Source organism: Rhodoferax sp. (assembly GCF_013297935.1).
Taxonomy (GTDB): domain Bacteria; phylum Pseudomonadota; class Gammaproteobacteria; order Burkholderiales; family Burkholderiaceae_C; genus Allorhodoferax.
Window position 1 is genome coordinate 227,278 of record NZ_JAAFIX010000005.1, and the last position, 49,510, is coordinate 276,787.

General features: G+C 61.3%; 59 protein-coding genes and 1 tRNA gene (1 of these 60 cut by a window edge). 35 read left to right on the plus strand and 25 right to left on the minus strand.

Annotated elements, in window-relative coordinates:
- The 6 genes in view from QZW03_RS09660 to QZW03_RS09685 are tightly spaced (at most 25 nt apart) and all read left to right on the plus strand, a layout consistent with a single transcriptional unit that may run on beyond the window.
- Positions 1-568, plus strand: the 3' portion of a protein-coding gene (locus QZW03_RS09660) for a YqgE/AlgH family protein (protein WP_296509783.1). Its footprint begins 32 nt before the window's first position; the window shows 568 of its 600 coding nt (coding positions 33-600); its start codon lies off the left edge, out of view; it ends in the stop codon at positions 566-568.
- A complete protein-coding gene (gene ruvX / locus QZW03_RS09665; protein WP_296509784.1) occupies positions 565-978 on the plus strand; it encodes a Holliday junction resolvase RuvX in 414 nt (137 codons plus the stop codon). Before QZW03_RS09660 ends, ruvX begins: the two co-directional genes overlap by 4 nt.
- Entirely contained in the window at positions 975-1,472 is a 498-nt protein-coding gene (gene pyrR / locus QZW03_RS09670) for a bifunctional pyr operon transcriptional regulator/uracil phosphoribosyltransferase PyrR (RefSeq protein WP_296509785.1), read from the plus strand. The genes ruvX and pyrR overlap by 4 nt, the downstream gene beginning before the upstream one ends.
- A 2-nt stretch (positions 1,473-1,474) precedes the next feature.
- Complete coding sequence (locus tag QZW03_RS09675; RefSeq protein WP_296509786.1) at positions 1,475-2,437, plus strand: aspartate carbamoyltransferase catalytic subunit; 963 nt, start codon at positions 1,475-1,477, stop codon at positions 2,435-2,437.
- Between the two features lie 25 nt (positions 2,438-2,462).
- The gene (locus QZW03_RS09680; protein WP_296509787.1) at positions 2,463-3,758 is read left to right on the plus strand and encodes a dihydroorotase; all 1,296 of its coding nucleotides are present in this window, start codon (positions 2,463-2,465) and stop codon (positions 3,756-3,758) included.
- A 22-nt stretch (positions 3,759-3,780) separates the two neighbouring features.
- The gene (locus tag QZW03_RS09685; RefSeq protein ID WP_296509788.1) at positions 3,781-4,515 is read left to right on the plus strand and encodes a lysophospholipid acyltransferase family protein; all 735 of its coding nucleotides are present in this window, start codon (positions 3,781-3,783) and stop codon (positions 4,513-4,515) included.
- A gap of 80 nt (positions 4,516-4,595) precedes the next feature.
- On the opposite strand, the gene QZW03_RS09690 is transcribed toward QZW03_RS09685, so the two are convergent.
- The 6 genes from QZW03_RS09690 to QZW03_RS09715 all read right to left on the minus strand — a co-directional run bounded on the left by QZW03_RS09690 (position 4,596) and on the right by QZW03_RS09715 (position 8,747).
- A complete protein-coding gene (locus QZW03_RS09690) occupies positions 4,596-5,624 on the minus strand; it encodes an IS30 family transposase (RefSeq protein ID WP_296509789.1) in 1,029 nt (342 codons plus the stop codon).
- An 85-nt stretch (positions 5,625-5,709) separates the two neighbouring features.
- Positions 5,710-5,784, minus strand: a tRNA-Arg gene (locus tag QZW03_RS09695).
- A gap of 55 nt (positions 5,785-5,839) precedes the next feature.
- Positions 5,840-7,054 carry a VWA domain-containing protein gene (locus QZW03_RS09700; RefSeq protein ID WP_296509790.1) on the minus strand — a complete coding sequence of 405 codons (1,215 nt, stop codon included), beginning with the start codon at positions 7,052-7,054 and terminating at the stop codon, positions 5,840-5,842.
- A 12-nt stretch (positions 7,055-7,066) separates the two neighbouring features.
- Entirely contained in the window at positions 7,067-7,660 is a 594-nt protein-coding gene (locus QZW03_RS09705) for a GNAT family protein (protein ID WP_296509791.1), read from the minus strand.
- A 2-nt stretch (positions 7,661-7,662) separates the two neighbouring features.
- Entirely contained in the window at positions 7,663-7,887 is a 225-nt protein-coding gene (locus QZW03_RS09710; protein ID WP_296509792.1) for a hypothetical protein, read from the minus strand.
- 5 nt (positions 7,888-7,892) lie between these two features.
- Complete coding sequence (locus QZW03_RS09715; RefSeq protein WP_296509793.1) at positions 7,893-8,747, minus strand: MoxR family ATPase; 855 nt, start codon at positions 8,745-8,747, stop codon at positions 7,893-7,895.
- 120 nt (positions 8,748-8,867) lie between these two features.
- On the opposite strand from QZW03_RS09715, the gene QZW03_RS09720 reads away from it, so the two are divergent.
- Positions 8,868-9,533, plus strand: a complete 666-nt coding sequence (locus QZW03_RS09720; RefSeq protein WP_296509794.1) for a c-type cytochrome — start codon at positions 8,868-8,870, stop codon at positions 9,531-9,533.
- Positions 9,534-9,596: 63 nt separating this feature from the next.
- Here the strand turns inward: QZW03_RS09720 and QZW03_RS09725 are convergent, their stop codons facing one another.
- The gene (locus QZW03_RS09725) at positions 9,597-10,064 is read right to left on the minus strand and encodes a hypothetical protein (protein WP_296509795.1); all 468 of its coding nucleotides are present in this window, start codon (positions 10,062-10,064) and stop codon (positions 9,597-9,599) included.
- 156 nt (positions 10,065-10,220) lie between these two features.
- Between QZW03_RS09725 and lplT the strand changes: the two genes are divergently transcribed.
- Together lplT and QZW03_RS09735 are read left to right on the plus strand one after the other, a co-directional pair.
- Positions 10,221-11,459: a lysophospholipid transporter LplT gene (gene lplT / locus QZW03_RS09730; protein WP_296509796.1), complete on the plus strand. Its 1,239-nt coding sequence runs from the start codon at positions 10,221-10,223 to the stop codon at positions 11,457-11,459.
- Positions 11,460-11,519: 60 nt separating this feature from the next.
- Entirely contained in the window at positions 11,520-12,803 is a 1,284-nt protein-coding gene (locus QZW03_RS09735) for a glycosyltransferase family 1 protein (RefSeq protein WP_296509797.1), read from the plus strand.
- On the opposite strand, the gene asd is transcribed toward QZW03_RS09735, so the two are convergent.
- Entirely contained in the window at positions 12,747-13,628 is an 882-nt protein-coding gene (gene asd, locus QZW03_RS09740) for an archaetidylserine decarboxylase (protein WP_296509798.1), read from the minus strand. The genes QZW03_RS09735 and asd overlap by 57 nt on opposite strands.
- Positions 13,629-13,669: 41 nt before the next feature.
- Between asd and QZW03_RS09745 the strand changes: the two genes are divergently transcribed.
- Positions 13,670-15,334 carry an aminotransferase class III-fold pyridoxal phosphate-dependent enzyme gene (locus tag QZW03_RS09745; RefSeq protein WP_296509799.1) on the plus strand — a complete coding sequence of 555 codons (1,665 nt, stop codon included), beginning with the start codon at positions 13,670-13,672 and terminating at the stop codon, positions 15,332-15,334.
- Positions 15,335-15,369: 35 nt separating this feature from the next.
- Here the strand turns inward: QZW03_RS09745 and QZW03_RS09750 are convergent, their stop codons facing one another.
- From QZW03_RS09750 to QZW03_RS09765, 4 genes are all read right to left on the minus strand, one after another.
- A complete protein-coding gene (locus tag QZW03_RS09750) occupies positions 15,370-15,984 on the minus strand; it encodes a hypothetical protein (RefSeq protein ID WP_296509800.1) in 615 nt (204 codons plus the stop codon).
- A gap of 93 nt (positions 15,985-16,077) precedes the next feature.
- The gene (locus QZW03_RS09755; RefSeq protein WP_296509801.1) at positions 16,078-16,512 is read right to left on the minus strand and encodes a DUF1841 family protein; all 435 of its coding nucleotides are present in this window, start codon (positions 16,510-16,512) and stop codon (positions 16,078-16,080) included.
- 139 nt (positions 16,513-16,651) lie between these two features.
- Positions 16,652-18,478 (minus strand): glutathione-regulated potassium-efflux system protein KefC, encoded by a 1,827-nt coding sequence (gene kefC, locus QZW03_RS09760; protein WP_296509802.1) that lies wholly within the window; start codon positions 18,476-18,478, stop codon positions 16,652-16,654.
- Between the two features lies 1 nt (position 18,479).
- Positions 18,480-19,103: an NAD(P)H-dependent oxidoreductase gene (locus QZW03_RS09765; protein ID WP_296509803.1), complete on the minus strand. Its 624-nt coding sequence runs from the start codon at positions 19,101-19,103 to the stop codon at positions 18,480-18,482.
- Positions 19,104-19,144: 41 nt separating this feature from the next.
- Here QZW03_RS09765 and QZW03_RS09770 point away from each other — a divergent pair, with 41 nt between their 5' ends.
- Entirely contained in the window at positions 19,145-19,762 is a 618-nt protein-coding gene (locus QZW03_RS09770) for a ParA family protein (RefSeq protein WP_296509804.1), read from the plus strand.
- 54 nt (positions 19,763-19,816) lie between these two features.
- Positions 19,817-20,272, plus strand: coding sequence for a MaoC family dehydratase (locus QZW03_RS09775; protein ID WP_296509805.1), 456 nt, complete (start codon positions 19,817-19,819; stop codon positions 20,270-20,272).
- A gap of 24 nt (positions 20,273-20,296) precedes the next feature.
- Here QZW03_RS09775 and trmL read toward each other — a convergent pair whose 3' ends face one another.
- Entirely contained in the window at positions 20,297-20,761 is a 465-nt protein-coding gene (gene trmL, locus QZW03_RS09780) for a tRNA (uridine(34)/cytosine(34)/5-carboxymethylaminomethyluridine(34)-2'-O)-methyltransferase TrmL (RefSeq protein ID WP_296509806.1), read from the minus strand.
- A gap of 20 nt (positions 20,762-20,781) precedes the next feature.
- Complete coding sequence (locus QZW03_RS09785) at positions 20,782-21,327, minus strand: ComF family protein (protein ID WP_366481560.1); 546 nt, start codon at positions 21,325-21,327, stop codon at positions 20,782-20,784.
- Between the two features lie 197 nt (positions 21,328-21,524).
- On the opposite strand from QZW03_RS09785, the gene QZW03_RS09790 reads away from it, so the two are divergent.
- The 8 genes from QZW03_RS09790 (at position 21,525) to QZW03_RS09825 (ending at position 27,787) form a co-directional block, all read left to right on the plus strand.
- Positions 21,525-22,403 (plus strand): biotin synthase, encoded by an 879-nt coding sequence (locus tag QZW03_RS09790; RefSeq protein ID WP_296509808.1) that lies wholly within the window; start codon positions 21,525-21,527, stop codon positions 22,401-22,403.
- Positions 22,404-22,555: 152 nt separating this feature from the next.
- Complete coding sequence (locus tag QZW03_RS09795; RefSeq protein WP_296509809.1) at positions 22,556-23,032, plus strand: DUF2244 domain-containing protein; 477 nt, start codon at positions 22,556-22,558, stop codon at positions 23,030-23,032.
- Positions 23,033-23,086: 54 nt separating this feature from the next.
- The gene (gene coxB / locus QZW03_RS09800; RefSeq protein ID WP_296509810.1) at positions 23,087-24,271 is read left to right on the plus strand and encodes a cytochrome c oxidase subunit II; all 1,185 of its coding nucleotides are present in this window, start codon (positions 23,087-23,089) and stop codon (positions 24,269-24,271) included.
- A gap of 41 nt (positions 24,272-24,312) precedes the next feature.
- Positions 24,313-25,929 carry a cytochrome c oxidase subunit I gene (ctaD, locus tag QZW03_RS09805; protein WP_296509811.1) on the plus strand — a complete coding sequence of 539 codons (1,617 nt, stop codon included), beginning with the start codon at positions 24,313-24,315 and terminating at the stop codon, positions 25,927-25,929.
- Complete coding sequence (locus QZW03_RS09810; protein ID WP_296509812.1) at positions 25,929-26,045, plus strand: cytochrome oxidase small assembly protein; 117 nt, start codon at positions 25,929-25,931, stop codon at positions 26,043-26,045. Before ctaD ends, QZW03_RS09810 begins: the two co-directional genes overlap by 1 nt.
- 2 nt (positions 26,046-26,047) lie before the next feature.
- Positions 26,048-26,644, plus strand: a complete 597-nt coding sequence (locus QZW03_RS09815; RefSeq protein WP_296509813.1) for a cytochrome c oxidase assembly protein — start codon at positions 26,048-26,050, stop codon at positions 26,642-26,644.
- Positions 26,644-26,853 (plus strand): DUF2970 domain-containing protein, encoded by a 210-nt coding sequence (locus tag QZW03_RS09820; RefSeq protein ID WP_296509814.1) that lies wholly within the window; start codon positions 26,644-26,646, stop codon positions 26,851-26,853. The genes QZW03_RS09815 and QZW03_RS09820 overlap by 1 nt, the downstream gene beginning before the upstream one ends.
- Before the next feature lie 52 nt (positions 26,854-26,905).
- Complete coding sequence (locus QZW03_RS09825) at positions 26,906-27,787, plus strand: cytochrome c oxidase subunit 3 (protein WP_296509815.1); 882 nt, start codon at positions 26,906-26,908, stop codon at positions 27,785-27,787.
- A 55-nt stretch (positions 27,788-27,842) separates the two neighbouring features.
- Here the strand turns inward: QZW03_RS09825 and QZW03_RS09830 are convergent, their stop codons facing one another.
- A complete protein-coding gene (locus QZW03_RS09830) occupies positions 27,843-28,064 on the minus strand; it encodes a twin transmembrane helix small protein (protein ID WP_296509816.1) in 222 nt (73 codons plus the stop codon).
- A gap of 15 nt (positions 28,065-28,079) precedes the next feature.
- Between QZW03_RS09830 and QZW03_RS09835 the strand changes: the two genes are divergently transcribed.
- From QZW03_RS09835 to QZW03_RS09855, 5 genes are read left to right on the plus strand one after another with little or no spacing between them, the layout of a single operon-like run.
- The gene (locus QZW03_RS09835; protein WP_296509817.1) at positions 28,080-28,817 is read left to right on the plus strand and encodes an SURF1 family protein; all 738 of its coding nucleotides are present in this window, start codon (positions 28,080-28,082) and stop codon (positions 28,815-28,817) included.
- Positions 28,810-29,502, plus strand: coding sequence for a hypothetical protein (locus QZW03_RS09840; protein ID WP_296509818.1), 693 nt, complete (start codon positions 28,810-28,812; stop codon positions 29,500-29,502). The genes QZW03_RS09835 and QZW03_RS09840 overlap by 8 nt, the downstream gene beginning before the upstream one ends.
- Before the next feature lie 8 nt (positions 29,503-29,510).
- The gene (locus QZW03_RS09845) at positions 29,511-30,638 is read left to right on the plus strand and encodes a COX15/CtaA family protein (RefSeq protein WP_296509819.1); all 1,128 of its coding nucleotides are present in this window, start codon (positions 29,511-29,513) and stop codon (positions 30,636-30,638) included.
- A 21-nt stretch (positions 30,639-30,659) separates the two neighbouring features.
- Positions 30,660-31,553: a heme o synthase gene (cyoE, locus tag QZW03_RS09850; protein ID WP_296509820.1), complete on the plus strand. Its 894-nt coding sequence runs from the start codon at positions 30,660-30,662 to the stop codon at positions 31,551-31,553.
- Positions 31,550-32,158, plus strand: coding sequence for an SCO family protein (locus QZW03_RS09855; protein WP_296509821.1), 609 nt, complete (start codon positions 31,550-31,552; stop codon positions 32,156-32,158). Before cyoE ends, QZW03_RS09855 begins: the two co-directional genes overlap by 4 nt.
- A gap of 66 nt (positions 32,159-32,224) precedes the next feature.
- On the opposite strand, the gene QZW03_RS09860 is transcribed toward QZW03_RS09855, so the two are convergent.
- The 3 genes from QZW03_RS09860 to QZW03_RS09870 form a co-directional block, all read right to left on the minus strand.
- Positions 32,225-33,217, minus strand: coding sequence for a tripartite tricarboxylate transporter substrate binding protein (locus QZW03_RS09860; RefSeq protein WP_296509822.1), 993 nt, complete (start codon positions 33,215-33,217; stop codon positions 32,225-32,227).
- An 88-nt stretch (positions 33,218-33,305) separates the two neighbouring features.
- A complete protein-coding gene (rpoH, locus tag QZW03_RS09865; protein ID WP_296509823.1) occupies positions 33,306-34,247 on the minus strand; it encodes an RNA polymerase sigma factor RpoH in 942 nt (313 codons plus the stop codon).
- Positions 34,248-34,389: 142 nt separating this feature from the next.
- On the minus strand, positions 34,390-36,072 hold the full coding sequence (locus QZW03_RS09870; RefSeq protein ID WP_296509824.1) for an AMP-binding protein: 1,683 nt from the start codon (positions 36,070-36,072) through the stop codon (positions 34,390-34,392).
- Between the two features lie 310 nt (positions 36,073-36,382).
- On the opposite strand from QZW03_RS09870, the gene QZW03_RS09875 reads away from it, so the two are divergent.
- The 3 genes from QZW03_RS09875 to QZW03_RS09885 are packed head-to-tail and all read left to right on the plus strand — an operon-like array spanning position 36,383 to position 38,549.
- Positions 36,383-36,652, plus strand: a complete 270-nt coding sequence (locus QZW03_RS09875; protein ID WP_296509825.1) for a DUF1272 domain-containing protein — start codon at positions 36,383-36,385, stop codon at positions 36,650-36,652.
- Positions 36,649-37,593 (plus strand): EamA family transporter, encoded by a 945-nt coding sequence (locus QZW03_RS09880; RefSeq protein ID WP_296509826.1) that lies wholly within the window; start codon positions 36,649-36,651, stop codon positions 37,591-37,593. Before QZW03_RS09875 ends, QZW03_RS09880 begins: the two co-directional genes overlap by 4 nt.
- Positions 37,590-38,549, plus strand: coding sequence for a helix-turn-helix domain-containing protein (locus QZW03_RS09885; protein WP_296509827.1), 960 nt, complete (start codon positions 37,590-37,592; stop codon positions 38,547-38,549). Before QZW03_RS09880 ends, QZW03_RS09885 begins: the two co-directional genes overlap by 4 nt.
- A 7-nt stretch (positions 38,550-38,556) precedes the next feature.
- Here QZW03_RS09885 and QZW03_RS09890 read toward each other — a convergent pair whose 3' ends face one another.
- Both QZW03_RS09890 and QZW03_RS09895 read right to left on the minus strand, forming a co-directional pair.
- A complete protein-coding gene (locus QZW03_RS09890) occupies positions 38,557-39,102 on the minus strand; it encodes an ABC transporter substrate-binding protein (protein WP_296509828.1) in 546 nt (181 codons plus the stop codon).
- A gap of 12 nt (positions 39,103-39,114) precedes the next feature.
- Positions 39,115-39,321 carry a hypothetical protein gene (locus tag QZW03_RS09895; RefSeq protein WP_296509829.1) on the minus strand — a complete coding sequence of 69 codons (207 nt, stop codon included), beginning with the start codon at positions 39,319-39,321 and terminating at the stop codon, positions 39,115-39,117.
- 148 nt (positions 39,322-39,469) lie between these two features.
- Between QZW03_RS09895 and QZW03_RS09900 the strand changes: the two genes are divergently transcribed.
- Together QZW03_RS09900 and QZW03_RS09905 are read left to right on the plus strand one after the other, a co-directional pair.
- Positions 39,470-40,702, plus strand: coding sequence for a multidrug effflux MFS transporter (locus QZW03_RS09900; RefSeq protein WP_296509830.1), 1,233 nt, complete (start codon positions 39,470-39,472; stop codon positions 40,700-40,702).
- Positions 40,702-41,193, plus strand: coding sequence for a C40 family peptidase (locus QZW03_RS09905; protein WP_296509852.1), 492 nt, complete (start codon positions 40,702-40,704; stop codon positions 41,191-41,193). Before QZW03_RS09900 ends, QZW03_RS09905 begins: the two co-directional genes overlap by 1 nt.
- A 27-nt stretch (positions 41,194-41,220) precedes the next feature.
- Here QZW03_RS09905 and QZW03_RS09910 read toward each other — a convergent pair whose 3' ends face one another.
- A complete protein-coding gene (locus tag QZW03_RS09910; protein WP_296509831.1) occupies positions 41,221-41,850 on the minus strand; it encodes an N-methyl-D-aspartate receptor NMDAR2C subunit in 630 nt (209 codons plus the stop codon).
- A gap of 131 nt (positions 41,851-41,981) precedes the next feature.
- On the opposite strand from QZW03_RS09910, the gene imuA reads away from it, so the two are divergent.
- Positions 41,982-43,040, plus strand: coding sequence for a translesion DNA synthesis-associated protein ImuA (gene imuA, locus QZW03_RS09915; protein ID WP_296509832.1), 1,059 nt, complete (start codon positions 41,982-41,984; stop codon positions 43,038-43,040).
- Positions 43,009-44,475, plus strand: coding sequence for a DNA polymerase Y family protein (locus tag QZW03_RS09920; RefSeq protein ID WP_296509833.1), 1,467 nt, complete (start codon positions 43,009-43,011; stop codon positions 44,473-44,475). The genes imuA and QZW03_RS09920 overlap by 32 nt, the downstream gene beginning before the upstream one ends.
- 9 nt (positions 44,476-44,484) lie before the next feature.
- Here QZW03_RS09920 and QZW03_RS09925 read toward each other — a convergent pair whose 3' ends face one another.
- A complete protein-coding gene (locus QZW03_RS09925) occupies positions 44,485-45,039 on the minus strand; it encodes a DUF1993 family protein (protein WP_296509834.1) in 555 nt (184 codons plus the stop codon).
- Positions 45,040-45,092: 53 nt separating this feature from the next.
- On the opposite strand from QZW03_RS09925, the gene QZW03_RS09930 reads away from it, so the two are divergent.
- Positions 45,093-45,590, plus strand: coding sequence for an acyl-CoA thioesterase (locus tag QZW03_RS09930; protein ID WP_296509835.1), 498 nt, complete (start codon positions 45,093-45,095; stop codon positions 45,588-45,590).
- A gap of 24 nt (positions 45,591-45,614) precedes the next feature.
- On the opposite strand, the gene QZW03_RS09935 is transcribed toward QZW03_RS09930, so the two are convergent.
- Positions 45,615-46,085 carry an Lrp/AsnC family transcriptional regulator gene (locus QZW03_RS09935; RefSeq protein WP_296509836.1) on the minus strand — a complete coding sequence of 157 codons (471 nt, stop codon included), beginning with the start codon at positions 46,083-46,085 and terminating at the stop codon, positions 45,615-45,617.
- A gap of 65 nt (positions 46,086-46,150) precedes the next feature.
- Between QZW03_RS09935 and QZW03_RS09940 the strand changes: the two genes are divergently transcribed.
- Entirely contained in the window at positions 46,151-47,086 is a 936-nt protein-coding gene (locus tag QZW03_RS09940; protein WP_296509837.1) for an EamA family transporter, read from the plus strand.
- Positions 47,087-47,090: 4 nt separating this feature from the next.
- Here the strand turns inward: QZW03_RS09940 and QZW03_RS09945 are convergent, their stop codons facing one another.
- Positions 47,091-47,852 (minus strand): SDR family oxidoreductase, encoded by a 762-nt coding sequence (locus tag QZW03_RS09945; RefSeq protein WP_296509838.1) that lies wholly within the window; start codon positions 47,850-47,852, stop codon positions 47,091-47,093.
- Between the two features lie 152 nt (positions 47,853-48,004).
- Here QZW03_RS09945 and QZW03_RS09950 point away from each other — a divergent pair, with 152 nt between their 5' ends.
- On the plus strand, positions 48,005-48,757 hold the full coding sequence (locus QZW03_RS09950) for a dienelactone hydrolase family protein (protein WP_296509839.1): 753 nt from the start codon (positions 48,005-48,007) through the stop codon (positions 48,755-48,757).
- Here the strand turns inward: QZW03_RS09950 and QZW03_RS09955 are convergent.
- On the minus strand, positions 48,738-49,510 hold a 773-nt coding region (locus QZW03_RS09955; RefSeq protein WP_296509840.1), incomplete at its 5' end, for an AraC family transcriptional regulator. The genes QZW03_RS09950 and QZW03_RS09955 overlap by 20 nt on opposite strands.

Below are 49,510 nucleotides of genomic sequence, written 5' to 3' on the forward strand. Positions count from 1 at the left end.
CAACCATTTCCTGATCGCAATGCCCGGGCTGGACGATGAGATGTTCTCCAAAAGCGTGGTCTTTGTGTGCGAGCACTCCACACGCGGCGCCTTGGGCTTGGTGATCAACAAGCCCGCCGACATGCCCCTCACGGCCCTGTTTGACAAGATCGACCTGCCTTTGCAGCGCACCGACCTGCTGGCCGATACGGTGTTTCAAGGTGGCCCGGTACAAACCGAACGGGGTTTTGTCCTGCATGAGCCCGTTATTGCTGCCACGCAAGAGGGGGGTGAGTCTTTGTATGCCTCCACCATGACCATTCCCGGTGGTTTGGAGATGACGACCTCGCGCGATGTGCTCGAAGCCCTGTCCATGGGCTCCGGCCCCAAACGCGTGCTGGTAACACTGGGTTACGCCGCATGGGGCGAGGGGCAGCTTGAAACCGAGTTGGGCGAAAACAGCTGGCTCACCACGCCCGCTGACCAAACCATTATTTTTGATACGCCCGTGGAGCAACGGTACGACCGCGCCTTGGGCTTGCTGGGCCTGCAGGCCTGGATGATTTCTCCACAAGTGGGGCACGCATGAGCGAGGCCGCGATGCCCGTCCCGGCGGCATTCACGACCTTTATTGCATTCGACTTCGGCATGAAACGCACCGGGGTTGCCGTGGGCAACCGCCTGATGCGTAGCGCAACGCCACAAGGCTCCATCCATGCCGAGGGCAACGCCCGTTTTGACGGCGTGGCCGCCAAGCTCAAAGAATGGCAGCCCGACGCCATCGTGATCGGCGTGCCTTACCACCCCGATGGCGCCCCGCACGAAAACACCGCGCGCGCCAAAAAATTCGGTCGGCAGTTGCAAGGGCGTTTCGGCCTGCAAGTGTTTGAGGTGGACGAGCGCTACAGCACCACCGAAGCCATTGCCAGCGGCGCCAAAGACGCGGACGCCGCGTCGGCCTGCATTATTTTGGAACAATTTTTAAGGAACCTCCCATGACCACTTTGGCCTTGGACGCCGAGGCGCTCTACCGCGAACTGCTTCGTGGTGTGCAGCTGCTGTGCAACGCAGAAACCCGCCTGGTGGGCATCACCTCCGGCGGCGCCTGGCTGGCTGAGCGCCTTCAGGCGGACCTCCAGCTAGCAGACAAGCACGGCACCATTTCGTCGGCCATGCACCGCGACGATTTCGCCAAACGCGGCCTGTCCTCCGGTGGCCAGACGCAGCTGCCTTTTGATGTGAATGGCGCAGACATCCTGGTGCTGGACGATGTGCTCTACACCGGCCGGACCATCCGCGCGGTGATCAACGAGTTGTTTGACTATGGCCGCCCCGCCCAAGTGCGCTTGGCGGTGCTGGTAGACCGCGGCGGGCGCCAGCTGCCCATCCAGGCTGAATTTGCGGCGGCGCGGGTCAGCCTGGCGGTCAACCAGTCTTTGGCTCTGGCGCGCAGCGCCGAGGGTGTCTTTTCTTTTGATGTGCAGGAGGCCTGAGCATGTTGTACAAGCGCAATCCGCAACTCAACAAACACGGAGAGCTCATTCACCTGCTGTCCACCGAAGGGCTGCCCAAAGGCATCCTGACCCACATTCTGGACACCGCCACCAACTTCGTCTCGCTCAACGACCGCGAAGTTAAAAAGGTGCCCCTGCTGCGCGGCAAAAGCGTGTTCAACCTGTTTTTTGAAAACAGTACCCGCACCCGCACCACCTTCGAGATTGCCGCCACCCGCCTGAGTGCGGACGTTATCAATCTCGATATTGCGCGCTCCAGTGCCTCTAAAGGTGAGTCGCTGCTGGACACCATTGCCAACCTGAGCGCCATGGCCGCCGACATGTTTGTGGTGCGCCACAGCGAGTCCGGCGCGCCCTACCTGATTGCCCAACATGTGGCACCCCATGTGCATGTGATCAACGCCGGTGATGGCCGCCATGGCCACCCCACGCAGGGGCTGCTGGATATGTTCACCATCCGGCACTACAAGAAAGACTTCTCGAACCTCACGGTCGCCATCGTGGGCGACGTGTTGCACTCCCGCGTGGCCCGCTCCGACATCCATGCGCTGACTACGCTGGGCTGTGCCGAGGTTCGCGTGGTGGGCCCCAAAACACTGGTGCCGTCCGACATGGCGCAAATGGGCGTGCGCGTGTGCCACACCTTGGAAGAGGGCATTAAGGACTGCGACGTCATCATCATGCTGCGCCTGCAAAACGAGCGCATGAGTGGCGCGCTGTTGCCTTCGATGCACGAGTACTTCAAGAGCTTCGGCCTCACCCCCGAAAAGCTGCAACTCGCCAAGCCCGACGCTATCGTCATGCACCCCGGCCCCATCAACCGCGGCGTGGAGATCGACTCTGCGGTGGTGGACGGCAAGCAAGCCGTGATCCTGCCGCAGGTGACCTTCGGGATCGCCGTGCGCATGGCGGTCATGAGCATCGTCGCGGGCAACGAAGCCTGAGCCCCCGGATTCAAGGACTGAAGCTATGCAAATTCTGATTCAAGGCGGCCGCGTCATCGACCCCGCCAGCGGCACCGACACCGTGGCCGATGTGGCTATCTCCAGCGGGCGCATTCTGGGCATCGGCAACACGCCGGCCGGCTTTGCGCCGCAAACCACCATCAACGCCCAAGGCTGCATCGTCGCCCCCGGCTTGGTGGACCTGTCAGTGCGCCTGCGCGAGCCCGGCCACGAGCACGAAGGCATGTTGGCCAGCGAGATGGCGGCCGCTGTCGCTGGCGGTGTGACCAGCGTAGTGTGCCCGCCCGATACCGACCCGGTGTTGGACGAAGCCGGTCTGGTCGAAATGCTGCGCCACCGCGCCGAGCGCTTGCACCAGGCCCGCGTGTTCCCGCTGGGCGCGCTCACCCGCAACCTGCAAGGCGAGGTGCTGACCGAAATGCTGCAGCTCACCCAAGCCGGCTGCGTGGCCTTCAGCCAGGCCGAAGTGCCCCTGCTCAACACCCAGGTCACCCAGCGCGCCCTGCAATACGCCAGCACCTTTGGCTACACCGTGTGGCTGCGCCCGCAAGAGGCTTACCTCGGCAAGGGCGTAGCCGCCAGCGGCCCGCTGGCCACGCGCATGGGCCTCTCCGGCGTGCCGGTGGCGGCCGAAACCATTGCCCTGCACACCATTTTTGAGCTGGTGCGCTCCACCAAGGCGCGCGTGCACCTGTGCCGCATCAGCAGCGCCGCCGGAGTGGAACTGGTGCGCCAGGCCAAGGCCGAAGGCCTGCCGGTGACCTGTGACGTGAGCATCAACTCCCTGCACCTGACCGATGTGGACATTGGCTACTTCGACAGCCGCATGCGCCTGAACCCACCCCTGCGCCAGCAGCGCGACCGCGATGCCCTGCGCGCCGCCCTGGCCGATGGCACCATCGACGCGCTGGTCTCCGACCACAACCCGGTGAGCGCCGACGAAAAAACACTGCCTTTTGCCGAGGCCGAACCCGGAGCCACCGGCCTGGAGCTGCTGCTGAGCCTAGCCCTCAAGTGGGCGCAAGAGAGCGGCTTGGGCGTGGCCGATGCCATCGCCACCGTTACCAGTCGCTCGGCCCACGTGCTGGGCGGTGCCTTGGGCACCTTTGCCGCCAGCGCAGGCCGCCTCACAGCAGGCGGCGCGGCCGACATTTGCGTGTTTGACTCCGCTGCCCACTGGGTGGTGGAGCCTTCCGCGCTGGTGAGCCAAGGGCAGCACACACCGTTCGGCGGCTACGAGCTACCCGGCCGCGTGAAAGCTACGCTGGTCGGTGGCCGCGTGGCCTATAACGCGGCCTAAGCGGCGAGACAGGCACCAGCCCATGCGCCAACTCAAAGCCCTGTGGCGCATTGCCCGCGTTTTGTCGCACGTGCTGGCTGGGGCTTGGCGTATCCGCACCGTGTTCCCCCGGCTGACGCAACCGGAGCGTAATGCAGAAGTTCAGGCTTGGGCCTGCGCCATGCTTGCGCGGTTAGCTATCAAATTGGTAGTAAACGGCACGCCGCCGGCAGGTGGCCCGGTGCTGCTGGCCGCCAACCACATCTCCTGGCTGGACATTGTGGTTATCCACGCAGCGCGGCACTGCCGGTTTATCTCCAAGGCGGATATTCAGCATTGGCCTGTGGTGGGCACACTGGCCACCGGCGCCGGCACGCTGTACATCGAGCGCGAATCCCGCCGCGACGCCATGCGCGTGGTGCACCACATGGCCGAGCGCCTGAGCGCGGGCGAAGTGCTGGCCGTGTTCCCCGAGGGCACCACCGGTGACGGCACCCATGTGCTGCCCTTCCACGCCAACCTGTTGCAGGCCGCTATTGCAGTGAATGCGCCCATCCAACCGGTGGCTCTGCAGTTCGTGGATGGGCAAGGCCAGCAAAGCTTTGCCCCCTGCTACATCGGAGACGACACGTTGCTAGGCTCCCTGTGGCGCACGCTATGCAGCGACGGTATTCAGGCTGTGGTGACGTTTGGTGCCCCGCAAACTGCCGACGGGCGTGACCGCAGAACGTGGTCGGCCGCGGTGCGGGAAGACATCATCGCGCTGCGCCAGCGCTGATTTGCTCACTTATTGATAGCTGCTTGCGTGTTATCTACAAGGGGCGGACTCAAATCCAAGTGCAACACTTGGTTAGTTTATTAGATGGTTTGAGCGGGCTCTTCAAGTTTGTCCAGCCAGCTACTGTAGACCTCATGCGGGGAACACCAATCCAGAGTTTTCCGGGGCCTGCCATTCATCAGGTCTGCAATCCCATCGAGCTGCTCCTGGCTGTACCCGGACAGATCCGTACCCTTGGGTAAGAACTGCCGAATCAGTCCATTGGTGTTCTCATTTGTGCCGCGTTGCCAGGGACTGTGCGGGTCACAGAAATACACCGCAATCCCCGTATTGGCAGTAAGTTGCTGATGATGCGTCATCTCCTTACCTCGGTCATACGTCAAGGTCTTACGCATCGGTTTGGCTATGGAATTGAGCTTGTCAGTGAAGGCTTGCAAGACGTTCGCTGCCGTAGCGGGATTAGGGTGAGGCAGCTTCACCAGGATCAGCAAGCGGGTTGTACGCTCCACAAGCGTTCCCACTGCGCTTTGATTGAGCGTGCCTTTGATCGAATCTCCCTCCCAATGTCCCGGGAACTGGCGATCTTCAATCTCGGGCGGACGCACATGAATACTCAAGAGGTCAGCCATGTGACCACGCCGGTCCTCGCCTTTGGAGCGCGGCCAGCGCTTGGCTCGGGCCATGCGCAAGCAGGCAATGAGTTCTTTGCGAAGCTCTCCTCGGGGTTGGGCATAGATGACGTTGTAGATAGTTTCATGCGAGGTGCGTTTGGCGGACTCGCTCGAATGCAGTTTAGCCAAGTGGGCCGCTATTTGCTGGGGCGACCAGCGCTGACGGAGCAATGCAGTGATAGATTCAAAGAGGGCGTTGCCCGCCACCAGCTTGGGCGCTGGCCTGCCTTGGCGACGTCTGCGGACTTGGCGTTGCTGCGCGTAGCGGCAACTGTAGCCATTACCCCCTGCGTTGCGGGCTATCTCACGACTGATGGTCGAGGCACTTCGCCCGAGTACGCGCGCTATGGCTCGAATGCTCAGGCATTGCTCCAGACTTATGGCGATCGTCTGACGATCTTGGTAGTCCAGTTGCTTGTAGTGGGGTTCTGATTTCATGGGCACACCTTAGAGTTCAATCACAGGTGTTGCACTTCACTTTTGAGGCCGTCAGGGCTAGAGGCTGATTTGACGTAAAAATCACTGGTGTCCTCGACAGGAATCGAACCTGTATCTGTCCCTTAGGAGGGGACCGTTCTATCCATTGAACTACGAAGACCGGACGCGGGATTGTATCGGGCGGCGCGGCCCTTGCTCGGGCAGGGCGTGCCGGGTTACTTGGTCAAGTGCCGCATGGCCTCTTCGAGGCCTTTCAGGGTGAGCGGGTACATCTTGTTTTGCACGATCTGCTGGATGACGCTGATGCTCTGGCGATACTGCCACACGCCTTGGGGCTCGGGGTTGATCCAGGCGAATTTGGGGAAGGCGCTCATGAGCCGCTGCAGCCACTCGGCGCCGGGCTCCTCGTTGTTGTATTCCACGCTGCCGCCAGGCTGCAAGATCTCGTAGGGGCTCATGGTCGCGTCGCCCACGAAGATCAGCTTGTAGTCCTTGTTGTACTTGCGGATGATGTCCCAGGTATCAAACTTCTCCGCAAAGCGGCGGCGGTTGTTCTTCCACATGAAGTCATATACGCAGTTGTGGAAGTAATAGAACTCCAGGTGCTTGAACTCGGTCTTGGCCGCGCTGAACAGCTCTTCCACCCGCTGTATGTGGTCGTCCATGGTGCCGCCCACGTCCATCAGCAGCAGCACTTTGACGTTGTTGTGCCGCTCAGGGCGCATCTTGATGTCCAAGAAGCCCGCATTCGCTGCCGTCTTGCTGATGGTGGTCTCCAGGTCCAGCTCGTCCTCATGGCCTTCACGGGCAAACTTGCGCAGACGGCGCAGCGCCACCTTGATGTTGCGGGTGCCGAGTTCCTGGGTGTCGTCGTAGTCTTTGTAGGCGCGCTGGTCCCAGACCTTCACAGCGCTGCGGTTGCGGCTCTTGTCCTGCCCGATGCGGATGCCCTGCGGGTTCTGCCCGTAAGCGCCAAAAGGTGAGGTGCCGCCGGTGCCGATCCACTTGTTGCCGCCTTCGTGGCGTTCCTTTTGCTCTTCGAGGCGTTTTTTGAGCGTTTCCATCAGCTCGTTCCAGCCCATGGCTTGCAGCTTGGCTTGCTCTTCGGGCGTCAAAAACTTCACTAGGTTTTTGCGCAACCACTCGGCCGGAATGTCTTTGGTGAAATCGCTGACGTGCTCAATACCCTTGAAGTAAGCCCCGAAGGCCCGGTCGAACTTGTCGTAGTGCTTCTCGTCCTTCACCAGCGTGGTGCGGGCGAGGTAATAAAAGTCGTCAATGCTGTAGCCGTTGGCTTCTTCCGCGCCCTCCACCTGGGGTGTGTTCGGGCCCACCACGCCTTTTTGGAGCGCTTCGAGCAGGGTCAGGTATTCCTTGACCGAGACGGGGAGCTTGGCATCGCGCAGGGTGTAGAAGAAGTCGAGCAGCATGGCGGTCTCTGTTTAGCGTGGCTTGTCCAGCAGGTACAGGAGCTGGGCCTTCACCTCCGGCCATTCGCCGCTGCGCAGGCTGTACATCACGGTGTCGCGGATGGTGCCGTCGCGGCGCAGGCCGTGGCCGCGGATCACACCGTCTTTTTTGGCGCCCAGGCGCTCAATGGCGGCTTGAGACGCGAAGTTGAAATTGTCAGTGCGCCAGCCCACCACGTGGCAGCCCAGCGTCTCAAAGGCGTGGGTAAGCAGCAGCAGTTTGGCGGTGGTGTTCACATGGCTGCGCTGGCTGCTTTTGCCATACCAGGTCCACCCGATTTCAACCCGCTTGATGGCTGGCACGATGTCGTGGTAGCTGCTGCAGCCCAGCACCTTGCCGGTGGCCGTGTCCGTGACAGCGAAGGCAAAGCGGTTTCCGGCTTCGCGCGCGGCGAGCGCGTCTTCTATGTATTTGCGGGTGTTTTCCGGCTCAGGCACGGAGGTGACCCGGATGTTCCACAGCTCCCCGTCGGCCGCTGCAGCGCGTAAACCGTCTTCGTGCTCCAAGGCCAGGGGTAGGAGTGTGACGCCACGGGCGCTCAGGGTTACCGGGTCCACAAAGGCCATGGTTATTCCTTGGGTGCGGCTGCGTTGCGGTTGCGCCATTTGCGTGCGAGCTGCAAGCCGACCCCGCCGCCAATGCTGACCAACACAATGGCGCCAATGCTGGCGTTTCCGTAGCCTGGTGCAAACAGGTCAAGACCTAACCAACGGCCGACCCAGAAGCCGATCAGCGCGCCGCCCACAAATCCGACCGCGTCGGAAATGCCTTCAATCAGTAGTTTGGAGCTCATGGTGTTTAGCGATTCGTGCGTTGCATGTACATGAGCTTTTCGAACAAGCTCACGTCTTGTTCATTTTTCAGTAGCGCGCCAACCAAAGGCGGCACGGCGGCCTTGTTGTCTTTCGTTTGCAGAGCCTCCGCCGGAATGTCTTCCGCCAACAGCAGTTTGAGCCAGTCCAGCAGCTCGCTGGTGGAGGGTTTCTTTTTCAGGCCCGGCAGGTTGCGCACTTCGAAGAAGGTTTTCATGGCTACGCTGACCAGCTCTTTTTTGAGGCCGGGGAAGTGCACATCCACAATGCTCTGCATGGTGGTGGCATCGGGGAATTTGATGTAGTGGAAGAAGCAGCGACGCAAAAATGCGTCGGGCAGCTCTTTTTCGTTGTTAGAGGTAATGAACACCAGGGGCCGGTGTTTGGCCTTGATGAGCTGGCGGGTCTCGTAGCAGTAAAACTCCATGCGGTCGATCTCGCGCAACAGGTCGTTGGGGAACTCGATGTCGGCCTTATCGATCTCATCAATCAGCAGCGCAACCGGCTGATCGGCGGTAAACGCCTGCCACAGCACGCCCTTGATGATGTAGTTGTTGATGTCTTTGACGCGCTCTCCGCCATCCACATCCGAAAGCTGAGAATCGCGCAGGCGGCTCACTGCGTCATATTCATACAGGCCCTGCTGTGCCTTGGTGGTGGACTTGATGTGCCACTGCAGCAGTGGCATGCCCAAGGCCTGTGACACTTCCTCGGCCAGCATGGTTTTGCCCGTGCCCGGCTCACCTTTGACCAGCAGGGGGCGTTGCAGCGTAATGGCTGCATTGACCGACAGCATCAGGTCCTGGGTGGCAACGTAGTTTTCTGTTCCGGTGAATTTCATAGCAAAAGCGTCTGAGTTGCTGCTTGATGGCGATCAAACATAGGGGTTCTACGGAGGGCCTTCTCGATATAATGGTTTGACACAACCACCACGTCATCACTCTGTGATTGTCATCGCAAAATGAACAAATTCCTCTTGTCGCTGTCCGCCGCGCTTGTCGCTTCCGTGACCGTTTTTGCTGCTCATGCCGAGGGCGTACAGGGTGACGTGCAGGCCGGTGCTAAAAAGAATGCCATGTGTATCGGCTGCCACGGCATCGTGGGTTACCAGTCCAGCTTCCCCGAAATTCACAAGGTCCCCAAGATCTCCGGGCAAAGCGGCCAGTACATCGCTGCCTCCCTGAATGCCTACAAAAAAGGTGAGCGCAAGCACCCCTCTATGAAGGGTATTGCTGCTTCGCTGTCGGACCAGGACATTGCTGACTTGGCGGCTTACTACGAAGCCAGTGGTGTTGTTGCCGGTGCACCTGCCTTGGGCAAGGCTGCTGCCGCATCAGAAAAAGTCAACGCCCTATTGACCAAAGGTAACTGCGCTTCTTGCCACGGCGAGTCGTTGAGCAAGCCGATTGACCCCACCTACCCCAAGATTGCCGGCCAACACAGCGACTACCTCTTCGTGGCGCTCAAGGCCTATAAGGTCGAGGGCAACGCCAATATTGGTCGCGGCAACGCCATCATGGGTGGCATTGCCAAGCAATTTAGTAACGCCGAGCTCAAAGAGCTGGCCAACTACGTGGGCTCATTGCCCTCTGACCTGCAAGTGGTTCCCCAGAGCCGCTTCAAGTAAGCTCCGGTTCCACGCGTTCCCCAAAAGCCGCTCCTTGAGCGGCTTTTTTATTTCTGGGCGGGCTTAGCCTTGCACCGGGTGGATCGGGATGACCGGCTTACCCGACCCTGCGACGTAGTAGCTGGGGCATTGGTAGCGGGCAATGTCATGCCCGTGTAGCGGAAACGAGCCGCAATTCGACAGCCTTCGCAAAGGCGAGTGGTAGATGCCGCATTGGAACTGCTGCGACCCCACTGGCTCCAGAAACATGCACTGGTGGTCCATGCAGCAGTTGCCGCATTGGACGCATTCCCCCTTAATATGCTCCGGGACCTGGGGTGCGCGTCCGGCCACATCTTGAAAGTAGTGCAGGGCGGGGCCAGCCTCCATGGCCTTGATGTGGCGGCGCGCGTTGCGCATCGTGCCCCGGTAGTCGCGCAGGTAGCGTTTGCGCCAGAACACCAGGCTGGCCAGAGCGGGTGCCGCAAGGACACTGGTGTAGGCACAAACAATCAGTGCTTTGGTAGCCCATCGTGCCAAGAGTTGTCGCAAAGTCGCCTCCTTACAGTGCTGGCCGAATGCTATGCAGGCTGTGCGGCAAAACCGTGACACCGCGCGGTCATAGGCAGTGTCACTGAGCATTCATATGCCAACGGCAGCATGCGCAGCTTCAACCTTTGCTCCGTCATGCAAGCCACACCCCGAACCATGCCACGCGCTTTTTATGTGCTGCTTGCAGTGCAGTTTGTGTCCACCCTTGCGGACAACGCTTTTTTGATCGTGGCCATTGCCCGCGTGATGGAGCTGGCGGAGGCGGATTGGCGCATTCCGCTCCTCAAGATCGGGTTCACGTTGTTCTACGTGCTGCTGGCACCCTTGGTGGGGCCGCTTGCCGACGCCTTCCGCAAGGGGCGTGTCATGGTGCTGTCCAATGCGTTCAAGGTCGTGGCCATGGGTTTGCTGCTCTATGGCGTAGATCCGCTAGTGGCTATTGTGGTGGCGGGGTGGGGTGCTGCGCTGTACGCGCCCGCCAAATACGGCCTGATGACCGAGCTCCTGCCTCCGGCGGATCTGGTGCGTGCTAATGGTTTTTTTGAAGGGGCCACGGTCTGCGCCGTGATCTTCGGGACGGTGCTCGGGGGTGTGCTCATCAGCCCGCTGTTGCCGGTGCTTCAGGGGCCGCAGCTGTGGGGTGGGGCTAGCGAGACTGGCACCGCGTTGTTGGCAGGCATGTTGGTGCTGCTGGCTTTGAACAGCGTGGCCATGCTGGTGTGCTTTGCCATTCCTGACAGTGGTGCGCGGTATGACCCCCATTCCATTCACCCGCGCGCGCTGGCGGTGCGCTTTTGGCGTGAAAACATTCTTTTGTGGCGCGATGCCGTGGGCGGCATGTCCATGTCGGTGACCACCTTGCTGTGGGGGGTGGGGGCTACCCTGCAACTGGTGGTGCTGCGCTGGGCGAATGAAGCATTGGGCTTGCCGCTCGACCAGGCTGCGTATTTGCAGGGGGTGACGGCATTTGGTGTGGTGGCGGGCGCGATAGCCGCCAGCCGCTATGTAGCGCTTGAGAAGGCGGTGCACCTCTTGCCGCTCGGGTTGCTGCTGGGCTTGGTGATACCGCTGATGCTGTGCGTCGAGTCCATTGCCATGGCCGCGGTCTTGATGGTGGTTGTCGGGGCGATGGCGGGGTTTTTTGTGGTGCCTATGAATGCGTTGTTGCAGCACCGCGGCTACACCTTGCTCACAGCCGGCCGCTCTATCGCGGTGCAAGGTTTCAATGAAAACGCGGGCATGCTGGTCATGCTGGCGGTCTATGCCGGGGCTACCGCCCTGCAGCTGCAACTCAGCACGCTGGTGTGGGGTTTCGGTGCTTTGGTGACCGTGGGCATGGTGTTGGTGTGCGCGGCCTATCGCGGGCAGTGGGTGCCGGCGCGACCTGCTTGGTAGACGTCAAACTGTCAAAAAAGCATCATCAAGCTGTTATGTGCGGTGCCTAGTCTCGGGCTTGTGAAAACCTCCGACGACCTCCTCATCGAGTCCTTCGCGCCGCAGCTCTCCAGTTTGCGGATTGCTGTCGTGACAGAAACCTTCCCACCCGAAGTCAATGGCGTGGCCATGACACTGGGGTGGCTCGTCAATGGCTTGCTGCACAAGGGCCACTCGGTGCAGGTGGTACGACCGCGCCAACCGCGCGAGCAGGCGTCCATGCAGCACGAAGGTTTGGACGAGGTGCTCTCCAAAGGCGTGCCCTTACCCGCCTACGGCGAGTTGCGATTTGGCATGCCCTCAAAGAGCCGCCTGATCAAACTGTGGGGGGAGCGCCGACCCGACATCGTGCATGTGGTCACTGAGGGGCCGCTGGGGTGGTCTGCGGTAGCGGCGGCTCGCAAGTTGCAGTTGCCCATTACTAGTTCGTTCCACACCAATTTTCAGAGCTATTCGCAGCATTACGGCATCGGCCTGTTGAAGACGCCGATCGAGTCATACCTGCGCAAGCTGCACAACCGCACCCAGGCCACCATGGTGCCGACCCGCAGCCTGGTCCAAGACCTGACCGCACGCGGCTACGAGAACGTGACTTTGCTGTCGCGCGGCGTGGCGCTGGAGCAGTTCGGTCCGCAGAACCGCTCGGTGGCGCTGCGCCGCCAGTGGGGTGTGCTGGGCGATGAGTTGGTCATCCTGTTGGTGGGGCGCTTGGCCAAAGAAAAAAGCGTGGGGCTGGTGGTGGCCGCATTCCGCGCCATCAAGGCCCGCGTGCCGGATGTGAAGCTGGTGTTTGTGGGCGACGGCCCTTTGCGCAAGGCGCTGACCGAGGCCTGCCCGGAAGCCCATTTTGCCGGTGTGCAAAAAGGGGGAGATCTGGCGGCGCACTACGCCTCGGCGGACCTGTTTTTGTTCCCCAGCGTGACCGAGACCTATGGCAATGTGGTTCCTGAAGCATTGGCCAGCGGGCTAGCGGTGGTGTCGTATGACTGCGCCGCGGCGCTCGAACTGATTGAAAGCGGCGATAACGGGGTGCTGGTGCCCACAGGCGACGACGTGTCTTTCGTCAATGCCGCTGTGCAACTGGCGGTGGACCCCCAGCGCATCGCACGTTATCGTGCGGCGGCTGCCAAGGCCGTGGCCGACCGCAGCTGGGATGCGGTGGCGGACACGTTTTTGCACACTTTGCGCTCCGTGCTGGAGCGCCACGGGCGGCCGTTTGCTTCCGTCCCCGCGAGTAAGGCGAGCGCCTCAGGCCTGCCAGCGCAGGAGCGGCTGGCCCATTCGCACGCGCGACCCTTGCTCTAGGCCTGCGTCGAGCACAAAGCCTTTGGGCGCCAGCACGATCACGGTGGAGCCATGCTGAAACCAGCCCATTTCCTGCCCGCGCTCGAAGCGTGCGTTGCAAGCTATCTTTTTCGGGCCGGTGTACTTCAGGTGAAACAACACATCCAGAAAGTGCAGCCGGATGCTGGCCACCAGCACCGCAGCCACGGGTACCAAGGCCACGCGTTGCCCCTGCAGCGGGCCGGGGCCGTTCAGCCGGGTGCCGATGAACGCGCGTTCGTTTTTACAGAAGAGCTTTTCCACCCGCTTGAGGGCAATCGGGTTCACGTTCCAGGTGTCGCCCGAGAAGTAGCGCACTTCGTCCACAGTGCAGTGGTGGGGGGCGTGGAAGCGGTGGTACATGCTGGAGGTGAGCCGCAAGGTCACAAAGCTGCCGTCGCGCCATTCGCTCACGTCTGCGTCCGGGCCCAGCAGGTCTTCCAGGGTGTACGGAAAGCCTTTGGCCTGGAACACGCGGGTGCCTTCGATAGAGCCGCTCGCGCCCACGATGGCGTCGACCGGGCTGGTCATGGCGTCTATGTCTTGCGCTACCGAGCGGGCGCCGTCTTTGAGTTCGCGGGTGAAGCAGTCATGCATGCTGGAAAAGCGCTGCTTTTTGGCTTCGCGCAAGTCCAGGTCGCTAAAGAACTTCCAGATACCGATGGACGCATCCCGCACCAGCGGCTGCTCGATCTTGCTGAACCACCCCAGAAAGCGGGTGAGTGCCTGGCGCGGAATACGGTTGGTCAGCAGGAAGTTCAGGTCTTCCTGACTGAGGATTTTTTGAATCTGTGCACGTAGTTGCATGGTGATTGTTGATGGTGAAGTTGGATTGAAAGGTGAATGTCGTGAATGAATCTCTAGAACTCCAAACCCTGCTGCTGGCCGGCGTGGGCACGGCTGCGGCAGTGGCGGCCTTGCGCAAATTGAAGGCGCGTGCCGAGCTTTCGCTGGCCAAGCACCGCTCGCTGGCAGGTCATCCGCGCAATGCGCGCTTGTTGGCCTCTTTGTTGCCTAACTACAGCTACGACGAGAACCAAGTCTTCGCTGTGGATGGCGCGCCGGTCGATGTGGTGGCGCAACGCAAAGCGGCGTTCACCGCGCTGGTGCAAGGCATTGCGCAGCGCTACCCCAAGACCCTGGAGGCGGGTGCTTCGGTGATCGATGGCTTGTCGGACATGCAGTTCGTCAGTGCCTACCGCGTACCCTACCAGTTCAAAGCCATGGTGAAGCAGGGCTTGAAGATGGGTTCGTTTTTGCAGTCGTCGTCCGGCGTGACCGTGACCGACTTGGACGGGAATGTGTTCATCGACCTGACCGGCTCCTATGGCGTGAACCTGATGGGCAATGACTTTTACAAAGAGTGCATTGACGAAGGCACCGCCATCGCCCGCGAACTGGGCCCGGTGCTGGGGGCTTACCACCCGGTCATGGTGGACAACGTGCAGCGCCTGCGCACAGCCTCGGGCATGGACGAGATGTCTTTCCACATGTCCGGCACCGAAGCCGTGATGCAAGCCGTGCGCCTGGCCCGCTACCACACCGGCCGCAAAAAACTGGTGCGCTTTTGCGGCTCGTACCATGGCTGGTGGGGCGATGTGCAGCCCGGCATCGGCAACCCGATGACGGCCAAAGACACGTTCACTTTGTCCGAGATGGGCGAGGGCACTCTGCGCGTACTGCGCAAGCGCAAAGACATCGCTTGCATCTTGATCAACCCCTTGCAGGCTCTGCACCCCAACATGCAGGCACCTAGTGACGGCTCCTTGCTGGACGGCTCGCGCAAAGCCGGGTTCGATAAAGCGGCCTACACCTTGTGGCTGCAAACCCTGCGTACGATTTGCGATGAACGCGGCATTGCGCTGATTTTTGACGAGGTGTTTGTCGGCTTCCGCCTGGCGCCCGGTGGCGCCCAAGAATATTTTGGCGTGCGTGCTGACATGGTGACCTACGGCAAGACATTGGGCGGCGGGCTGCCCATCGGTGTGCTGTGCGGCAAGCACGAATGGATGCGCCGCTTCCGCGAAGATGCGCCGGCCGATATCTGCTTTGCCCGCGGCACCTTCAACTCGCACCCTTATGTGATGGGTGCCATGAATGCCTTCTTGCGCAAGCTCGAAACACCCGGGGTGCAAGCCTTCTACGCGGATCTGGACGGTGTCTGGAACCGCCGCGCCAGCCAGCTCAACATCACCATGGAGGCCGCAGGCATGCCGGTGCGCGTGGCCAACCTGTCGACCATCTGGACCGTGACCTACACGCAGCCCGGTTGCTACCACTGGTTGTTTCAGCACTATTTGCGTTCGCAAGGGCTGGCCTTGAGCTGGGTGGGAACCGGTCGCATGATCTTCAGCCTGAATTTCAGCGATGCGGATTTTGAAGAGGTAACCCGCCGGTTTGTGGCGGCAGGTCAGGCGATGCAGCAGGATGGCTGGTGGTGGACCGATGGCGCCCAAACACACAAGGTGATCAAGCGCCGCATCCTGCGGGAGATGTTGGCCGCCAAGTTCTAAGCCGCAGAGGGCCGGAACCTGGCGACGGGTTCCGGTCAGGTGGGAGCGTGGTCCATATTGCCGCGGGGCTCAATAAGCTCGCCGCGCAACAGGGCCAGAGGGGCTTTGTAGTACAGCTTGATGTCGTGGAAAGGGTCGGTCAGGATTTTGGTCATCCACACCAGACCGGACATCACGTCCTTGATAAAGAAGAGGTGCACAGTGCGGAAGAGCAAGCCACCTACGCCCACGGCCAACCAGAGTTCACCGGTGTGGCGCATGAAGGCTTCAATGCCGGCGGTGGCTTCGTAGTAGCCGAACAGGGTGGGGTCAATCCAGAGCATCACGGGCGCTGCAGCCCAAATAGCCAGGAGCACCACTTTGCGCTGGAGGTTATAGCCAACCTTGATCTCTTCTTTGTACTCGTGCGTGGCCTTGTTGACATGGTCATAGCCCAGCGGCTCAAAGAAAAAATGACCGGCTTGGCGCGATGTCATGGACACCAGCCAGGCGACCAGCGCTGCTAGAGCCGGGTCTTTGAACAGCAGCGCGTAGGCCACCAAAAAGCTGATCGCGCTCAACAAGTGCAACGACTGGTTGATGCGGCTGTGGTGGTAATAGCGGTGGTCGTCCCAGCGCTGGATCTTGAGTTGTTTGAAAAAGTCTTGCATAGACGAAGTCTCCAGGAATCGGAAAATTCATGCTACCCAGACTTGATGGCAGAGCCGTGACAAGCCCTGTGACAGTTTGGTTAAAGCGCAGGCCTAGTCTTTGGTGGCGTGGCGCTGCACGCAGGCGATGTAGGCATCGCCGTCCGGCGGCCGTCCGGCACGCTGGCTCTCCCACAGCATGGTGCCCAGGCACTCCATGGCTTCGTGGTGGGCCTGGTGCAAAGAGTTGCGCTTGTGGGTCAACAGCTCCACCGCCTGACGGATGCCCCGGGGCTGGTCGATGCTGCACTGCTCGCTGATGGACAGGTGCATGCTCAGGTGCAGAAAGGGGTTGGTGCGCCCTTCGGTGGCCTCGTACATGGTAGCCACAGCGAGGTCGACGTCGGCAAAGTCGCCAGCGTACTCGGGGTGCTCGTCCATCCATTGTGCTGCTATGGTTTCAATAGCTTCCATCGCACTGCCTGTGCGGGCCTTGGCGTAAACGGAGCAAAAGAATCGACGTACGTCTTCTTGGGATGGATTGAACATGGTGTCGAGGTTAGCACGCCGTCAGCGTCTGACCCTGAGCCGCCATGTTGCAACATGGCGCTTGCATTCAGGTCAAAGCTATCTGCAAGGCCCGGGGTTGGTTGCTATTGCGCAGGTTATTTTGCTTGGGGCACGAGTGCTAATCGTGCCAGTCCGGGCGCTTTCGCTTCTCCTGGTCGGCGCGCTCTTGCGCCATTTGCTCTTCGAGTTGTTGGCGGCCTTGCTTGATGGTGGCAATCAGCTTGCTGCTGTCTTTGAAATGGGGGCGCATTTTTTCAAACAGGGCGAGGTTGTGCTGGCGAAAGCGCATGGCCGTCTGGCGCGCGACGTGGGCCGGTTGGCCGAGGGTTTCCAGCACACTGCGCGCGCTGCGCAGGCTTGACTCGAACAACTCACGCTCCACCAGCGTGACGCCGCGTTCACGCAGCTGATTCCAGTGGGTGACGTCCCGAGCCCGCGCCACGATCGGGAGTTGCGGAAAGTGCTCGCGCACCAGGTCTACGACGGCCAAGGATTGCTCAACATCGTCGACGGCCACGACCAAAACCTTGGCTTTATCCGCCCCGGAGATCCGCAGTAAGTCCAGGCGGGTCGCGTCCCCATAAAAGACCCGGTAACCCAGCTTGCGGGCGACTTCGACCATATCGGCATCATGGTCCAGCACGGTAGACGAGATGCCTTCGGCCAACATGACCCGTCCCACAATCTGCCCGTAGCGCCCGAAGCCCGCAATGATGACCGGTGCATCCTGGGGCTCGGCGATTTCTTCCAGCGCGCTGCCACGCCGGGCTGCATAGCGGGGCAGCAGCAAGCGATCTACCGCGACCAGCACCAAGGGACTCAGGAGCATGGACACGGCGACAGCGCCAATCAGCAGCGATGCCGTCTGGGCGGGAAATACGTGTGCGCCCGCGGCCGCTTGAAACACGACAAAAGCAAACTCGCCCCCTTGGGCGAGCAACAAGGTGAACACCGGGCGCTCAGCGGCAGGTAGTTGAATATGCCGCGCCAGCGAATAGATCACCCCGGCTTTCACCACCAGAAAGCCCAGCACCACCAGCGCCATAGCACCCGGGGACTCGCGCAGCACGCCAAAATCAATACTCATGCCCACGGCAATAAAAAACAGGCCGAGTAACAGACCTTTGAAGGGCTCCAAGTCGGTTTCCAGCTCGCGCCGGTATTCGCTCTCGGCCAACAGCACGCCGGCCAAAAAAGCCCCCAGCGCCATGCTCAGGCCGACCAGCAGCATGAGCGCCGATATGCCGACGACCAGCAGCAAGGCCGCTGCGGTAAAGATTTCAGGGGTACGGGAGCGGGCAATCCAGCGAAACAGAGGCCGCAAGAGTAGTCGACCACCGAGCACGATACAGGCAATGACTGCTATTATTTTTATAGCTGACTGCGCATATTCCACCGGGGCTGGGTCGATATTTTGGCCCGAAACGGTCCCAAGTAAGGGGAGCAGCGCCAAAATAGGAATAGCGGCCACGTCTTGGAACAACAGGATCGAGAACGCGGCCTGTCCGCTGGGCGTGGGCAATAGGTTGCGCTCCTCCATGACCTGCAATGCAATGGCCGTGCTGGAGAGCGCCAGACCGAGAGCGCCCACCAGGCTCAAGCGCCAACTCACGCCACAGGCCAGGGCCACCAGCATCAACAGAGCGGTGCAGCCCAGCACTTGCAAGGCGCCCCAGCCGAAAATGGATCGGCGCAGGCTCCAGAGCCTGCGGGGCTCCAGCTCCAGACCGACCAAAAACAACATGAGTACGACGCCGAATTCGGCAAAGTGAAGAATGTCTTCCACATTGGTTACGAGGCCGGCGCCCCAGGGGCCGATGGCAATGCCTGCGGCAAGGTAGCCAATGATGGCTCCGAGGCCCAGTGCCTTGGAGACGGGCACAGCAATGACTGCCGCACTCAGGTAAATCAGGCTGTTGAGCAGCCAAGCGGGTGCGTGTTCCATGTCAGTGTTCTTCTGCGGGGCGGTCGCGTTCCGGGACTTCGCAGGCGATGCAGTCCTCCAAGTCGTCAAGCTCAGGCCAGTTCGGGTAGGTGTTCAGCCGTTGGGCGAAGGTGTTGACGTGTTCTGTCATGGCCTCCTGCGACGCGCTGTGGGCGCCGTGCAGCACCATGGGGGGGAGAAAGCGCATGCCGCAAAGTGCTGCAGTTTGTTCATAAGGCGGCAAAAACGCGTCGAAAAAGTAGCGGTTGTAGCCTTGGGGGTGGTAAGACGACTCCGCACCTCCGGTGCTGGCCACGAGCCAGAGGTCTTTGCCCTTGAGCGCGCTGGCACCATGTCCGTAGGCCCAGCCGTAGCTCAAAACCTCATCCACCCACAGCTTGAGGAGTGCCGGCATGGAGTACCACTGGACCGGATGCATCAACACCACGAGCTGCGCGGCGTCGAGTTTGGCTTGCTCCTCTTGCACGGCAATAGCGTAGTCGGGGTAAGTCTCGTACAAGTCGCACAGCGCTACCCCCGGGGTGGCAATGGCGGCGGTGCGTAACGCACGGTTTACCCGCGAGTTGCGCCAGTTCGGGTGCGCCGCTATGACGTAGATCGAAGGTGGTTGGTTTTCATGGCCCATGCCGATAACATAGCGCAGTTATCAGTGAGGAGATTTTGCGTATGCCCGTGGTTGTTGTTGCGAATCCCAAAGGCGGGGTGGGGAAGTCCACGATGTCGACCCAGATTGCCGGGTATTTTGCCTCCCAAGGGCACGCGGTGATGCTCGGAGATGCCGACCGGCAGCAGTCCTCGCAACTCTGGTTGAGCTTGCGTCCGCAGGCGGCCAAGCCGATTGCCGGTTGGGCCATGGGCGAAGACGGCTTAGCGAAGCCGCCTAAAGGCACCAGCCATGTCGTGCTGGACACCCCGGCTGGATTGCACGGCAAGCGCTTGAAAGAAATTTTGAAAATCGCCACGCACGTAGTGGTGCCCCTGCAGCCCAGCATTTTTGATATTTTTGCCACCAAACCTTTCTTGGATGAGCTGGCAGCGAGTTCGCGGGCCGACAAGTTTAAGGTGGGGATTGTGGGCATGCGGGTGGACGAGCGCACGCTGGCTTCTGAGCAACTTCAACAGTTTGTCGGCAGTCTCGGCTTGCCGGTACTGGGCTCGGTGCGCGACACCCAGAATTACATTCAAACCACGGCCCGCGGGTTGACCATATTCGACGTGGCGCCCGGCAAGGTGGAGCGCGACCTGCAGCAGTGGGTGCCGATTTGCGAATGGCTCAATAGCTGACAGCTTGTCACGCCGGCTACAAGCAAAATGTCTATCGCTGGCTAGAGTTTGTGCATGAGAACTTTCAGCACACTCGCGGAGTTGTCCGCTCAAGTCGGCACCACGGTCGCAGTCAGTGATTGGGTGACTGTCAGTCAGTCGCAAATTGACTTGTTTGCCCAAGCCACGGGAGACCATCAGTGGATCCATGTCGACACGTTACGGGCTGCGCAAGGGCCTTTTGGTGCCCCGGTTGCCCACGGTTTTTTGACCTTGTCCTTGATCCCGCAGTTTCTGGAGTCCAGCCTCACGGTCCTGGAGGTCCGCATGGGCGTGAACTATGGCCTCAACAAGGTGCGGTTCGTGTCGCCGGTGCCCGTCAATAGCCGCTTGCGTGCCCACCTAAAGCTGTTGTCCGCTGAGTCAATTGACCAAGCCGGTGTGCAGCAAAGCTGGGAAATCACCATCGAGCGCGAGGGCTCTGTCAAGCCCGCCTGCGTGGCCGAAGCATTGGTGCGGCAATACCCTTGAGTGCGGGCGGGCGTTGGGCCGCAATCAGTGACCGAAGCCGTTCTGCCGCCAAGCCTCAAAAACAGTCACCGCCACGGCATTCGATAGGTTGAGGCTGCGTTGGTCGGGTCGCATGGGCAGGCGCAAGCTTCGCTCCGGGCTGAACGAGGTGCGGACAAAGTCGGAAATCCCTTTGGTCTCCGAGCCGTACACCAGCCAGTCTCCCGGCCTGAAGGCCACTTCAAAAGGACTGCGAGTCCCCCGGGTGGTCAGCGTAAAAAGGCGCTCGGGGTCGGGCTTCTCGTCCTCAAGAAACTGCGACCAACTGGCATGGCGTTTGAGTTGCGCGTACTCGTGGTAATCGAGTCCGGCGCGCCGCATGTGTTTGTCGTCCATCGAAAAACCGAGCGGTTCGACCAAGTGCAGCTGGCAACCGGTGTTGGCTGCCAGACGAATGACGTTGCCGGTATTGGGAGGTATCTCCGGCTCAACTAGAACAATATGAAACATCCTGCGATTGTCTACGGATGTTAATCTCCGGTGACGGTCCGGGCGAACACCATGGCGCTGATGTGTTTCGCGCCGGCTCGGCGCAGCACCTGCGAAGCGGCTCCCAGAGTGGCTCCACTGGTCATAACATCATCGACCAGGATCACGCGTTTCCCCTCGATGGCCGCTGCGTTGAGTGGCTCCATGGCAAAAGCATGTTGCAAATTGTGCAGGCGTTGCTGGCGCGGAAGTCCGCTTTGGGCCGGGGTGTGAATCACCCGCAGCAAAGAGGTTTCTTGTACCTTTGCGGGGTAAAGTTGCTTAGCCAGCAACGAGGATTGATTGAAACCCCTGTCGCGCAGCCTCTCTCGTGACAAGGGCATGGGAACAACCCAATCCGCCGCTTCCAGCGCCGGCTCCACCCACGGCGCGCTGCGCATGACCGCAGCAAAGTACCGCGCCCAAGCGGGGTTGCCCCGGAATTTGAAGTCTGCGATCAGCCGGTCCCAGGGGTATCCATAGTCCACCGCTGCGAAGGCTTGATCCCAGTCGGTGGGGGTCTTCGCGCAGGTTTTGCAGGAGGTCAAGGTGTCCGGGATGGCTAAGGCGCAAGTCGGGCATCGATACACCGGTTGTGCGAAAGCCTCGACACAGTCTGCGCACAATGCCACCGAAGGCCACGCTCTGCACACCCGGCACGCGCTGGGTACCGGGAGGCTTAACCCCTGGAGTAAGGTGCGGAACATAGGGCCAATATACTCGCGCTCCACAGTCTTCCCAGCCCATGTCAGAACACAAGCCCCCTACCATCGATCCGGTCGCAGCAGCCCGTTGGGCGCAGTCGCCAGTGGAGACCGCTCCTTGGCTGCACGAAGAGGTAGCTCGTCGTATGGAAGATCGGCTGCAGTGGATTGTGCAAAAGCCACAGACCTGGCTGGACTGGGAGCCATCCAGAGGTGGCTGCGAAGGGCATTTGCGAGTGCAAAAGCGCTATCCCTCGGCTCAGAGTTACGTCTACGAGAGCACCTCTGCACGGCAAGCGCACTCCAGAAAAGTCCTGACGCCCGCATGGTGGAGTCCCGGGCGGTGGACGGGCGCGACGCCCCGATTCGAAGACGCGCCAGCTCCGGTGCAGATGGTGTGGGCCAATATGGCTTTGCACATGGCCGCGGACCCTGAGGCCATGATCGGGACTTGGCACAAGGGGCTCGCGGTGGACGGTTTTGTGATGTTTTCTTGTTTTGGCCCGGACACTTTGCGGGAGTTGCGCCGGGTGTTTGAGGCTGCAGGCTGGCCACCACCCAACCATCAGTTCACGGATATGCATGACTGGGGGGATATGTTGGTCCATGGCGGCTTTGCGGAGCCGGTCATGGATATGGAGCGCATCACCCTGAGCTACTCCTCTGCCAAGAGCTTGCTGGACGAACTGCGCGGTTTAGGGCGTAATCTGCATCTGAGCCGGTTTGGGGGAGTGAGATCCAAAGCTTGGTATTCGGAGATGCAGGATCGCCTGACCCGCGAGCTCACGGCACCGGATGGCCGGCTTTCGATCACATTCGAGGTGGTCTACGGACATGCCTTTAAACCTAAGCCACGGCTGAAGGTAGCGCCAGAGACGCGAGTTTCCCTTGGTGACATGCGCGCAGCGCTAAAAAACTAGGCAAAACCCCTACAGATTCGCCTTTGCGTGGCGTCAGGCTGACGCCGGTCAAGTCCGTTACTGTCATACAATGATAGGAAAGAGGTGACGGCATTTCCCCCCTCCAGTTTGGGTCGCGTTTTCATCGATGCGTCCCATTTCGGGTGATACGCATGACGAATCCGGTTTTCCGCTTTGCGACGGTTGATGGGCGACAGGTTCACTGGCTTCTCCGGCGAAACTGTTCCGTAACGCCCCTGCAATTGGTGTGGACTTATTTCGCGTTGTGCGTGGTGTCCATGGGAATCGGGCTTTTCTTCTGGTTTCAAGGGGCAACGCTGGTCATCCCGTTTGCTTCTTTGGAGTTGATTGCAGTCGGTGTGGCTTTTCTGGTTTACGCCAAGCACTCGACGGATGGAGAGCGAATCGCCCTGCTGGATAACCGGCTCATTGTTGAGTTGGAGTGTGCCGGGAAGTTAGAGAAGGCTGAATTCCAAAGAGGCTGGGTGAGGGTGGAGCCGCGTAGCGACGACACGTCCCTGATTGAGCTATCGGAGCGCGGTCGGACAATTCAAGTCGGGCGGTACATCCGCCCGGAGTTGCGTCCGCAGTTGGCTAGAGAGATTCGTTCGGCGTTGCGCATGGCCTGAGGGGTGCGCAAAGCCGGGGCGGTGAATTATTTTGGGGCATCAAAAGTGAACGAGATGAAGAACACAACGAACAAACTGGCTTCCATGCTGTGGTCTGCCGCTGCTTTTGCCGGCACTTCCATGTTGACGCACGCGCATGCGGTCAATGATTTGCCCGGCGGCCCCGCGGTAAATCAGCTCAATCTGCCACCGGCAGTCACCAAAATTGCCGAAGAGCAGCAATGGCTCCACTGGTTTATGTTGATCGTTTGCTCCGTGATCTTTGTCGCGGTGTTCTCCGTCATGTTTTATTCCATCTGGAAGCACCGCAAATCGGTGGGATACAAGCCGGCCACTTTTCATGAGTCGGTGACGGTTGAAATTATTTGGACGATTGTTCCCTTTGTCATTGTGATTCTGATGGCATTGCCCGCCACCAAGGTCGTGGTCGCCATGAAGGACACCACCAATGCGGACCTGACCATCAAGGCCACAGGTATGCAGTGGAAGTGGGGTTACGACTACCTGAAAGGTGAGGGCGAAGGCATTGGTTTCGTATCCACCCTGGACAGCGACCAGCGCGCCCTCTCTGACGCTGGTGGCCCTAAAAAGGGTGAGTCCATCGATAACTACCTGTTAAAAGTGGACAACCCTTTGGTTGTGCCTGTCGACAAGAAGGTTCGGATCATCACAACTGCAAATGATGTGATCCATGCTTTCATGGTCCCTGCTTTTGGTATCAAGCAAGACGCGATTCCCGGTTTCGTGCGTGACACCTGGTTCCGTGCAGAGAAGACGGGCGACTTTTACGGGCAGTGTGCAGAGTTGTGCGGCAAGGAGCACGCCTACATGCCCATCCATGTGAAGGTTTTGTCTGCAGAAGATTATTCTGCTTGGGTTGCCGGGGAAAAGAAGAAGCTGGCGGCCAAGGCCGATGACCCGACCAAGGTCTGGGCATTGGATGACATCTCTAAGCGTGGCGAGAAGGTCTATGCGCAAAATTGCGCTGCTTGCCACCAAGCTAACGGCAAGGGCGCTGGCCCCATCAAGGCTCTGGACGGCGCAGCCGTGGTGCTTGATGCGGACAAGAGCAAGCAAATTGCGGTTTTGCTGAATGGCCAGAACAACGGCTCTATGCCGGCATGGAAAACATTGAGCGATACAGACATCGCTGCGGTGATTACCTACACGAAGAACAACTGGTCTAACAAAACCGGTCAGCTTGTGCAGCCCGCCGAAGTGCTGGCTTTGCGCAAGTAAAGTCTTCAGGCAGAACGTAGAAATTTGAGAAGGACCTCACCATGAGCGCCGTACTAGACCACCACGATCACGCCCACGACGATCACCACCATGCCCCTACGGGTTGGCAGCGTTGGGTGTTTGCGACCAACCACAAAGACATCGGTACTTTGTATCTTTTGTTCAGTTTCACGATGTTGATCATCGGCGGCATTTTGGCGCTACTGATTCGCGCTGAGTTGTTCCAGCCTGGCTTGCAACTGGTCAACCCCGAGTTGTTTAACTCGTTGACGACAATGCACGGCTTGATCATGGTGTTCGGCGCCATCATGCCGGGCTTTGTAGGCTTTGCGAACTGGATGATCCCGCTGCAAATCGGTGCATCTGACATGGCCTTTGCGCGTATGAATAACTTCAGCTTCTGGCTGATGATTCCTGCCGCGCTGATGCTGGTGTCTTCCTTCTTCATGCCGGGCGGCGCTCCTGCTGCCGGCTGGACTTTGTACGCTCCTTTGACCCTGCAAATGGGCCCATCGATGGATGCCGGCATTTTTGCAATGCACATCCTAGGCGCCTCGTCCATCATGGGGTCCATCAACATCATCGTCACCATCTTGAACATGCGCGCTCCTGGCATGACCCTGATGAAGATGCCTATGTTTTGCTGGACATGGTTGATTACCGCCTACTTGTTGATCGCTGTGATGCCCGTGTTGGCCGGTGCCATCACCATGACATTGACTGACCGTCATTTCGGCACCAGCTTCTTCAATCCTGCGGGTGGCGGCGACCCGGTGATGTACCAACACATTTTCTGGTTTTTCGGGCACCCTGAGGTGTACATCATGATCTTGCCGGCTTTCGGCATCGTGAGTCAGATCGTTCCCGCGTTCGCCCGCAAGAGGCTTTTCGGCTATGCCTCAATGGTGTACGCCACCTCCTCCATTGCCATCTTGTCCTTCATCGTGTGGGCTCACCACATGTTTACGACCGGTATGCCGGTCACCGGACAGCTGTTCTTCATGTACGCAACCATGTTGATCGCCGTGCCTACCGCGGTGAAGATCTTCAACTGGATTGCCACCATGTGGCAGGGTTCCATGACTTTTGAAACGCCCATGCTCTTTGCAGTGGGTTTCATTTTCGTCTTCACTATGGGTGGTTTCACCGGCTTGATCCTCGCAATGGCGCCTATCGACATCCAGTTGCAAGACACCTACTACGTGGTTGCTCACTTCCACTATGTGTTGGTGGCAGGCTCCTTGTATGCCATGTTTGCCGGCTTCTATTACTGGGCCCCCAAGTGGACTGGCGTCATGATTCCTGAGTGGAAGGGCCGTCTGCATTTCTGGTGGTCGCTGATCGCCTTTAACGTGACCTTCTTCCCCATGCACTTCTTGGGTCTGGCTGGCATGCCACGTCGCTACGCTGACTACCCCATGCAGTTTGCTGATTTCAATATGGTTGCATCCATCGGTTCCTTCGCCTTCGGCTTGGCTCAGGTGTACTTCTTCTTTGGTGTGGTGCTCCCTGCCATGTTGGGCAAGGGTGAAAAAGCTCCTCAGAAGCCATGGGAAGCCGCTGAAGGTTTGGAGTGGGAAGTCCCCTCGCCAGCACCTTTCCACACCTTTGAGAATCCTCCTAAATTGGACGCTACTGCAACCAAGGTGATTGGCTAATGTCCAAGTCCGCTGACCAGAAGAAGGCAAATGCACGGTTGGGTCTGATATTGGCCTCCGTCGCTGCCGTCTTCTTCATCGGGTTTATGGTCAAGATGGTGTTATTGGGTAAGTAACCATGGTCAATGTCCGCGCTAATCGCAAAATGATGGGCAAACTGGCAGTGATTACTGTCAGCATGTTCGCATTCGGATATGCGTTGGTTCCCTTGTACCAAGCCATTTGCGAGATGACCGGGATCAATGTCTTGGCGTTGGGCGAGCAAGTCATTCTGGGTAAAAAAGCGGAGCCGGTGAATTCACAGGTGGACACATCCCGGAGCATCACCGTCGAGTTTGATGCGAACTCACGGGGACCATGGGAGTTCCGTCCTGCACAGCGCTCTATGGTTGTGCACCCCGGTGAAATGACAACGGTTGTTTACGAGTTCCAAAACGTTCAGAACCGGCGGATGTCCGCGCAGGCTATTCCGAGCTACGCACCGATGCAGGCATCGGCACACTTCAATAAGCTGGAGTGCTTTTGCTTCAATCAGTACACATTGGAGCCCGGAGAGAAGAAGTCGTGGCCCGTCGTTTTTGTGATCGACCCTAAGTTGTCAAAAGACGTGACGACCATTACCTTGTCGTACACCTTTTTTGAGGTGGGGGGAAAAACGCCCCCCGCCCCGGTCGCGGCAGTCAAGCCGACCGCCAGTGATTTGGCAGGTTCCTGATGGAGCGCGCAACGTCCTCTGAGAAGGCGACCTTTCTGACCAGTGTGAAGCTGGTGGCATGGTCGTTCTTGGGTATCCGCAGCAGTAAGGGTTATCGGGATGACCTATCCAAGGTAAACCCCTTGCATGTCGTGCTCGTGGGCCTGGTGGCTGCGGTACTGTTGGTGGTAGGACTGATCAGTGTGGCAAAGTGGGTGGTGAGCGCTTAAGCGCGCATTACCGGGATCTAAAGATTCGGATTAGAGAAGAAATGGAGAAGAAATGAGCTCAGCGACACACGGCACAACGCCTTATTACTTTGTGCCCGGACCTTCGCGTCACCCTGTGATGGCTGCGGCGGGTCTGTTCTTCGTGATTCTTGGAGCAGGCCAATGGATCAATGGTTCAGCTTGGGGCAAATATTCCCTGATGCTGGGCATGGTCTGGTGGTTGTTCGTTTTGTACCAGTGGTTCCGCGACGCTGTGGTTGAAAGCGAAGGCGGCCAGTACGGTCGGAAAATTGACATCTCCTACCGCTGGAGCATGAGCTGGTTCATCTTCTCTGAGGTGATGTTCTTTGGTGCTTTCTTTACGGCTCTCTGGTGGGCGCGATCTCACTCCGTGCCTGCGCTGGGAAGCTTGGAAAACGCCCTCCTATGGCCGGACTTCAAAGCCGTGTGGCCTAGCATCGCGGCCGGTGCGACAGCTTCTCCTGGTGGCATCGTCGAGCCCTTCACGACCATGGGACCCTTCTGGTTGCCCACTATCAACACCGCACTGCTGTTGACCTCTGGCGTGACGCTCACCATTGCACACCACGCATTGATTGACGCAAACCGTTCTAAGACCATTGCCTTCATGTGGGCCACCGTGTTGCTTGGCGTGACCTTCCTGTTTGTGCAGGGTTACGAGTATTACCATGCCTACACGGCTTACAACCTCAAGCTCAGCTCTGGCGTGTTCGGTTCGACGTTCTACATGTTGACGGGCTTCCACGGTTTCCACGTGCTGGTTGGCATGCTGATGTTGTTGTTCATCACCCTGCGTTTGCAAAAGGGTCACTTCACCCCGGAGCGTCACTTCGGGTTCGAAGGTGCCGCCTGGTACTGGCACTTTGTCGACGTGGTGTGGCTGGGCCTTTACGTCCTGGTTTACTGGTTCTGAGCACCTGCATCGCCAAAAAAGGCACCCTCGGGTGCCTTTTGTATTGGTGCTGGCTTTACTGTCCTTCTGGAATTCCTGTGGGGTGGATGTATCCCAGCTTCCACGCCAAAAGAATGCAAAGAAATAAGAAAATGGAAACCCCGACGCGCAGTCCGAGCGCGCGGGCCATGTTCTTGGATTTGGAGTGCTGCGAACTACCGCCGCGCAACATGAAATACAGCGCAGTCGCAAGGCTGCCAAGAATTGCCACAAAGGCCAGAATAACGAGGTAGGTCATGCGGAGAATTATTACGTGAACCCCGGCCTGCGCTGGTGGTGGGTGACGATAACCACCTGTCTCGCTGCGGCGTTGGCACTTTCCCTCGGGTTTTGGCAACTCCGTCGTGCGGCTGAAAAGCAAGCCTATGTAGATGCCATGCAACTCGCTGCACTTCAGCCTCCGATGGCGGGTAGCGAATGGTTGCGCGCGCCAAACGCCATGCCCGTCCTGCACCGTCCTGTGCGGCTGCTCGGAACGTGGGTGGCTGGGCGCACAGTGTTTCTCGACAATCGCCAGATGAATGCGAAAGTCGGTTTCTATGTGCTCACGCCCCTGCAGATGAGCGGCACGGGGGAGGTAGTCATGGTGCAGCGTGGGTGGGCGCCCCGCAATTTTGTGGATCGGACCCAGTTGCCACCCGTCGAGTCGCCAGCGGGTGAAGTTGAAATCACCGGGCGAATTGCCTTGCCGCCGTCCAAGCTTTACGAGCTGGGCGGAGCGAGTGCAGGGGCGATACGGCAAAATCTGGACTTGGCGCAATTCCGCGTGGAAACCGGTCTGGCACTGGCGACAGGTTTGACGGTGGTTCAAACCGGTTCAGCCTCTGAGGGGCTGCTGCGAGATTGGCCGGTCGTCAACGCTGGTGTTGAGAAGCACCAAGGCTATGCCGCACAGTGGTTTGCACTGTCTGCGCTGGTCGCTGGACTCTACGCCTGGTTTCAACTGCGACGACGCAAACCATTACCCAAGGATACTGACCCCCATGTCTAGCCCGCCGATTCATGATGACCGCCCGTTGGGCTTAACGGTGCACTCGCTGCCGGAGCCTTCAGAGGCACTGCAGACGCGCGCTGTGAACACCCGCGCGGGGCGTTGGCGCATGCTCGCGGTGATGTTGGTGTGCGCGGCACCGGTCATCGCCTCGTACTTCACGTATTACGTGATCCGGCCCGAAGGCCGTCGTAACTTCGGCGAACTGATTCAGCCCCAGCGTCCATTACCCGCCATCAGCGCCACCAATCTCCAAGGCGAGGCCCTCGCATTGCCAACGCTCAAAGGGCAATGGCTCTTTGTGAGTGTTGCCGGGGGCGCCTGCGGTGCGGCCTGCCAACAAAATCTGTATCTACAGCGCCAACTGCGCGAAGGCCTGGGCAAGGAAAAAGACCGACTCGATTGGGTTTGGTTAGTCCAGGATGATGCAGCGGTGTCCCCCGAGCTGCAGACAGCGCTCAAAGGCGCCACGGTGTTGCGAGTGCCTGGCCTAGAGCTCAGTCGTTGGTTGGTGGCCGAACCGGGGCGCCAGCTCGAAGATCACCTCTACCTCGTAGACCCTTTGGGTAACTGGATGATGCGTTTCCCCTCCGGCTTGACTGCGGAGAACGCACCCAAGGTCAAACGGGACCTCGACCGCCTGATGCGGGCCGCCCAGTTCTGGGACCGGGCCGGACGCGACTAAAACGCAATATGGAAAACAGCCTGTACGACTTGAGCCCGCTGTTGCGGGTGTTGGCCATCGGCGCGCTGATCGCCAGTGCCCCCGCGCTGTGGGTCTACCTGCGCAACCAGAGGGCAGACGGTGCGAGCCGCTACCGGGCTCTGGCGGCAATCACCTTGTTTGTGACCTTTGATCTGGTGCTTTTCGGGGCATTTACCCGGCTGACCGACAGCGGACTCGGTTGCCCTGACTGGCCGGGTTGCTATGGCAATGCAAGTCCCTTGGGGGCTAAACACGATATCGCCATGGCGCAGTTAGCGCTGCCAGACGGGCCCGTCACCCATGGCAAGGCCTGGATAGAGATGGTGCACCGCTACATGGCCACCGGCGTGGGCGCCTTGATTACCCTGATGACGGTGTGGGCCTGGCGCATGCACCGGCGCTCGCCGGCGACCGGGGTCAACCCGTGGTGGCCTACCGTTACCTTGGTCTGGGTGTGTATTCAGGGTGCCTTCGGTGCGCTCACCGTCACGATGAAGCTGTTTCCCGCCATCGTCAGCCTGCATTTGCTGGGTGGCTATACCTTGCTGGCGCTGTTGGTGGCACAGGTTGCCATGGTTCCTCGCGGGGCCTTGGGTGCTGCGGAGCCCCGGCCACTGCCAACGCGGTACCGCACTGCCACTATGGCGGGTCTCGTGCTGCTGGTGCTCCAGGCAGCATCTGGAGCCTGGGTGAGCACCAACTATGCAGTGTTGGCCTGTACCGAATTCCCCGGCTGCCAGGGTGAGCTTTGGCCGGCCATGGACTGGGCGGCCGCCACTGAAATCTGGCGACCGCTCGGGCTCACCGCATCGGGAGACACCTTGAGTTTTCAGGCGCTGACCGCCATGCACATGGGGCACCGCACGATGGCGCTGCTGACCTTTGTGCTGCTGGGGGCCTTGGCGTGGTACTGGCACCGCCAACCCGTTTTAAAGAAACCCGCACGCTGGCTCGCTGCCTTGTTGTTGCTGCAACTCGCGACCGGCCTGAGCAATGTCGTGCTGGGTTGGCCATTGTTGGCTGCTGTGATGCACACCGGTGGCGCTGGCGCGCTCGTCATGGTGCTGGTCTGGGCTTGGGTCCAGTGCCGCAATGCGCCCGCAGCCCGCCACTAGAACAAGAAACTGAGAATCCGAATGACTGTACCAATGGCCGCCCCCAAGCCCTCCGTGCTGGCGCAATTCCACGCCCTGACCAAACCCCGCGTTATCCAGCTGATTGTCTTTTGTGCGCTGATCGGCATGGTGTTGGCCGTGCCCGGCGCACCCACCATGGCCCAAGTGCTGCAAGCTGTGATCGCCTGCTTCGGCATCTACCTGGTGGCAGGTGCCGCCGCCGCCTTCAATTGCATTGTGGAAAAAGGCATCGACGCCAAAATGAAGCGCACGGCCTGGCGACCAACCGCCCGCGGAGAGCTCAGCGATACCCAGACCCTGATGTTTTCGGCCCTGCTGTGCGGGGCCGGTTCTGTGATTCTTTATGTGTGGGTCAACCCACTCACCATGTGGCTGACCTTTGCGACCTTTGTCGGTTATGCGGTGATCTACACCGTGATCCTCAAGCCGCTCACGCCCCAGAACATTGTGATCGGCGGTGCATCCGGCGCCATGCCCCCGGTACTGGGCTGGTCGTCCATGACGGGTGATGTGGGCCCCGAGGCGCTGATTCTGTTTTTGATCATCTTCCTGTGGACGCCACCCCACTTCTGGGCCCTGGCCCTGTATCGGGTGGAGGATTACCGCAAATCCGGCCTGCCCATGTTGCCGGTCACCCACGGCAGTGAATTCACCCGCCTGCAAATCCTGCTCTACACCTTCATGCTCCTGGCGGCCTGTTTGCTGCCGTTCATTTATGGCATGAGTGGCTGGCTGTATCTGGTGGTCGCCGTGGGCCTGTGTCTGGGCTTCTGCTGGTACGCGGTGCGCCTCTTGCGGCACTACTCTGACGAGCTGGCGCGCGCTACCTTCCGCTTTTCACTCATTCACTTGAGTGTGTTGTTTGCAGCCTTGCTGCTGGACCATTACTTATGATTACGAAACGTTCTGCTATTCGATTAATAGCTGGTGGCGCAATATTGTCGGGCGCTGGCGGGCTTTTGAGTGCCTGTTCGGAGGCCAAGCCCAGCTTTTCGTCAGTCGATGTGACCGGAGCCACTTACGCCAAAGACTTCGAGCTGACGGACCACAACGGCCAGGTCCGCCGCCTCGCGGACTTCAAGGGCAAGATCGTGGTCATGTTCTTCGGCTACACCCAATGCCCCGACGTCTGCCCGACCTCCATGGCAGAGCTGGCAGAAGTGAAGAAAGCACTGGGCGCCGATGGCGACAAGCTGCAGGGCATTTTTGTGACGGTAGACCCTGCCCGCGACACGCCTGAAGTGCTCAAGGGTTACATGGAGAACTTCGACCCCACGTTCCTGGCGCTCTACACCACGCCGGACAAATTGGCCGATCTGGCCAAAGACTTCAAGGTCTACTACAAGCGGGTCGACGGTCAAACCCCGACCAGCTACACCATGGACCACTCCGCGGGCAGCTACATCTACGACACCCAAGGCAAACTGCGCTTGTTTACCCGCTACGGCAGCGGAGCGAAGGTGCTGGCGGCAGACATTCAGCAACTGCTGAAATCCTGACTCCGGGAGCAGCAGCGCGCGCAGCCGGCGGCGCTACTGCCAAGTTAGAGCGGCCGGGACCTCGGCTCAGTCGAGCTTGATGTTTTGCTGCGCAATGATGCTACCCAGCAAAGCCGTATCGGCTTTCACACGGTTGGCCAGTCCCTCGGCAGAGGTGCCTTGAACCGTCCAGCCTTGTTGAAACATTTTTTGCCGCATGTCGGTGCTGCGGGCAATCTCGCTGAACACGGCCGACAAGCGTGCCACCACCGGTGCCGGCATGCTGCGTGGGGCTGCCACGGCGTTCCAGATTTCAAGGTTCAGGTCCCGCACGCCGGCCTCTGACAGGCTAGGAATCTCCGGCACCAAAGCGCTGCGCACACTGGCGGTAATGCCGATCGCCTTGAGCTTGCCCGCCCGTATTTGCGCGGCGGCCAGCGCAGGTGGAAGCAAACTCAGTTGCAGATCGCCACTGATCATGGCCGTGGCTACTTGCGGATACCCGGCATAGGGCACATGGACCGCTGCAATGCGGGCCCGGGACTTGAGCAACTCCATGCCGATATGTCCCACAGTCCCGACGCCTGGTGTGCCGTAGTTCCAGGTGTCGCCCCCAGCGCGCGCCGCTGCTAAAAACTCAGCGGCCGTCGTGCCCGGCGCCTGCGCCGGTGCGGTGAGCACCAGGGGCGACACGCCCAGCAGACTCACAGGCTGCAAGTCTTTAAGGGGGTCATAGCTCAGCTTGGGGTTGAGTAGCTTGGCTATCGTCATGTTGCCGTTGATCATCAGCCCGATGGTGTGGTCATCGGTGGCTTTGGCCACCGCGTCGGCCGCAATATTGCCGGCCGCACCCACCTTGTTTTCCACAATCACCGGCTGCCCCAGTGCCTTGGACAAGGGCTCGGCAAAGGCACGGGCTGTCAGGTCCGGGGACGATCCGCCGGGAAACCCCACTACCAAGCGCACCGGCTTGGTCGGCCAGGGTGCAGATTTTGAGCCATTTTGGGCTTGAGCCCCCGTAGATATTGCGCAAGCAGCTATAAAAACAGTAGCAATGGCGTGGCGGCGATGACGGTTCATGAGCGGAGTTTCCAATAAAAAAAGCCCCTGCTGGTGGGGCCGGCAGGGGCATTGTGCGTGAAGTCAGGCGGCGTGTGTCGCCGCACGGTCAGGCGTAGGCGGCGAGGGCGGACTTCATTTTCTTCATGGCGGCCACTTCGATCTGACGGATGCGCTCTGCGCTTACGCCGTATTCGGCGGCCAGGTCGTGCAGGGTCATGCCGCCGGAGTTGTCGTCGTTCACCTTGAGCCAGCGCTCCTCGACGATGCGGCGGCTGCGCTCGTCCAGGCTGGCCAAGGCGGTGGCAATACCGTCGGTTGCCAGCACGTCGCGCTGGCGCGCCTCGATCATGGCGACCGGTTCATGGTTGGTGTCGGTGAGGTAGGCGATGGGGCCGAATGCGTCTTCACCATCGTCAGATGGGCTTGGGTCCAGCAGCACATCGCCACCGGCCAGGCGCGCTTCCATTTCCAGCACTTCTTCGGGCTTCACATTGAGTTCCCGGGCCATGGTTTGGACCTGCTCCGGATTCAGGGTGTCGCGGTGGGTGTCGAGGTCGGCCGCAGCATCTTCACCCTTGAAGCGTTGCTTCATGGAGCGCAGGTTGAAAAACAGTTTGCGCTGGGCTTTGGTGGTCGCTACCTTCACCATGCGCCAGTTTTTGAGGATGTACTCGTGAATTTCGGCCTTGATCCAGTGCAGCGCGTAGCTCACCAGACGCACGCCCTGCTCGGGGTCGAAGCGCTTGACCGCCTTCATCAGGCCCACATTGCCTTCCTGGATCAGGTCACCATGCGGCAGACCGTAGCCCAGGTATTGGCGCGCCACCGACACCACAAGGCGTAAGTGAGAAAGCACTAACTTACCGGCAGCCTCAAGGTCGTTGTCGTTTTTGAACTTGCGGGCGTATTCCTGCTCTTCTTCGAGTGTGAGCAAAGGCAGCCGGTTCGCGGCAGAAATATAGGCGTCCAGATTCCCCAGCGGCGGCACCAAAGACCACGGGTTGGCCGTGGCCAGGGCGGTGCGGGGGGCAGCAATCAGTGCGGTCATAGGTAACTCCTTCTCTTCGGTCTTTATATTAGCACTCGTGAGAGTCGAGTGCTAATGGAGAAGTTCAATCCAATGGGGCATGTAGGGGTACGGACGTTAAAAAGGGCCCGAAGGCCCTTTTTATGTACACAAAAGCGGGGTGTCAGGCCCAGCGCACTTTGTCTTTGCCGGAGTACCAGCCCGCGAGTTGCGGCTCCACCGCGGACTCGATGCGGGCCCGCTTGATTTTCATGGTGGGGGTCAGCATGCCGTTTTCAATCGACCATGGCTCCGTGGCCACGACCAGCATCTGCAGCTTTTCGTAGTCGGGCAACTCGGCGTTCACGTCCACCAACAGTTGCTCCAATTCGGCGTGAATGCTGGCTTTGAAGGCAGGGTCTGACTTCACCTGAGGGCGGATGGTTTCCGCTAGCACCACAATGGCGTAGGCCGATGGCTGGCCCACGCCGGAGACCATGCTGGTCTCGATACGAGGGCAGGCGTTCAGGCGGTTCTCAATAGGGGCCGGGGCCACATATTTACCCTTGGAGGTCTTGAATAGCTCTTTCACGCGGCCGGTCAGCTTCAGCAGGCCGTCGGCACGGCGCTCGCCCTTGTCGCCAGTGCGGAAGAAGCCGTCTTCGGTGAACACCTCGGCGTCCAGATCGGGGCGCTTGTAGTAGCCCACAAACTGGCCCGGGGACTTGATGAGCACTTCGCCGACCTCGCTGATGCGGACCTCGACGCCCTTGAGCGGCACGCCCACACAGCCCGGTGCGTTGATTTGCGCCGTGGAGTTGTGCGAATACGCAAAGTCCTCGGTCATGGCGTAACCCTCAATCAGGTTCAGCCCCAAGCGACGGTACCAGGCAATCAGCTCTGCGGGAATGGGGGCGGAGCCGCTGCCCGCCAGCAAGGCGTGGTCCAGGCCCAGACCCTTGAGGACCTTGCGGCCCACGATCTTGCCCAGAATAGGAATGCTCAGCAGGCGGTCCAGCTTTTTGGGCGGCATTTTGGCAAACACGCCTTGCTGGAATTTGAGCCACAGGCGGGGCACCGAGATGAAGGTCACCGGCTTGGCGCGGTTCAGGTCTTGGATGAAGGTGTCCAGCGACTCCGCAAAAAACAGCTGGGTATTGCCATTGACCAGAGTGGCCGACTCGACCCACGCACGCTCAAACACGTGCGCCAGCGGCAAGTAGGACAGCATGCGGTTGCGGGTCTGGGTGCCGATGCGGGCCTGGGTGTCGTTGTTGATGCCCTCGGCGGCGGCCGTAATGCGTTCGAAGCTGTGCATCACCCCCTTGGGCTGGCCGGTGGAGCCGGAGGTGTACATCAGGATCCCGATGTCCGTGCCGGCGCGGGCCGGCTGGCCGGTCAGGGGCTTGGTGCGCGCGGTGACAGCGTCCCACGACTCGTAGCTGTTTTTCGGCGCGAGCGGGAAGGCAATGATCGGCAGGCCGGCAGGAATGCCGGGCTGCTGCTGGTCAAACGTGTCGAGCTTGCCGACAAACAGCAGGCTGGCCTCGCTGTGGTCCAGCACATAGCGCACGGTGTCGGCCGTTTCGGTCGGGAAGATGGCGACCGTGGTGCAGCCGGCCATCCAGATGGCCAACTCCGCCATGATGAAGTGGGCGCAGTTCTTGGACAGGATGGCGACGCGGGCACCGGGCTCCAGGTTCTGGGCTTTCAGGTGCGCAGCCATGCGGCGCGCCTGGTCCAGGGTCTGTTTCCAGGTGTAGTCCACCACCTGACCGCCGCCAACCGGCTGGGTCATGAAGACCTCGTCTGCGTGGGTGGTTTCGTGGCTGTAGACGTAGTCCAGCATGAGTTTGGCTTGTGCCATTTTGTCTCCGTTTTATGGGTTGTTTTTTGCATTGTCTTGGCTTTTGCGTGCCGTTGAGTGCTTTTTCGGGGGATATCCCCTCGGGTTAGAGAGAGGCGCCTATTTGCGGGTGAATGCTGTATCGCATTAATTGGCGTTTTTTGTCCTCTAATTGGCCTTGATGTGGCATAGGCCCACATTTATGTGGGCTACCATCAGGTCAAACCCGATAAGAATTTGGCTTTTTATGTCCTTGGTATCTACCCTGTAGCACGCGCAGGTTGAGCTCGATGCGCAGCCATTCTTTGCCCCAATTGACAACAAGGTCACCATGCTCCAACTCCGCCCCAACTGCGAATGCTGCAACACCGATTTGCCGCCCGCTGCCCTGAATGCCCGCATCTGCTCGTTTGAATGCACTTTTTGCGCAGACTGCGCAGACGCCAAGTTGCAAGGCGCCTGCCCCAACTGCGGCGGCGAGCTGGTGCGCCGCCCGGTGCGCCCCAGCGCCAAGCTGGCCAATAACCCACCCTCGGTCGAGAGGGTGCTTCAACCCCATGGCTGTGCGCCTCGGGTGGTGGAGCCGGGAGCCTTGGCATGAGCGCGACCTTGCCCATGCGCCCTAAAGACCTGGCGTTGGCGCTGCTCGTCATCGTGGTGTGGGGGGTGAACTTCGCGGTCATCAAGGTGGGCGTTGTGGGCGTGCCGCCGCTGCTGCTGGGTGCCCTGCGATTTTTGCTGGCGGCGTTTCCCGCCCTGTTGTTTTTAAAGCCGCCCAAGGTGCCTCTGCGCTGGTACCTGGCCTACGGCATGACGATCTCGGTGGGGCAGTTTGCCTTTTTGTTCACCGCCATTCATGTCGGCATGCCCTCAGGCCTGGCATCACTGGTGCTGCAGTCGCAGTCGTTTTTCACTCTGCTGCTGGCAGCGTGGTGGCTCAAGGAGCGTTGGCAGGCGAACCAGATGGCGGGTTTGCTGCTGGCCGCCTGCGGCTTGGTGCTAATTGGCAGCGCTGCGGGGCCGGCGGGTAGCGGTGTGTCGATGCCGCTGCTGGGCTTTTTGCTCACGGTGGCGGCGGCAGTCATGTGGGCGTGCGGCAACATCGTGACCCGCACCGTGAGTCGCTACGGGCCCATGAACCAGCTCGCCTTTGTGGTGTGGGCCAGCCTGGTGCCGCCCCTGCCGTTTTTAGTGCTCTCGCTGTTCATAGAAGGACCTGACGCGATCACCACGGCCCTGCAGGGCATCGGCTGGAGCACCTTTGCCGCCATTGCCTACCTGGCGTGGGCCGCCACCTTGCTGGGTTATGGCTTGTGGACGCACCTGATGTCGCGCTACCCGACCAACCGCGTGGCGCCGTTTACCTTGCTGGTGCCCGTGGTCGGCCTGACCACCGGCTGGCTGGTGTTTGGCGAGGCGCTGCGCCCGGTGCACTTTGCCGGTGGCGCACTGTTGATGGCCGGCCTGCTGTTCAATGTGTTCGGCGGGCCCCTGATGTCGCGCTGGATGGCGCGGCTGCAGCAGCTCCGGGCGCGCACATGAGCACCACCACGCTCCACATCTACCTGGTGCTCACTCCCAATGTGCTGATGCTGGACTACGCCGGCCCGGCCGAGGCGCTGCGCATGGCGCGCGACATGGGGGCCGCCTTGGAGCTGCACATGTGCGGGCCGCAGCCCGAGATCGTGACCTCGCTGGGGACCGGTCTCACCGGCTTGCAGCCCTTGCCCGCCGAGCTGCCACCGCACAGCCTGGTCTTGGTAGTGGGCAATAGCAACGAGGCGGAAGACTACGCCACCGAGTCCGCCCGTGCCGTCGTGCGCTGGTTGCGCACCGCGCCGCAAGCGGATACGCGCTTGGCCAGCATCTGCTCCGGTGCCTTGCTGCTGGCGCAAGCCGGTTGCCTCGACGGGCGGCACTGCACCACCCACCACACCCTGATCGCCGAATTGCAGGCGCTGGCCCCGAGCGCACAGGTGGTGGCGGACCGTATTTTTGTGGACGATGGCCGGGTGCTCACCAGTGCCGGCATCACCACCGGGATTGACCTGGCGCTCTACCTGATCGAGCAGGTGGCGGGCCCGGAGCTGGCGGCCCGCGTGGCGCGCCGCATGGTGGTGTACCAACGTCGTGGCACCCACGACCCGCAAATGTCGCCCTGGCTGGCGCACCGCAACCACATGCACCCCGCCGTGCACCGCGCGCAAGACGCCATTACCCGCGAGCCCCAGCGCGACTGGAGCCTGGCGGATCTGGCCGAGGTGGCCTGTGTCAGCCCCCGCCACCTGACCCGCTTGTTTGGGCAGCACACGGGCATCAGCGTGGTGGTGTACCAGCAGCAACTGCGGATTGCGCGGGCCAAAGACCTGCTGTCGCGCCAGCGTCTGCCGGTAGAGCGGGTAGCGGGCTTATGCGGCTTTGCCTCCGCCCGGGACCTGCGCCGTGTGTGGCGCAAATACGAGGCGGGTTCGCCCGTCAGTGTGCGGGGTAGCGCTTAAGGCCGGGTTAGCGGCTGGCGTGCAGGTTGCGGGCGATGATTTTTTGAATGTCGCCCCGGGCATAGCCGCGCTGAATCACGCTATTGAAGCTGCGCAGCCAAGGGGCCATTTGCATGGACTTGGGGAACGCCAGATAGTTCGGGTCTTTGCGCAGGGGCACGGGGAGCACGACAAAGTCTTTCCACTGGCTCTTGGGGATTTGATGCAGCCGCAGTGTTTCGGTAAAGCCGGCCTTGCCGACATTGAACAGCGCGCAGTCGATCCGGCCGGCCGCCAGCTTGCTGAGCCGGTTGCGCGCACCGTTGTCGCCCTCAATTGAAAACACGCCGTCGTGGTGGGCGCGGTCAAAGGCGCTGCCAAAGCTGGCGCCCCGCACCGTGCCGAGGGTTTTGCCCTGCAGGTCGCTCAGGGTCTGAAAATTGAACTCCTGCCCCTTGCGGACCACGTTGACCACCTCATCCACAAACAAGGGTTCGGAGAAATCAAAGACTTCATCTCTGCGCCACGTCCAAGAGATGCCGAGCAGGCCGCCTTCACCGGCCATTGCCGACATATAGACTCTGGCCTAGGGGTAGAGCTTGAGGTCCATGCGGTGGTCCGGCATGTGCTGATCCGCGTACGCCAGGATGTCAATCAGCACACCACGCTGCCGGCCCTCGTGCACAAACATTTTGGGGGGCGAGCCATCGCCGCTGAAAACCGGAATAGAGGTCGCACCGCCGGGCGTGCACAGCAGCATGAAACAGAGCGCGAGCACGAGCCGGAAATTCAAAATACCTCTCAGTGCGGTGGGTCTGCAGGTGGCCGGATGGGGCCCCAAGTGGCCCGCCGGTGAGTACGCAAGATTTTAGAAAACGTTTTCTCTATAGGGCCGGTAGCGCCGTGGTTCAATAGGGCGCTGTTTCCTCCCTTTGAGCCGCATGACCCCCGAAGCCCAAAAACTCTGGCGCGCCCCGCAGTGGGCGTTTTCGATTCTGCTTGCCTTGCTGGGCATGTTGGGGCCGTTTTCCATCGACACCTATCTGCCTGCGTTTGCCGGCATCAGCGCCTCCTTGGGTGCCACACCGGTGCAGATGCAGCAAACCCTGTCGGCCTACCTGTTCGGGTTTGCCTTCATGGCGCTGTTTCATGGCGCCATTTCGGACAGCTTTGGTCGCCGTCCCGTGGTGCTGTGGGGGCTGGCGGCGTTTACCGTGGCATCGGTGGGGTGTGCGCTGTCGCAAACCATCGGGCAGCTCATTTTCTTCAGGGCCATGCAGGGTTTGTGCACCGGTGCGGGCATCGTGATTTCGCGCGCGGTTATTCGCGATGTGTATCCGCCCTCGCAGGCGCAAAAGGTCATGAGCCAGGTCACCATCTTCTTCGGGGTGGCGCCTGCCATTGCGCCCATGGTGGGGGGCTGGCTCCTGGTGCACGCCAGCTGGCACGGCATCTTCTGGTTTCTGGCCGCAGTGGGTGTTGCGTTGTGGACGTCTAACTACTTTTTGCTGCCTGAGACCTTGCCACCGGCCCAGCGTCAGCGGTTTCATGTCAAAAACCTGCTGGCCGGGTACTGGCAGCTGGGCTCGGACCCGCGGTTTCTGTTGCTGGCGCTGGCCAGTGGCATTCCGTTCAACGGCATGTTTTTGTATGTGTTGAGCGCGCCGGTGTTTCTGGGCGAGCACCTGGGGCTGCAACCGCAGCAGTTCTTCTGGTTTTTTGTGCTCACCATCGGCGGCATCATGGGGGGCGCCTGGTTCAGCGGCCGCGCTGCGGGCAAGCTCAGCCCGAAGCGCCAGATCCGCAACGGGTTTTTGATCATGCTCACCATTGGCGTGATCAACCTGGTGGCCAATGTGCTGTTCAAGGCGCATGTGAGCTGGGCGCTGTTTCCCATTGCCATCTTTGCGTTTGGCTGGGCGCTCATGGTGCCGGTCGTGACCTTGCTGGTGCTGGACTTGCACCCTGATCGCCGGGGCATGGCGTCGAGCCTGCAGATGTTTGTCGGGTCAACGGCCAACGGCATCGTGGCCGGGGTGATCTCGCCGCTGGTCATGCACTCCACCATTGGCCTGGCCAGCGCTTCGGTGCTCATGATGTGCTTGGGGCTGTGCTCCTGGGTGTTTATCCGCAAGCGTTGGCCCGAGATCGGGCGCAAGGTGGACGAGGCATGATGCGTTCTCTCTGCGGGCTCCTGCTCTCCTGTTTCTTGGTGGTGTTGGCGGGCTGCTCCAGTGCACCCGTGGCACCCCCCGCGCCCGCGGTGGCGCCGCAGCCGGCCGGCCGCTTGTCGGTGGAGCAGGCCAACGACGTGACGGTCATGGCCATCGGCCTGGTGGGCACGCCGTACCGTTTTGGCGGCAACACCCCGGAGAGTGGCTTTGATTGCAGCGGCCTGATTGCCTATGTCTACCAAAAAAGCGCTGCCGTGCTGTCACCCCGCACCACCGCCGGCCTGATCGACTGGGGCGCCCGCATTGCGCCACAGAACCTGCGCACCGGGGACCTGGCCGTGTTTACCCAAAACGGCCGCGCCACCCATGCGGGCATCTACGTGGGCGAAGGCCGCTTCGTGCACGCGCCGTCTACCGGCGGCACGGTGCGGCTGGACAGTCTGCAAAGCGGTTACTGGGCCAAGCAGCCGGTGAGTTTTCGCAGGCCGTGAGGATGAGCGGAACCTGCTGCTAAACGGTCAAGCCACCGCCCGCGCCAGATTCGCCCGCGCACGGACCTCCAGTGCATCGTAAAAGTGCTCGGTTCCGTAGATGCGGGGTCGGTCAGAAAACGACTGCAGCACTTCTTTGCGCTTGGTGCGGAACACGGCCTCGGGCACAAAGGCGTATTCCTCGAGGATCTGCTGCTCGTATTGCGCAAAGCGCTGTGCATCGGCACCCAGAATGGAGAGGTCAATGTCCACCAGCAACTGCGCATCGCCCGCGGCGGGCGCGCTGGTGTGGCGGGTGGCCATGACTAGCGCGCAGACGCGCTCCGTCACATCGGCCTGAACCCCGGCGGTGGTGAGCGCCTCTCGGGCCCAAGCGGCGCTTTGTGCCTCGTTGTCGTGACGCTGCACGTCATACACCGCGTCATGAAACCAAAGTGCGAGCGCCACCTCGGCAGGCCGCTGCGCTAGGTGGCACACGGCTTCAAAACTCTGCAGGCATTCGGTCAGATGCTGGGTGCTGTGGTACTGCCGGTGCGGCTCGGCGTAGGCCGCCAGCAGTGCTTCGCACAGCGCGGCGCCGTCAGCGCTTGCGCCTGCGCCATGCCAAGCGGATGCAAACAGGGGTTCCAGGGTGGCCCGAGTCGGTGCGGTGTTCATGGCCGGTACTCTAGCAAAACCGGTCACCCCGCAAGCGCCTGCCAGGCCTGCAAACCCTGTTCTTGATTTTGATAGCAGAGGGCTTTTCCATATACTGTTGATAAATACAGCATTTCTTCAAGACCCTTGCCATGACTAGCGCTGCGCGCCATTCCGTCGTTAATGCGCCGCCTGCCACCCCGCAGGTGGAGAGCCTGCAGGACATCCATGCCGGTGTCTGGCACGCGCACACGCTGGCGACCTCGGTGCACGCGGTGCAGGCCACGGGGGATGCCGTGTTGGATGCGCATTTGCCCGGCGGCGGTTGGCCGGTGGGCGCTTTGGTGGAGCTGCTGCAACCTGCCGGCGCGCACAGCGAATGGCGCCTGCTGCTGCCCGCGCTGGCGGCGTGCGGCAAGGGACCCGTGGTGTTGGTGGGGCCGCCGCAGCTGCCGTTTACGCCGGCACTCTCCCGCTTGGGCTTGCGCTCGGGGCGGCTGCTCTCGGTGCTGCCGTCGGCCACAGTGGCAGACCGGGTTGGTGGCAAGCATGAAGCGAGCGCTCGGAAGAGCGATGAGGCGAGTGCGCGCCTCTGGGCCACCGAGCAGCTGCTGCGCTGCGCCGAGGTGGACGCCGTGCTGGCCTGGCTGCCGCAGGCCCGGGGCGACCAGCTGCGCCGCCTGCACCTGGCCGCCGCCGAGCACCACAAGCTGCTGTTTGTGATGCGGCCCGAGCGAGCGCGCAGCGATGCATCACCCGCCGTGCTGCGCCTTCTGGTGCAGCCGCTGGCCCATGCACGGCATCCCCACAGCCCATTGCAAGGGCTGTTGCTGGACGGGCTGGAGGTCGACATCCTCAAGCGGCGCGGCCCGCCCTTGGCGGAGCCTTTGCACTTGCAGGCACGCAGCCCGCAATTGGGCTTGTTGCTCGCAGCGAGCCGAGCCATGACGCAGGAGGCAGGGTGGGGGAGGGCGCAGACAGGTGCATCGGCGTGGGGCATGTGGACCGACACGCCACTGGATGCGCAGGCCGTGCGCGCCGCATTTCAGCAGCAGGCCTTGGGCGGCGTGGAGCGCCAGGCACTCCCGTGGCCGCCGCTGCCGCCCGCGCAGGGCGAGCTGGCTGCAGCAGCGCACGGTGTGGCCGATGCCTATGGGCCTATGAATGCGGAGGCGGGCCATGCACTGGATCGCGCTGCGGCCGTCGCCTGATGCTGCAGCGGCCCCGTCTGAGCCAGTGCTGGTGGACGCGTCCACCGCACTGGCGTGGTGGGCCCTGCGCTTCACCCCACTGGTGGCCCGCGTGGGCGATGCGCTGGTGATGGAGGTGTCCGCCAGCGAGCGCTTGTTTGGCGGGCGCAATGCACTGCTGGGGCAAATATTTGAGTCAAATATGCCGCTAGCCCAGGTGGAATATGCGCAAGGCGCTACATCTTTAATAGCAATTGCAGCACTCCGTGTGCACCCGTGCCGCTACCCGCAAGCCCTTTCGAGCGGGGTGGGTGGGGCCAACACCTTGCGCGCGGTGCTGCCCGATGCCCTGCCGGTGCACACCCTAGCCGCGGCCCACGAGCACCTGCCCACGTTGGCCCGCCTGGGCGTGCGCACCTGGGGGCAGCTTCGGGCCCTGCCGCGCGGGGGCGTGGTGCGGCGCTTTGGTGCCCCGGTGGTGGACGCGCTGGACCGCGCCTACGGCCAGCGCCCCGAGGTCTACCCTTGGCTCGCGCTGCCCGATGTGTTTGACGCTCCGCTGGAGCTGGCGGCGAGTGTGGACTCGGCACCGGCCTTGCTGTTTGGCGCGCGCCGCCTGCTGACGCAGCTGCTGGTGTGGCTGCGCGCCCGCCAGGCCGGGGTGCTGGCGCTGGAGCTGCTGTGGGAGCTGGACGCGCGCCGTGCCAACACCCGCCATGTGGACGCCCACCACCAGGGCGGCCAGCAAGGCCGCCTAGAGTTGCGCACCGCCGAGGCCACGCAAGACATGGCCCACCTGCAGCGCATCTTGGGTGAGCAGCTGGCCCGCGTGACCTTGCCTGCACCGGTGCTGTACCTGCGCCTGCGCAGCCTGCAGACCCAACCCTTGGGCGGCGAGAGCCACAGCCTGCTGCCTGAAGACGTGCGCAAGGGCGACAGCCTGCACCAGACCCTGGAGCGCCTGGCCGCCCGGCTGGGCGCGCACAGCGTGCAGTGCGCCACCCCGCAGGCCGACCACCGGCCCGAGCGCATGCAGCGCTGGCAGCCGTGGCGGGCCGATACGGCGCGCAAAGAAAGTAAAATTGCTATGAAATCAGGAGCTACTGGCGCTTTCTCTACGAGGGCTAGAGGCCAAAAAGACTCTGAAGTTGAGAGCGCCGTGCTCCCCGCAGCCGACCTGTACCCCACCTGGCTGTTGCCCGTGCCGCAGCGGCTGATGGTGCGCCAAAGCATTCCCCATTACCACGGCGAACTCACCCTGCTGGCCGGCCCCCAGCGCTTGGAGACCGGCTGGTTGGAGGGCGAGCCCGCCCTGCGCGATTACTACATCGCTCGCAGCCCGCAGGCGGGGCTGGTGTGGGTGTACCGCGAGCGGCTGGCGGCGCACACTGAGGCTACCTCTGGACCTTCAAACCCTGGCGCGCTGTCGTGGTTCCTGCACGGCCTGTTTGCCTGAGCGAAAGGTTCAGCCCCGGTACACATGCCAGCCGTCAAAGTCCCCTTTGCTGAGCAGCAGGCCTTGCTGGCGCAGCAGGGCGTAGACCATGCTGAGGTGGAAAAAGAAGTTGGGCAGCGCGTATTGCTGCAAAAAGGTGCTGCCATCCAGTGCCACGGTGGCCTGGCCGGCCGGGTCGTGGATGGTGCGCTCGGCAGCTGCCGCAAAGTCCTTAGGCTGCAGGGTACGCAGAAAGGCTTGCGCTGTCTCCACCCGCGCCTGCAGGCGGGCCAAACTTTCATGGTGCTCGCCAAAGGGCGGAACGGGCTGGCCTGCCAGCGGTGCACAGGCCCGGAACACAAAGTTCACCGCAATCTCTACCTGCACGCCCAGCGGCAGCATGTCGGGCGCCAAGCGGGCCTGCAGCAGCGAAGCTTCCGGATTGCCCGTGTCTGCGCAATGTGTGCTGGCCTTGGCGAGTAAGCCCTGCAGTTGAACGAGATAGCGGGCAAACACCGGCACGCTGGCCGTGTAAAGCGCCGGGTGGTCTGGGACTGCGATGTCGGTGGCGACGGGCAATGTCATGCGGCCAATATAACGCCCCTTACACTGGCACGCCTTTCGCTACCCCTAGATCCATGAACCTGCCCACCCACCAACTCTCCATGACCGTGCTCATGTCGCCCGACATGGCCAATTTCTCCGGCAACGTGCACGGCGGCGCTATCTTGAAGCTGCTGGACCAGGTGGCCTACGCCTGCGCCAGCCGCTACGCCTCGCGCTACGTGGTCACGCTCAGTGTGGACCGGGTGCTGTTTTTGCAGGCGATTCATGTGGGCGAGCTCGTGACGTTTCTGGCTAGCGTGAACTACACCGGCAAGTCGTCTATGGAGGTGGGCATCAAGGTGATTGCCGAGGACATCCGCACCCAAGCGGTGCGCCATGTGAACAGCTGCTTTTTCACCATGGTGGCGGTGGACGACAACCGTAAGGCCGCGCCGGTCCCCCAGTTGCAGCCCCAAACCCCCGATGAAGTACGTCGCTTTGCCGAAGCCCAGATGCGCAAAGCCCTGCGCCAGGAGTTGGAGGCCAAATTCCACGGCATCAAGCAACCCAAGGCGGCTGAAGCCACCTGACACCGCCGGGGCGCTTGCCGTGCCTCAGGTGCCCGGCGGGCGCAGGGGCTGGTCTTCGAACTCGGTGTTCAGCACCACGGTGCTGGTGGTGCGCGCCACACCGGGAATGGCCTTGATCTGCAGCAGCACCGCCTCCAGGTCGCGGGCATGCGGGGTGCGCACCTTGGCCAGCAGGTCGTATTCCCCGGCCACGCTGTGCAGCTCTTGCACCGAGGGCAGCTCGCGCAGGCGGGGCGCTATATCGCGGCAGTGGGCGCCGCCATCGTTGCGAATGGCCACAAACGCAGTGAAGTTCAGCCCCACGCTGTGCGGGTCCACGCTGATGGAGAAGCGGCGGATCACACCGCGCTCCAGCATCTTCTTGACCCGCTCATGCACCGCGGCGGTAGACAAGCCCACATCCGCACCCACCTCGGCGTAAGAACGTCGGCCGTCTTCACCTAATGCCGTAAGAATTTTGGCGTCGATGGAATCTGTCTGAATATTTGCTTGCATTGGGCGTGTTTTTCGGTAATATCTCGCCATGCGGCGCTGGTTGCCGTAAATTTTACGGACTAATCATGGATTCGGCACTCAATATTCAGTCAGGCTGGCGTTTGTCCCCCTTCTGGCGCCTGATGGTGGCGCTCTGGCTGGTGTACATCGTCTGGGGCACCACCTACTTTGCCATTGGCGTGGCGGTGCAGAGCTTTCCTCCGCTGTGGATGAATGCCACCCGATTCACGTTGGCCGGTGTGATCATGCTGGCCTGGGCTTTGTGGCGCGGCGAAAGTCTGCCAAGCTGGCGCCAGTGGCGAAATGCCGCGCTGGTGGGCGGGCTGATGGTGTTTGTGTCCATGAACCTGGTGGTGTTCGCGCAAAAGCACGGCATCGGCTCCGGGCTCATGGCCACCGTAATCACCACCATGCCCATGTGGCTGGCGCTGTGGACGCGCCTGGGCGGCGAGCGGGTGCCGCTCACCAGCTGGGTCGGGCTGGCGCTGGGTGTGGCCGGTGCTTTGCTGCTGGCTATGGAGGGCGACTTTTCTGCCAGCTGGCTGGGTGCCTTGGCAGCCTTTGGCGCACCGCTGTGCTGGAGCGTGGGCTCTTACGCATCCCGCAAGTTAGATTTACCCGGCCCCGCCATGGCCTCGGCCACCGAGTGGCTGGCCGGCGGGTTGATGGGCGTGGTGGCAGCGTCGCTCATCGAGCCACAAGGGGCGCTGAGCAATGTGTCGCACGAGGCCTGGCTGGCCTGGTGGTACCTGCTGGTGTTCGGCACACTGGTAGCGCTCAACGCCTACCTCTGGCTGCTGCAAAACACCACTGCCGCAGTGGCCGGCAGCTACTCGTTTGTGAACCCCGCCGTGGCGCTGCTGGTTGGGGTGTTTATTGGTAAAGAAGTGCTCACCGGCTGGGTGTTTCTGGCCCTGCCGCTGATTGCCGGTGCGCTGGCCATGATCATGTACGGCCCGGCGATTGTGGGTTGGGTGCGCAGTCGCACAGCCCGGCCGTAATTGATTACACCGACGTCAGCCCGCCATCCACCGTGTGGGCCAGGCCGGTCACAAAGCTGGCGGCCTCTGAGCTGAGCCACAGCACCACAGCGGCTACTTCATCGGGCTCGCCGATGCGGCCAATCGGGTGGGCACCGGCTACCGTGGCAGCCACCTTGGGGTCGGCTTGCACGGCGCGCTCCAGCATCACCGTGCGTATCACACCGGGGCACACCGCGTTCACGCGAATGCCTTTGCGCCCGTATTCCACCGCCGCGGATTTGGTGAGCCCAATCACCGCATGTTTGCTCGCGCTGTAGGCCGACATCTTGGGCGCGCCCACCAGCCCGGCCACCGACGCGGTGTTGACGATGGCGCCGCCACCTTGGGTGAGCATGTGTGCAATCTGGTATTTCATGCACAGCCACACGCCCTTGACGTTCACGCCCATGATGCGGTCGAAGGTGGCCTCTTCGCAGTCGGCCAGGCGCATGTGCTCTTCTTCAATGCCGGCGTTGTTGAAGGCGCAGTCCAGCCGCCCGAAATGCGCCACCACCTGGGCCACCATGGCTTGCACCTGGGTGGCCTGCATTACATCCGCCGCAATGAACAGCGCCTCGGCCCCCAAGGCTTTGACCTGCGCGGTGGTTTCCTCGCCCGCAGCCACGTCGCGGTCGGTCACCGCGACCTTGGCACCTGCACGCGCAAACGCCAGCGCACTGGCCCGCCCGATGCCACCGCCACCGCCGGTGACCAGCACCACTTTGTTGTCAAACCGAATGTCCATGGAATGCCCCTTGCCGCAAAAAAAGGCATCTTAGGCCGCTGCCTAGCGCCACGCCGCCGCTGGCGTAACCCGCGCGACAGGGCACGGGCAACCGCAAACGTCGCTCGCCCGTGTCGGATACTCGGGGCACGTTTTTCACCGGAGTTATTGCTGTGCAAATCCAGTCTCATGAAGTCGACCTCTTCACCCCCACCGGCGTGATGCGGTGCACCATGTACCGCCCTAAAGAGGCGGAGGGCGCATCGCCCAAGCAGTACGCGGCCATCATTCTCTATTCCGAAATCTTTCAGCAGACCGGCCCCATTCGCCGCAGCGCGCAGATCATGGCGGGGCACGGCTTTGTGGTGGTGGTGCCCGAGGTGTTTCATGAGCTCAACCCCATAGGCACCGTGCTGGGCTATGACGACGCCGGGCGCGACAAGGGCAACGCCGACAAAGTGGCCAAGACCCTGGAGGCGCACGACAGCGATGCGCAAGCCATCATCGACCACCTGCGCACCCTGCCGTACTGCTCGGGCCGCGTGGGCGCCATGGGCTTTTGCTTAGGGGGCGGGCTGGCGTACCGCGCGGCCATGAATCCGGCCATCAGCGCCACGTCCTGCTTCTACGCCACCGACATCCACTCCGGCATGGTGCCCTCCAGCGCAGGCAACGACAGCCTGACCCGCACGCCCGAAATCAAAGGTGAGCTGCAAATGATCTGGGGCAAGCAAGACCCCCACATCCCGCCCGAAGGCCGGGCGCTGGTCTATAGCACCCTGGTGAAGGCCGGCGTGAACTTCACCTGGCACGAGTTCAACGGCGTGCACGCCTTCATGCGCGACGAAGGCGAGCGCTATGACGCGGAGCTGCAGCTGCTGGGCTACCAGATGGCGATTGGCATGTTCAGGCGGGCGCTGTACTGAGCGTGCCCTTGCGCAAGGCGCTGGGCGTGTGGCCGAACCAGCGCTTGACGGTGCGGCTGAAGTTGGACGTGTCGGTATAGCCCAAGCGGCCGGCGATGTCTTCCACGCTGTCGCTGGTGTGTTGCAAGAGCCAGAGTGTGCGGCTTTGTTGGTGGGCGTCCAGCAGTTGCTGGAACGAGGTGCCTTCCAGGGCCAGGCGCCGCATCAGGGTGCGCTCGGACACTTCACACTGGGCCGCGATGTCCGGCAGGCGGGGGTAGCTGCCTTCCGGGGTGTGGCCCAGCAAGCTGGCTACGCGCTGCGCCATGCTGCTTTGCACCAGCTCAGCCAAGGTGGCATCGCATTCATGGCAGGCGGCTGCGTGCGCACGGGCGTCCGCGCCCAGCAGCGGCAGGCGCAAGGCGGCGGCCGGCACATGCAAGGCCAGTGTGGGCTGCCCGAATTGCAAGGGCAAGGGCAGGGCGCGCTCGTAGTGCGCCACCCATGCAGGGCGGGGCAGGGGCACATCCAGCCGCAGGCCTGCAGGCAGAGAGCCCACTGCGGCATGCAGCACCCGCACCAGGGCCGCCGCCATGGTGTCGAGCACAAAGCTGCGCGCGTTGCCCCAGTCCAGCCGGTCAATCACCTGCAGGGTGCCGCCTTCGGGGCGCATCTGGAAGGACCAGCTGAAACTGTCTTCCCGCACCGGGCCGTAGCGCCCCAGCACCATCAGGCAATGTTGAAGGTCCGGCGCCGTGACGGCGGCATAGCCCA

What these genes read in the sequence shown, in the direction of transcription:
- ruvX (WP_296509784.1), top strand. Translation starts at nt 565, where the DNA reads ATGAGCGAGGCCGCGATGCCCGTCCCGGCGGCATTCACGACCTTTATT.
- pyrR (WP_296509785.1), top strand. Translation starts at nt 975, where the DNA reads ATGACCACTTTGGCCTTGGACGCCGAGGCGCTCTACCGCGAACTGCTT.
- QZW03_RS09675 (WP_296509786.1), top strand. Translation starts at nt 1,475, where the DNA reads ATGTTGTACAAGCGCAATCCGCAACTCAACAAACACGGAGAGCTCATT.
- QZW03_RS09680 (WP_296509787.1), top strand. Translation starts at nt 2,463, where the DNA reads ATGCAAATTCTGATTCAAGGCGGCCGCGTCATCGACCCCGCCAGCGGC.
- QZW03_RS09685 (WP_296509788.1), top strand. Translation starts at nt 3,781, where the DNA reads ATGCGCCAACTCAAAGCCCTGTGGCGCATTGCCCGCGTTTTGTCGCAC.
- QZW03_RS09690 (WP_296509789.1), bottom strand. Translation starts at nt 5,624, where the DNA reads ATGAAATCAGAACCCCACTACAAGCAACTGGACTACCAAGATCGTCAG.
- QZW03_RS09700 (WP_296509790.1), bottom strand. Translation starts at nt 7,054, where the DNA reads ATGCTGCTCGACTTCTTCTACACCCTGCGCGATGCCAAGCTCCCCGTC.
- QZW03_RS09705 (WP_296509791.1), bottom strand. Translation starts at nt 7,660, where the DNA reads ATGGCCTTTGTGGACCCGGTAACCCTGAGCGCCCGTGGCGTCACACTC.
- QZW03_RS09710 (WP_296509792.1), bottom strand. Translation starts at nt 7,887, where the DNA reads ATGAGCTCCAAACTACTGATTGAAGGCATTTCCGACGCGGTCGGATTT.
- QZW03_RS09715 (WP_296509793.1), bottom strand. Translation starts at nt 8,747, where the DNA reads ATGAAATTCACCGGAACAGAAAACTACGTTGCCACCCAGGACCTGATG.
- QZW03_RS09720 (WP_296509794.1), top strand. Translation starts at nt 8,868, where the DNA reads ATGAACAAATTCCTCTTGTCGCTGTCCGCCGCGCTTGTCGCTTCCGTG.
- lplT (WP_296509796.1), top strand. Translation starts at nt 10,221, where the DNA reads ATGCCACGCGCTTTTTATGTGCTGCTTGCAGTGCAGTTTGTGTCCACC.
- asd (WP_296509798.1), bottom strand. Translation starts at nt 13,628, where the DNA reads ATGCAACTACGTGCACAGATTCAAAAAATCCTCAGTCAGGAAGACCTG.
- QZW03_RS09750 (WP_296509800.1), bottom strand. Translation starts at nt 15,984, where the DNA reads ATGCAAGACTTTTTCAAACAACTCAAGATCCAGCGCTGGGACGACCAC.
- QZW03_RS09755 (WP_296509801.1), bottom strand. Translation starts at nt 16,512, where the DNA reads ATGTTCAATCCATCCCAAGAAGACGTACGTCGATTCTTTTGCTCCGTT.
- kefC (WP_296509802.1), bottom strand. Translation starts at nt 18,478, where the DNA reads ATGGAACACGCACCCGCTTGGCTGCTCAACAGCCTGATTTACCTGAGT.
- QZW03_RS09765 (WP_296509803.1), bottom strand. Translation starts at nt 19,103, where the DNA reads ATGGGCCATGAAAACCAACCACCTTCGATCTACGTCATAGCGGCGCAC.
- QZW03_RS09770 (WP_296509804.1), top strand. Translation starts at nt 19,145, where the DNA reads ATGCCCGTGGTTGTTGTTGCGAATCCCAAAGGCGGGGTGGGGAAGTCC.
- QZW03_RS09775 (WP_296509805.1), top strand. Translation starts at nt 19,817, where the DNA reads ATGAGAACTTTCAGCACACTCGCGGAGTTGTCCGCTCAAGTCGGCACC.
- trmL (WP_296509806.1), bottom strand. Translation starts at nt 20,761, where the DNA reads ATGTTTCATATTGTTCTAGTTGAGCCGGAGATACCTCCCAATACCGGC.
- QZW03_RS09790 (WP_296509808.1), top strand. Translation starts at nt 21,525, where the DNA reads ATGTCAGAACACAAGCCCCCTACCATCGATCCGGTCGCAGCAGCCCGT.
- QZW03_RS09795 (WP_296509809.1), top strand. Translation starts at nt 22,556, where the DNA reads ATGACGAATCCGGTTTTCCGCTTTGCGACGGTTGATGGGCGACAGGTT.
- coxB (WP_296509810.1), top strand. Translation starts at nt 23,087, where the DNA reads ATGAAGAACACAACGAACAAACTGGCTTCCATGCTGTGGTCTGCCGCT.
- ctaD (WP_296509811.1), top strand. Translation starts at nt 24,313, where the DNA reads ATGAGCGCCGTACTAGACCACCACGATCACGCCCACGACGATCACCAC.
- QZW03_RS09810 (WP_296509812.1), top strand. Translation starts at nt 25,929, where the DNA reads ATGTCCAAGTCCGCTGACCAGAAGAAGGCAAATGCACGGTTGGGTCTG.
- QZW03_RS09815 (WP_296509813.1), top strand. Translation starts at nt 26,048, where the DNA reads ATGGTCAATGTCCGCGCTAATCGCAAAATGATGGGCAAACTGGCAGTG.
- QZW03_RS09820 (WP_296509814.1), top strand. Translation starts at nt 26,644, where the DNA reads ATGGAGCGCGCAACGTCCTCTGAGAAGGCGACCTTTCTGACCAGTGTG.
- QZW03_RS09825 (WP_296509815.1), top strand. Translation starts at nt 26,906, where the DNA reads ATGAGCTCAGCGACACACGGCACAACGCCTTATTACTTTGTGCCCGGA.
- QZW03_RS09830 (WP_296509816.1), bottom strand. Translation starts at nt 28,064, where the DNA reads ATGACCTACCTCGTTATTCTGGCCTTTGTGGCAATTCTTGGCAGCCTT.
- QZW03_RS09840 (WP_296509818.1), top strand. Translation starts at nt 28,810, where the DNA reads ATGTCTAGCCCGCCGATTCATGATGACCGCCCGTTGGGCTTAACGGTG.
- QZW03_RS09845 (WP_296509819.1), top strand. Translation starts at nt 29,511, where the DNA reads ATGGAAAACAGCCTGTACGACTTGAGCCCGCTGTTGCGGGTGTTGGCC.
- cyoE (WP_296509820.1), top strand. Translation starts at nt 30,660, where the DNA reads ATGACTGTACCAATGGCCGCCCCCAAGCCCTCCGTGCTGGCGCAATTC.
- QZW03_RS09855 (WP_296509821.1), top strand. Translation starts at nt 31,550, where the DNA reads ATGATTACGAAACGTTCTGCTATTCGATTAATAGCTGGTGGCGCAATA.
- QZW03_RS09860 (WP_296509822.1), bottom strand. Translation starts at nt 33,217, where the DNA reads ATGAACCGTCATCGCCGCCACGCCATTGCTACTGTTTTTATAGCTGCT.
- rpoH (WP_296509823.1), bottom strand. Translation starts at nt 34,247, where the DNA reads ATGACCGCACTGATTGCTGCCCCCCGCACCGCCCTGGCCACGGCCAAC.
- QZW03_RS09870 (WP_296509824.1), bottom strand. Translation starts at nt 36,072, where the DNA reads ATGGCACAAGCCAAACTCATGCTGGACTACGTCTACAGCCACGAAACC.
- QZW03_RS09875 (WP_296509825.1), top strand. Translation starts at nt 36,383, where the DNA reads ATGCTCCAACTCCGCCCCAACTGCGAATGCTGCAACACCGATTTGCCG.
- QZW03_RS09880 (WP_296509826.1), top strand. Translation starts at nt 36,649, where the DNA reads ATGAGCGCGACCTTGCCCATGCGCCCTAAAGACCTGGCGTTGGCGCTG.
- QZW03_RS09885 (WP_296509827.1), top strand. Translation starts at nt 37,590, where the DNA reads ATGAGCACCACCACGCTCCACATCTACCTGGTGCTCACTCCCAATGTG.
- QZW03_RS09890 (WP_296509828.1), bottom strand. Translation starts at nt 39,102, where the DNA reads ATGTCGGCAATGGCCGGTGAAGGCGGCCTGCTCGGCATCTCTTGGACG.
- QZW03_RS09900 (WP_296509830.1), top strand. Translation starts at nt 39,470, where the DNA reads ATGACCCCCGAAGCCCAAAAACTCTGGCGCGCCCCGCAGTGGGCGTTT.
- QZW03_RS09905 (WP_296509852.1), top strand. Translation starts at nt 40,702, where the DNA reads ATGCGTTCTCTCTGCGGGCTCCTGCTCTCCTGTTTCTTGGTGGTGTTG.
- QZW03_RS09910 (WP_296509831.1), bottom strand. Translation starts at nt 41,850, where the DNA reads ATGAACACCGCACCGACTCGGGCCACCCTGGAACCCCTGTTTGCATCC.
- imuA (WP_296509832.1), top strand. Translation starts at nt 41,982, where the DNA reads ATGACTAGCGCTGCGCGCCATTCCGTCGTTAATGCGCCGCCTGCCACC.
- QZW03_RS09920 (WP_296509833.1), top strand. Translation starts at nt 43,009, where the DNA reads ATGCACTGGATCGCGCTGCGGCCGTCGCCTGATGCTGCAGCGGCCCCG.
- QZW03_RS09925 (WP_296509834.1), bottom strand. Translation starts at nt 45,039, where the DNA reads ATGACATTGCCCGTCGCCACCGACATCGCAGTCCCAGACCACCCGGCG.
- QZW03_RS09930 (WP_296509835.1), top strand. Translation starts at nt 45,093, where the DNA reads ATGAACCTGCCCACCCACCAACTCTCCATGACCGTGCTCATGTCGCCC.
- QZW03_RS09935 (WP_296509836.1), bottom strand. Translation starts at nt 46,085, where the DNA reads ATGCAAGCAAATATTCAGACAGATTCCATCGACGCCAAAATTCTTACG.
- QZW03_RS09940 (WP_296509837.1), top strand. Translation starts at nt 46,151, where the DNA reads ATGGATTCGGCACTCAATATTCAGTCAGGCTGGCGTTTGTCCCCCTTC.
- QZW03_RS09945 (WP_296509838.1), bottom strand. Translation starts at nt 47,852, where the DNA reads ATGGACATTCGGTTTGACAACAAAGTGGTGCTGGTCACCGGCGGTGGC.